General features: G+C 66.4%; 49 protein-coding genes and 1 pseudogene. 26 read left to right on the forward strand and 24 right to left on the reverse strand.

From position 1 onward, the window contains the following. Positions 1 to 104: 104 nt before the first annotated feature. The 4 genes from DKT70_RS14460 to DKT70_RS14475 all read right to left on the reverse strand — a co-directional run bounded on the left by DKT70_RS14460 (position 105) and on the right by DKT70_RS14475 (position 4111). On the reverse strand, positions 105 to 728 hold the full coding sequence (locus tag DKT70_RS14460) for a protein-methionine-sulfoxide reductase heme-binding subunit MsrQ (protein ID WP_111559807.1): 624 nt from the start codon (positions 726 to 728) through the stop codon (positions 105 to 107). Next, a complete protein-coding gene (msrP, locus tag DKT70_RS14465; protein WP_111559808.1) occupies positions 728 to 1642 on the reverse strand; it encodes a protein-methionine-sulfoxide reductase catalytic subunit MsrP in 915 nt (304 codons plus the stop codon). Before msrP ends, DKT70_RS14460 begins: the two co-directional genes overlap by 1 nt. Before the next feature lie 127 nt (positions 1643 to 1769). After that, positions 1770 to 3818 carry a DNA helicase RecQ gene (gene recQ / locus DKT70_RS14470; protein WP_111559840.1) on the reverse strand — a complete coding sequence of 683 codons (2049 nt, stop codon included), beginning with the start codon at positions 3816 to 3818 and terminating at the stop codon, positions 1770 to 1772. Then, a complete protein-coding gene (locus DKT70_RS14475) occupies positions 3818 to 4111 on the reverse strand; it encodes a YggT family protein (RefSeq protein ID WP_111559809.1) in 294 nt (97 codons plus the stop codon). Before DKT70_RS14475 ends, recQ begins: the two co-directional genes overlap by 1 nt. Before the next feature lie 149 nt (positions 4112 to 4260). Between DKT70_RS14475 and DKT70_RS14480 the strand changes: the two genes are divergently transcribed. From DKT70_RS14480 to DKT70_RS14500, 5 genes are all read left to right on the forward strand, one after another. Next, positions 4261 to 4821 carry an acyl-CoA thioesterase gene (locus DKT70_RS14480; RefSeq protein ID WP_111559810.1) on the forward strand — a complete coding sequence of 187 codons (561 nt, stop codon included), beginning with the start codon at positions 4261 to 4263 and terminating at the stop codon, positions 4819 to 4821. Between the two features lie 57 nt (positions 4822 to 4878). Next, entirely contained in the window at positions 4879 to 6249 is a 1371-nt protein-coding gene (locus tag DKT70_RS14485; RefSeq protein ID WP_111559811.1) for an MFS transporter, read from the forward strand. Then, positions 6246 to 7130, forward strand: a complete 885-nt coding sequence (mepA, locus tag DKT70_RS14490; RefSeq protein WP_111559812.1) for a penicillin-insensitive murein endopeptidase — start codon at positions 6246 to 6248, stop codon at positions 7128 to 7130. The genes DKT70_RS14485 and mepA overlap by 4 nt, the downstream gene beginning before the upstream one ends. Further along, positions 7103 to 8020 carry an esterase-like activity of phytase family protein gene (locus DKT70_RS14495; RefSeq protein WP_111559813.1) on the forward strand — a complete coding sequence of 306 codons (918 nt, stop codon included), beginning with the start codon at positions 7103 to 7105 and terminating at the stop codon, positions 8018 to 8020. The genes mepA and DKT70_RS14495 overlap by 28 nt, the downstream gene beginning before the upstream one ends. Positions 8021 to 8116: 96 nt before the next feature. Next, positions 8117 to 8719: a queuosine precursor transporter gene (locus DKT70_RS14500; RefSeq protein WP_111559841.1), complete on the forward strand. Its 603-nt coding sequence runs from the start codon at positions 8117 to 8119 to the stop codon at positions 8717 to 8719. Positions 8720 to 9028: 309 nt separating this feature from the next. Here the strand turns inward: DKT70_RS14500 and DKT70_RS14505 are convergent, their stop codons facing one another. Next, on the reverse strand, positions 9029 to 10774 hold the full coding sequence (locus DKT70_RS14505; protein WP_111559814.1) for an L-lactate permease: 1746 nt from the start codon (positions 10772 to 10774) through the stop codon (positions 9029 to 9031). Positions 10775 to 10900: 126 nt separating this feature from the next. Next, positions 10901 to 12082 carry an acetyl-CoA C-acyltransferase family protein gene (locus DKT70_RS14510; protein ID WP_111559815.1) on the reverse strand — a complete coding sequence of 394 codons (1182 nt, stop codon included), beginning with the start codon at positions 12080 to 12082 and terminating at the stop codon, positions 10901 to 10903. Positions 12083 to 12243: 161 nt separating this feature from the next. Between DKT70_RS14510 and DKT70_RS14515 the strand changes: the two genes are divergently transcribed. The 3 genes from DKT70_RS14515 (at position 12244) to DKT70_RS14525 (ending at position 13941) form a co-directional block, all read left to right on the forward strand. After that, a complete protein-coding gene (locus DKT70_RS14515; protein WP_083554355.1) occupies positions 12244 to 12612 on the forward strand; it encodes a winged helix-turn-helix domain-containing protein in 369 nt (122 codons plus the stop codon). Between the two features lie 97 nt (positions 12613 to 12709). Continuing rightward, positions 12710 to 13291 carry a transglycosylase SLT domain-containing protein gene (locus tag DKT70_RS14520; RefSeq protein ID WP_111559816.1) on the forward strand — a complete coding sequence of 194 codons (582 nt, stop codon included), beginning with the start codon at positions 12710 to 12712 and terminating at the stop codon, positions 13289 to 13291. A gap of 62 nt (positions 13292 to 13353) precedes the next feature. Then, positions 13354 to 13941 carry a glutathione S-transferase family protein gene (locus tag DKT70_RS14525; RefSeq protein WP_072297548.1) on the forward strand — a complete coding sequence of 196 codons (588 nt, stop codon included), beginning with the start codon at positions 13354 to 13356 and terminating at the stop codon, positions 13939 to 13941. Here the strand turns inward: DKT70_RS14525 and DKT70_RS14530 are convergent. From DKT70_RS14530 to DKT70_RS14550, 5 genes are all read right to left on the reverse strand, one after another. Next, the gene (locus DKT70_RS14530) at positions 13938 to 15131 is read right to left on the reverse strand and encodes a BaiN/RdsA family NAD(P)/FAD-dependent oxidoreductase (protein ID WP_111559817.1); all 1194 of its coding nucleotides are present in this window, start codon (positions 15129 to 15131) and stop codon (positions 13938 to 13940) included. The two genes, DKT70_RS14525 and DKT70_RS14530, sit on opposite strands and share 4 nt — an antisense overlap. Then, the gene (gene holA / locus DKT70_RS14535; RefSeq protein WP_111559818.1) at positions 15128 to 16156 is read right to left on the reverse strand and encodes a DNA polymerase III subunit delta; all 1029 of its coding nucleotides are present in this window, start codon (positions 16154 to 16156) and stop codon (positions 15128 to 15130) included. The genes DKT70_RS14530 and holA overlap by 4 nt, the downstream gene beginning before the upstream one ends. 7 nt (positions 16157 to 16163) lie before the next feature. Further along, positions 16164 to 16667 (reverse strand): LPS assembly lipoprotein LptE, encoded by a 504-nt coding sequence (gene lptE, locus DKT70_RS14540; RefSeq protein ID WP_111559819.1) that lies wholly within the window; start codon positions 16665 to 16667, stop codon positions 16164 to 16166. Next, positions 16654 to 19194 (reverse strand): leucine--tRNA ligase, encoded by a 2541-nt coding sequence (gene leuS / locus DKT70_RS14545; RefSeq protein ID WP_111559820.1) that lies wholly within the window; start codon positions 19192 to 19194, stop codon positions 16654 to 16656. The genes lptE and leuS overlap by 14 nt, the downstream gene beginning before the upstream one ends. Before the next feature lie 114 nt (positions 19195 to 19308). Further along, on the reverse strand, positions 19309 to 19764 hold the full coding sequence (locus tag DKT70_RS14550; protein WP_111559821.1) for a DUF3576 domain-containing protein: 456 nt from the start codon (positions 19762 to 19764) through the stop codon (positions 19309 to 19311). Between the two features lie 288 nt (positions 19765 to 20052). Between DKT70_RS14550 and DKT70_RS14555 the strand changes: the two genes are divergently transcribed. After that, the gene (locus DKT70_RS14555; RefSeq protein WP_111559822.1) at positions 20053 to 21066 is read left to right on the forward strand and encodes a porin; all 1014 of its coding nucleotides are present in this window, start codon (positions 20053 to 20055) and stop codon (positions 21064 to 21066) included. A gap of 57 nt (positions 21067 to 21123) precedes the next feature. Further along, positions 21124 to 21792 carry a YggS family pyridoxal phosphate-dependent enzyme gene (locus DKT70_RS14560; protein ID WP_267895662.1) on the forward strand — a complete coding sequence of 223 codons (669 nt, stop codon included), beginning with the start codon at positions 21124 to 21126 and terminating at the stop codon, positions 21790 to 21792. Positions 21793 to 21796: 4 nt separating this feature from the next. On the opposite strand, the gene DKT70_RS14565 is transcribed toward DKT70_RS14560, so the two are convergent. Then, the gene (locus DKT70_RS14565) at positions 21797 to 22318 is read right to left on the reverse strand and encodes a L,D-transpeptidase family protein (RefSeq protein WP_233490596.1); all 522 of its coding nucleotides are present in this window, start codon (positions 22316 to 22318) and stop codon (positions 21797 to 21799) included. After that, positions 22315 to 23373, reverse strand: a complete 1059-nt coding sequence (gene ribA / locus DKT70_RS14570) for a GTP cyclohydrolase II (protein ID WP_111559823.1) — start codon at positions 23371 to 23373, stop codon at positions 22315 to 22317. The genes DKT70_RS14565 and ribA overlap by 4 nt, the downstream gene beginning before the upstream one ends. A 133-nt stretch (positions 23374 to 23506) precedes the next feature. Between ribA and DKT70_RS14575 the strand changes: the two genes are divergently transcribed. Beyond that, a complete protein-coding gene (locus DKT70_RS14575) occupies positions 23507 to 24193 on the forward strand; it encodes a response regulator transcription factor (protein ID WP_072297535.1) in 687 nt (228 codons plus the stop codon). Between the two features lie 183 nt (positions 24194 to 24376). Here DKT70_RS14575 and DKT70_RS14580 read toward each other — a convergent pair whose 3' ends face one another. Both DKT70_RS14580 and DKT70_RS14585 read right to left on the reverse strand, forming a co-directional pair. Then, the gene (locus DKT70_RS14580) at positions 24377 to 25351 is read right to left on the reverse strand and encodes a glutathione S-transferase family protein (RefSeq protein ID WP_111559824.1); all 975 of its coding nucleotides are present in this window, start codon (positions 25349 to 25351) and stop codon (positions 24377 to 24379) included. A 59-nt stretch (positions 25352 to 25410) separates the two neighbouring features. After that, positions 25411 to 26727, reverse strand: coding sequence for an MFS transporter (locus tag DKT70_RS14585; protein WP_111559844.1), 1317 nt, complete (start codon positions 26725 to 26727; stop codon positions 25411 to 25413). Between the two features lie 128 nt (positions 26728 to 26855). Between DKT70_RS14585 and DKT70_RS14590 the strand changes: the two genes are divergently transcribed. Then, positions 26856 to 27641 (forward strand): exodeoxyribonuclease III, encoded by a 786-nt coding sequence (locus DKT70_RS14590; protein ID WP_111559825.1) that lies wholly within the window; start codon positions 26856 to 26858, stop codon positions 27639 to 27641. Positions 27642 to 27677: 36 nt separating this feature from the next. Here the strand turns inward: DKT70_RS14590 and nhaC are convergent, their stop codons facing one another. Next, the gene (gene nhaC, locus DKT70_RS14595; protein WP_111559826.1) at positions 27678 to 29180 is read right to left on the reverse strand and encodes a Na+/H+ antiporter NhaC; all 1503 of its coding nucleotides are present in this window, start codon (positions 29178 to 29180) and stop codon (positions 27678 to 27680) included. 143 nt (positions 29181 to 29323) lie between these two features. On the opposite strand from nhaC, the gene DKT70_RS14600 reads away from it, so the two are divergent. Genes DKT70_RS14600 through DKT70_RS14615 form a run of 4 tightly spaced genes read left to right on the forward strand, consistent with a single transcriptional unit; the run spans position 29324 to position 31663 of the window. Next, positions 29324 to 30238 carry a tetratricopeptide repeat protein gene (locus tag DKT70_RS14600; protein ID WP_111559827.1) on the forward strand — a complete coding sequence of 305 codons (915 nt, stop codon included), beginning with the start codon at positions 29324 to 29326 and terminating at the stop codon, positions 30236 to 30238. A 3-nt stretch (positions 30239 to 30241) separates the two neighbouring features. Further along, positions 30242 to 30868: an LON peptidase substrate-binding domain-containing protein gene (locus DKT70_RS14605; protein ID WP_072297525.1), complete on the forward strand. Its 627-nt coding sequence runs from the start codon at positions 30242 to 30244 to the stop codon at positions 30866 to 30868. Next, a complete protein-coding gene (locus DKT70_RS14610; RefSeq protein ID WP_072297523.1) occupies positions 30865 to 31053 on the forward strand; it encodes a Trm112 family protein in 189 nt (62 codons plus the stop codon). The genes DKT70_RS14605 and DKT70_RS14610 overlap by 4 nt, the downstream gene beginning before the upstream one ends. Beyond that, positions 31046 to 31663: a rhomboid family intramembrane serine protease gene (locus DKT70_RS14615; protein WP_158530068.1), complete on the forward strand. Its 618-nt coding sequence runs from the start codon at positions 31046 to 31048 to the stop codon at positions 31661 to 31663. Before DKT70_RS14610 ends, DKT70_RS14615 begins: the two co-directional genes overlap by 8 nt. Positions 31664 to 31736: 73 nt before the next feature. Here the strand turns inward: DKT70_RS14615 and DKT70_RS14620 are convergent, their stop codons facing one another. The 5 genes from DKT70_RS14620 to DKT70_RS14640 all read right to left on the reverse strand — a co-directional run bounded on the left by DKT70_RS14620 (position 31737) and on the right by DKT70_RS14640 (position 37842). After that, positions 31737 to 32435: a DUF2268 domain-containing putative Zn-dependent protease gene (locus DKT70_RS14620; RefSeq protein ID WP_111559829.1), complete on the reverse strand. Its 699-nt coding sequence runs from the start codon at positions 32433 to 32435 to the stop codon at positions 31737 to 31739. A gap of 18 nt (positions 32436 to 32453) precedes the next feature. Further along, on the reverse strand, positions 32454 to 35003 hold the full coding sequence (locus DKT70_RS14625) for a DNA translocase FtsK (protein ID WP_111559830.1): 2550 nt from the start codon (positions 35001 to 35003) through the stop codon (positions 32454 to 32456). A gap of 4 nt (positions 35004 to 35007) precedes the next feature. Beyond that, the gene (locus tag DKT70_RS14630) at positions 35008 to 36216 is read right to left on the reverse strand and encodes an aminotransferase class I/II-fold pyridoxal phosphate-dependent enzyme (protein ID WP_111559831.1); all 1209 of its coding nucleotides are present in this window, start codon (positions 36214 to 36216) and stop codon (positions 35008 to 35010) included. Positions 36217 to 36318: 102 nt separating this feature from the next. Continuing rightward, a complete protein-coding gene (locus DKT70_RS14635) occupies positions 36319 to 37653 on the reverse strand; it encodes an amidase (protein ID WP_111559832.1) in 1335 nt (444 codons plus the stop codon). Next, complete coding sequence (locus DKT70_RS14640) at positions 37654 to 37842, reverse strand: DUF1674 domain-containing protein (protein WP_108503265.1); 189 nt, start codon at positions 37840 to 37842, stop codon at positions 37654 to 37656. A 91-nt stretch (positions 37843 to 37933) separates the two neighbouring features. Here DKT70_RS14640 and DKT70_RS14645 point away from each other — a divergent pair, with 91 nt between their 5' ends. From DKT70_RS14645 to mutL, 8 genes are all read left to right on the forward strand, one after another. Next, positions 37934 to 39169 (forward strand): RsmB/NOP family class I SAM-dependent RNA methyltransferase, encoded by a 1236-nt coding sequence (locus DKT70_RS14645; RefSeq protein ID WP_111559845.1) that lies wholly within the window; start codon positions 37934 to 37936, stop codon positions 39167 to 39169. A 69-nt stretch (positions 39170 to 39238) separates the two neighbouring features. Next, the gene (gene purH, locus DKT70_RS14650; RefSeq protein WP_111559833.1) at positions 39239 to 40828 is read left to right on the forward strand and encodes a bifunctional phosphoribosylaminoimidazolecarboxamide formyltransferase/IMP cyclohydrolase; all 1590 of its coding nucleotides are present in this window, start codon (positions 39239 to 39241) and stop codon (positions 40826 to 40828) included. After that, on the forward strand, positions 40828 to 41508 hold the full coding sequence (gene lspA, locus DKT70_RS14655; protein WP_407672218.1) for a signal peptidase II: 681 nt from the start codon (positions 40828 to 40830) through the stop codon (positions 41506 to 41508). The genes purH and lspA overlap by 1 nt, the downstream gene beginning before the upstream one ends. A gap of 28 nt (positions 41509 to 41536) precedes the next feature. After that, positions 41537 to 42058, forward strand: coding sequence for a DUF3035 domain-containing protein (locus DKT70_RS14660; RefSeq protein ID WP_111559834.1), 522 nt, complete (start codon positions 41537 to 41539; stop codon positions 42056 to 42058). A gap of 3 nt (positions 42059 to 42061) precedes the next feature. After that, a complete protein-coding gene (locus tag DKT70_RS14665; protein ID WP_111559835.1) occupies positions 42062 to 43279 on the forward strand; it encodes a cytochrome P450 in 1218 nt (405 codons plus the stop codon). Positions 43280 to 43369: 90 nt separating this feature from the next. Beyond that, entirely contained in the window at positions 43370 to 44788 is a 1419-nt protein-coding gene (locus DKT70_RS14670; RefSeq protein WP_111559836.1) for a M16 family metallopeptidase, read from the forward strand. After that, positions 44785 to 46092, forward strand: a complete 1308-nt coding sequence (locus DKT70_RS14675) for a M16 family metallopeptidase (RefSeq protein ID WP_199559614.1) — start codon at positions 44785 to 44787, stop codon at positions 46090 to 46092. The genes DKT70_RS14670 and DKT70_RS14675 overlap by 4 nt, the downstream gene beginning before the upstream one ends. 75 nt (positions 46093 to 46167) lie before the next feature. Continuing rightward, entirely contained in the window at positions 46168 to 48003 is a 1836-nt protein-coding gene (mutL, locus tag DKT70_RS14680) for a DNA mismatch repair endonuclease MutL (RefSeq protein ID WP_111559837.1), read from the forward strand. On the opposite strand, the gene DKT70_RS14685 is transcribed toward mutL, so the two are convergent. Together DKT70_RS14685 and DKT70_RS14690 are read right to left on the reverse strand one after the other, a co-directional pair. Beyond that, positions 48000 to 49190: a PQQ-dependent sugar dehydrogenase gene (locus DKT70_RS14685; protein ID WP_111559848.1), complete on the reverse strand. Its 1191-nt coding sequence runs from the start codon at positions 49188 to 49190 to the stop codon at positions 48000 to 48002. The two genes, mutL and DKT70_RS14685, sit on opposite strands and share 4 nt — an antisense overlap. Positions 49191 to 49240: 50 nt before the next feature. Continuing rightward, positions 49241 to 50320, reverse strand: coding sequence for a saccharopine dehydrogenase (locus DKT70_RS14690; RefSeq protein ID WP_111559838.1), 1080 nt, complete (start codon positions 50318 to 50320; stop codon positions 49241 to 49243). Between the two features lie 139 nt (positions 50321 to 50459). Between DKT70_RS14690 and DKT70_RS14695 the strand changes: the two genes are divergently transcribed. Beyond that, the gene (locus tag DKT70_RS14695; RefSeq protein WP_111559849.1) at positions 50460 to 51254 is read left to right on the forward strand and encodes an MBL fold metallo-hydrolase; all 795 of its coding nucleotides are present in this window, start codon (positions 50460 to 50462) and stop codon (positions 51252 to 51254) included. A 12-nt stretch (positions 51255 to 51266) separates the two neighbouring features. Then, positions 51267 to 51983, forward strand: a complete 717-nt coding sequence (locus DKT70_RS14700; RefSeq protein WP_111559839.1) for a TVP38/TMEM64 family protein — start codon at positions 51267 to 51269, stop codon at positions 51981 to 51983. Here the strand turns inward: DKT70_RS14700 and DKT70_RS14705 are convergent. Next, a pseudogene (locus DKT70_RS14705) lies at positions 51961 to 52213 on the reverse strand (RNA pseudouridine synthase); the annotation flags it as partial. The gene DKT70_RS14700 and the pseudogene DKT70_RS14705 sit on opposite strands and share 23 nt — an antisense overlap.

The raw sequence follows: 52213 nt of genomic DNA on the forward strand, positions 1-52213 counted from the left end.
GTGAAGCGGTGTTTAGGCAAACCAACAAACAGACGCAAGCAGGTTTTTGAAAGTTTCATGAAATGAACGGAAGAAAGCCTGTAAGGCATTACAAAATAATGATTTTACGCGCGACCCAAAACCCGCCCCCACGCCACCCGGCGACGAATCACAAAGCGCGACGCCAGAATCGCCAGAATCACGGCCAGCCAGAAGAACGGCTCACGCTCGTTCACCTTCACGGCCCAGACCCAATGCATGCCGACAAGGATCGCGGCCGGATAGACCAGCTTGTGCAGCTTGCGCCATGATTGCCCGCCCAACCGCCTGATCGACAGGTTATTGGACGTGATCGCCAGCGGCAGCAGCATCACGAATGCCAGCATCCCGAACAGCAGATAGGGACGCTTGATGATATCCCGCCCCATCTGGGCCCACAGAAAGCCCATATCCATGACGATCCACGCCAGAACATGGGGCAGCGCATAGGCAAAGCACAGCACCCCCAAGGCCCGGCGAAAGCGCATCAACGATATGCCGGTCAGGCGCAGCAGCGGCGTCACGGCCAGACCCGCCACCAGCAGGTAAAGCGCGGTCCGTCCCAGACGATGCTCGATCGACTGGATGGGGTCTGCCCCCAGGCCACCCGTGAAGGTGTCCCACAGCAGCAGCGCGAAGGGCAACGCCCCGGCCAGCCAGATGACCGGCACGGGGATGCGGCGCAGGATGTCGTTGATGGCCGCGATCATCAGTAGTTCTCCGAAAGGTCCATGCCCGCATACATCTGGGCCACCTGATCGCCATAGCCGTTGAACATCAGGGTCTCCTCGCGGCCTGCGAACAGGCCCGCACCCACGCGGCGTTCGGTCGCCTGGCTCCAGCGGGGGTGATCGACGTTCGGGTTCACGTTGGCGTAAAAGCCGTATTCCGACGATTGCAGCTGTTTCCAGGTGTTCAGGGGTTGAGTGTCGGTCAGGGTGATGCGCACGATCGACTTGATCGACTTGAAACCGTATTTCCACGGCACGACCAGCCGGATGGGCGCGCCGTTCTGGTTGGGCAGCACTTCGGAATAAAGCCCCGTCGCCAGGATGGTCAGCGGGTTCATCGCCTCGTCCAGGCGCAGCCCTTCGCGATAGGGCCAGTCCAGGATGGCACGCTGCTGGCCGGGCATCTCCTCGGGGCGGACAAGGGTTTCGAAGGCCACGTATTTGGCGCCCGGCTGCACGCCCACCTTGTTCAGGACCGAGGCCATGGGCACGCCCAGCCACGGGATGACCATCGACCAGGCCTCGACGCAGCGCAGGCGATAGATGCGTTCCTCCAGCGCATTGTCGGGCGCGATATCCTCGACGCCATAGCTGCCGGGGCGATCGACCATGCCGTCGACCTGCACCGTCCAGTCGGCGGTGGTCAGGGCGCCTGCATAACGCTTGGGGTCTTCCTTGCCGGTCCCGAACTCATAGAAGTTGTTGTAGCTGGTGATTTCTTCGAACGTGTTCGGGGCCTGATCGGTCGAATATTGCGAGGGCTTGCCCGACAGCGCCAGCGCGGGCCGACCCATCAGCGCGGGGGCCGCCAAGGCGACGGCGCCGGCCGCCATGAACTTGCGGCGATCCATATAGATCGCCTTGGGGGTTACGTGGGACCAGGTCAGCTTCATGTCATCCTCCGGATCTGTCGGGCGCGTGGGCGCAACCCGTGCATCATTACACATGCACGCACGCCATGGTGTTCCAGTGCATCACATTCGGTTGACACTTCGCGGCCAAGGGCCGGAACGTTACAGGTCAGTCGGCCAGAATCTGGTCCAGAAAGGCCGCACCAAAGCGTTCCAGGCGCGCATCATCCAGATGGCGACCCAACGCATCCAGGCTCTGCGGCTTGTGTTCCGCGATGCGCCTGATCTGCTGGGTCGTGCAGGACAGGGGCTTGTCGATGCCGTCCTCGCCGCGCTGCAGGCGCAGCTGTTCTTCCTGCAGCCGGTCGAACAGCTGTCCTTCGGGGCGTCCCGCCAAGGCACGGCGGGCCGGATGCATCTGCGGCTGGTCGCCCGCGATCACCGACAGGAACTGCTGGCCATAGCTTTCCAGCTTCTTGGCGCCGACGCCGCTGATGCCCGCCATGTCGTCGATGTTGCGGGGGCGACGCTCGGCCATCTCGATCAGGGTGCGGTCGGGGAAGATGACATAGGCCGGCACGCGCGCGGCCTCGGCCAGTGCCCGGCGCTTGGCCTTCAGGGCCGACAGCAGTGGCTCGTCCTCCTCCGAGACCTGGGTACGCAACACGTTGGCGCCCTTGGTCCCCTGGGTCGTGTCCTGGCGCAGGGTGACGGTCTCGTCGCCGCGCAGAATGGGATGGGCGGCCTCGGTCAGATGCAGCGCGCCGTGGCGTTCGGGATCGGGGCGGCACAGGTCCAGCCCCATCATCTGCCGGAAGATCGCCTGCCACTGGCCCTTGCCGAAGTCCTTGCCGACCCCGAAGGTGGGCAGCTGGTCGTGGCCGCGTTCGCGGACCTTCTCGGTCTGGTTGCCGGTCAGCACGTCGATCAGATGGCCGCTGCCGAACCATTCGCCGGTACGGATGATCGCGGACAGCGCCTTCCTGACCGCCATCGTGCCGTCGAACAGCTTGGGCGGGGTCTGGCACAGGTCGCAATTGCCGCAATCCTGCGCCACCTCCTCGCCGAAATAGGCCAGCAGGCGGCGGCGGCGGCATCCCGTCGCCTCGGCCAGGCCCAGCAGGGCGTTCAGGCGGGCGTGGTCGGCGGTCTTGCGGGCCGGATCGGCCAGGCCTTCGTCGACTTGGGTGCGGCGCAGGCGAATGTCGTCGGGACCATAGAGGGTCAGCGTATCGGCAGGATCGCCATCGCGCCCCGCGCGGCCGATCTCCTGGTAATAGCTTTCGATGCTCTTGGGCAGGTCGGCATGGACCACCCAACGGATGTCGGGCTTGTCGATGCCCATGCCGAAGGCCACCGTCGCCACGACGATCAGCCCGTCCTCGCGCTGAAAGCGGCCTTCCGCCTCGCGGCGGGCCTCGGCCTCCATGCCGGCGTGATAGGCGATGGCGGGATGGCCTTCGTCGCGCAGGGCCTGGGCCAGCGTCTCGGTGCGGGCGCGCGATCCGCAATAGATGATGCCCGACTGGCCGCGGCGACCCTCCACATAGGAGGTCACCTGCTTGCGCGGGCTGTTCTTGGGCTGGAAGGCCAGCCGGATATTGGGGCGGTCGAAGCCGCGCAGGAAGGTCACAGGTTCGCGGCCGTCGAACAGGCGGGTGACGATCTCGGCCCGGGTTTCCGCGTCGGCAGTGGCGGTGAAGGCCGCCAGCGGCACGTCCAGCGCCCGCTTCAGATCCCCGATGCGCAGATAGTCGGGGCGGAAATCATGGCCCCACTGGCTGACGCAATGCGCCTCGTCGACCGCGATGGCGGTGACATTCGCGCGGCGCAACAGGTTCACCGTCCCGCCCGAGGCCAGCCTTTCCGGCGCCATGTACAGCAGCTTCATCTCTCCGGCCTGCAGGGCCTGGAAGACGGCGTCGGTTTCCTCGTCCGTGTTGCCGCTGGTCAGGGCTCCTGCATTGACGCCCGCCGCGCGCAGGGCACGGACCTGATCGCGCATCAGCGCGATCAGCGGCGAGATGACGACCGTCACCCCGTCCCGCATCAGCGCCGGCAGCTGGAAGCACAGCGACTTGCCGCCGCCGGTGGGCATGATGGCCAGAACATCGCGCCCGCCGGCCACGGCCTCGACAATCTCCTGCTGACCGGGCCTGAAGCCGTCAAAGCCCCAGACCTGACGCAGCAGATCATCTGATGCCAGGTCCCGTGCCATCATACGCCGTAGAAGAAGCCCGCATTGTTGGCCAAGGCCCGCTGCGCGATGATGATCGCGATGAAGACGATCAGGGGGGCCAGATCCAGCCCGCCCATGTCGGGCAGGCGGCGGCGGATGGGGGAATAGATCGGCTCCAGCAACCGGTTAAGACCATCCCAGATCTGGGCGACCAGCGGCTGGCGCAGGTTCAGGACCTGGAAGTTGATCAGCCAGGACATGATGATGTGGACGATCATGATGAACCACAGAACCTGCAGGATCAGTTGCAGCGCCTCGTAAAGCGTTCCCATCGTCGCGTCCTTCTTGTCTAATTGGCAATTCGGCCCCTGTATGCGTGTCCGGCCCGCAGGACGCAAGCGGCTGCGACCCCATGCCGCCGCGTCCCGGTTGACGACATCGCGATCCGGGGCCACGCAAAGGGGCAAACGAAAGGCCCCGCATGTATCCGCTGATCCGCTTCGCCAAAGAGCTGTTGAAATTCCGCAACGCGCCGCCGTTGCCGCCCACCGGCACGCATGTGTCAACCCATATCTGCTGGCCTTGGGACCTGGACCCCTGGATCGAGTTGAACAACGGCCGCACCCTGACGCTGTTCGATCTGGGCCGCATCCCGCTGGCGCGGCGCACGGGGATGATCCCGGTCCTGCGCGCCAACAACTGGGGGATCACGGTGGCGGGCAATTCGACCCGTTATCGCAGGCGCATCCGGGCCTTCGACCGCTTCACCATGCTGTCGCGGATGGTGGGTTGGGATCACCGCTTCGTCTATATGGAACAGTCCATGTGGAGAGGCGGCGAATGCTGCAACCAGGTGCTGATCCGCAGCGCCATCACCTCGGCCAAGGGAATCGTCCCCCCGGCCGAGGTCGTGCGCGCCCTGGGTCACGACATGGAAAGCCCCGCCCTGCCCGATTGGATCACTGCCTGGATCGCGGCGGATGCCGAACGCCCCTGGCCCCCCGCCATCCCCGAGGATGCGAAACTTTCCTTGCCACTCTGACGCGCCGGGGGCCTTATGTCCCCAAGCCGGAACACCGGCACGGGACAGGGGGACGCGATGAACCGCAAGCGCATCTGGGGGTGGTGGTTCTTTGACTGGGCCAGCCAGCCCTTTCACACGCTGCTGCTGACCTTCATCTTCTCGATCTATTTCGCCGAGGTCGCGCGCCGCCATTTCGTCAGCCTGGGCGACAGCGCGGGCCTTGCGGGGGCCAATGCGCAGGCGCTGTGGGGATACGGGCTGTCGGTGGCGGGGGTGATCATCGCCCTGCTGGCGCCGGTGCTGGGCGCCATCGCCGACAGTTCGGGCCGCCGGATGCCCTGGGTCTGGCTGTTTTCGGCGCTGTATGTCGTCGGATCGGCGGGGCTGTGGTTCCTGATGCCCACGCAGCCCGCGCTGATCCAGGCCGTGGTGCTGTTCGGCATCGGGCTGATCGGGGTCGAATTCGCGACCATCTTCACCAATGCCATGCTGCCATCGCTGGCCCCCCGATCCGAGATCGGCCGCCTGTCCGGATCGGGCTTCGCCTTCGGATACCTGGGCGGCGTCGTCTCGCTGGCGGTGATGCTGGCGCTGTTCGCCGAAACGCCGGGCGGGCGGACGCTGGCGGGCATCCCGCCGCTGTTCGGGCTGGACCCGGCCCTGCGCGAAGGCACCCGCTTTGTCGGGCCCTTCACCGCCATCTGGTATGTCGTCTTCATGCTGCCCTTCTTCCTGTGGGTGCGCGACCCGCGCGGGGCCGCGCGTCCCATCCGCGTGCAGGCGGCGCTGCGCGACCTCTGGGCGCTGGTGCGCAGCCTGGGACATCGCGACAGCCTGCGGAACTGGCTGATCTCGTCGATGCTGTCGCGCGATGCGCTGAACGCGCTCTACGGGTTCGGCGGGGTCTATGCGGGCACGGTGCTGGGCTGGCCGGTCTTTCTGGCAGGGATCTTCGGGGTGGTCAGCGCGATCTCGGCGGCGGGGATCAGCTGGCTTGGCGGGCGGGCCGACCGCCGCTTCGGGCCGCGCCGGGTCATCGCCCTGTGCATCCTGGCGCTGACGGCGGTCTGCACGATCCTGGTCGGTATGGACCGCGACGCGATCTTCGGCATCGCGGTACCGGCGCAATTGGTGCTGGCGGGCCTGCGCCTGCCGGACCTGGTGTTCTTTGTCTGCGGCGCGGTGATCGGCGGGGCGGGCGGCGCCCTGCAGGCGGCCAGCCGCACGATGATGGTGCGCCACACGACCCCCGAACGCGCAACCGAAGGCTTTGGCCTTTACGCGCTGTCGGGCAAGGCCACGGCCTTTCTGGCCCCCTTCCTGATCGCAGTGACCACCGATCTCAGCGGCAGCCAGCGCATCGGGTTCCTTCCGCTGATCGTGATCTTTCTTGTCGCGCTGGTTCTGTTACGGTGGGTCAACCCGGAAGGAGAGTCATACCCGTGATCCGCAAGACCCTGACGACCGCCGCCATCCTGATCGGACTGGCAATGCCCGCCACCGCGCAATCGCTGGCCAAGGACGTGTTCGGCTATGCCCCCGGACCGACCGGCGGCACCCCCGCCGCCTTCGGCACTTATAACAAGGGCTGCTTCAACGGCGGCGTCCAGATGCCGGAAAGCGGCCCCACCTGGCAGTCCATGCGCCTGTCGCGCAACCGCAACTGGGGTCATCCCGACCTTGTGAACTTCCTGCAGGGCCTGTCACAGGCCGCCACCAAGATGGGTTGGAACGGTCTCTATATCGGCGACATGAGCCAGCCGCGCGGCGGCCCGATGCTGACCGGCCATGCCAGCCACCAGATGGGGCTTGATGCCGATATCTGGATGCTGAAACCGCAAAGCCTGTCACTGAGCCGCCAGCAGCGCGAGAATATCTCCTCTGTTTCGGTCGTGGCGTCGAACGGGCTGGGCATGTCGGGCTATTGGACGCCGTCCCATGCGGCGCTGATCCAGTCGGCGGCGATGGACCCCCGCGTCGACCGCATCTTCTTGGACGCGGCCATCAAGGACGCGATGTGCAAGGCCAACGGCAATCGCGGTTCCTGGCTGCAAAAGCTGCGCCCGACGCCGAATCACGACTATCACTTCCATGTCCGCCTGAACTGCCCCGCGGGCAATCGCGGCTGCACCAACGGGGCCACGCCTGTCGCGGCCCTGTCGGGCAACGACAATGGCTGTGGCGCGGCGGCGCAGGAACTGGCCTATCGCGCCAACCCCTCGTCGCGTCCCAAGGGCGGGCCCGGAAACCCGAACTATCGCCACCCCCGCACCTATCAATTGGCTGAAATGCCGCGCCAATGCCAGATCATCGGCACCGCGCGCTAGGCGCCATCCTGTCGTCGCTGCTGTTCGCCGCGCCTGCCAATGCAGGCGCGGTTCTTGATTACGTGGGCACCTATGTCTGGTCCCGCGAGGAAGACAGCTTCGGCGGCTTTTCCGGGATCGAGATCAGCCCGGATGGCAGCGAATTTCACGCCCTGACCGACCGGTCGCACCTCTACTGGGGACGTGTCCGGCGCGATCCGCGCGGCATCGTGCGCGACATGGTCGTGGCGGGGCGCGCGCATCTGCAGGACAGCAAGGGCGACCCCCTGCCGCCGGGCTATATCGGCGACAGCGAGGGGCTGGCGATCGGCACCCGGAACGACATCTGGATCAGCTTCGAGGGGCTGGACCGCATCGCGCGCTATGACGACCCGGACCGCCCCGCCGTCACCCTGCCGCGCCCGCCGGAACTTCCCGGCATGGGACAGAACACAGGCCTCGAGGCGCTGGCCATCCGCCAAGACGGCACCGTCTTCGCTATTCCCGAACGATCCGCCGATCCCGAAACGCCCTTCACCGTGCTGTCCTTTGCCGATGACGCCTGGTCGAAGCACACGACCATCCGCCGCGATCCGCGCTGGCGACCCGTCGGCGCCGATTTCGGTCCCGACGGCTGGTTCTATCTGCTGGAGCGCAACTTCCACGGCATCCTGGGCTTTTCGTCGCGCATCCGGCGCATGCACCTGACCCCCGGCCAGGCGCAGGACGACGAGATCCTGCTGGAAACCAAGCCGCTGCAATATGACAACCTGGAAGGGCTGTCGGTCTGGGATGACGGGACCGGAATGCGGCTGACGATGATCTCGGACGACAACTTCCTGTTTGTCCAGCGGACCGAGATCGTCGAATACCGCCTGCGCGCCGAAGACGCGTCGCCACGGGAAAATTGACAAGGGGGTGCGGGCGCGCCTATGGCACCCGCTGCCCATGCCCGATCCGGGCCGGGCCGAGTTCTTCCGTAACCTTGTAAAACGGAAACAATGCTGATGACCCGCTTTCTGCCCGGCATCCTTGCCATGGCCGCCATCGTCGTGGCCTCGAACATCCTCGTGCAGTTCACCGTCGCCGACTGGCTGACCTGGGGGGCCTTCACCTATCCGCTGGCCTTCCTGGTCACCGACGTGATGAACCGCGTCCACGGCCCCCGGGCCGCACGCCGAGTCGTGGTGGCCGGTTTCGTCGTGGGCGTCATCTGCTCGCTGATCGCGGCCCAGATGGACGCGACCACCCTGCGCATCGCCATTGCCTCGGGGGCGGCCTTCCTGACCGCGCAGCTGGTCGACATCGCCATCTTCGACGCGCTGCGCGGCGGGCGCTGGTGGCGGGCGCCCCTGGCCTCGACGCTGGTCGGGTCGGCGCTGGACACGGCGCTGTTCTTCGGCATCGCCTTCGCGGCCGTCCTGCCCCATGACATCAACACCGGCTGGTCGTCGGAAGCCGTTCCGCTGCTTGGTCAAGGACCGGTCACCGCGCTGTGGGTTTCGCTGGCAGTTGCCGACTGGCTGGTCAAACTCTGTCTGGCGATACTGGCCCTTGTGCCCTTCCGGCTGATCGTCCGCAATTTGTTGGGCGATGCACGCAAAAGCTGATTGACAGAATCTGGATATGTGGCAACCTCGGCCTTACAACGGCAAACTTTTGAAAGGAGGTGGTCCAGTGTCTAGAGTGATATTGGAGAGAGGTGTCGGAACAGTCTGGGGGGCCGTGGCCTGAGGGCAGTCCTGAAGGTCGTAAACCCTGATTGGGACCGGACGGGTTTCCATCCCTAACCGGACCATCTCCGTGGAACTCGCGGGCCGCCGTATCTGGGCGGTCCGTTTCCAGTTCGGCCAACCGGGCTTTTTCCCGGCTGGTCGCACAGAAAAAAGGGCGGTCCGATCGGACCGCCCTTTTCCGTTCTATCTGCCGCGGCTGGCGCGCATGGCACCCACGACGATCGCGGCCCAGGCCACGGCTGCCGCCCACCACAGGCCGCCCCCGATCAGCGCCATGCCGATCAGCCCGGCCTGTACCACGTAATAGGCCATGGTGATCAGCGTCTTGCGGATCAGGTCCCCCTCGCGGTCGGTCAGACCCACGGTGGCGGATGCGGCCACGACGTTATGCACGCAGATCATGTTGCCCGCCGCACCGCCGACCGCCTGCAGCACCACGACGACCGTGACGCCCGCCAGGTCCAGCCCGATGCCTTGCGCGGTCGAGAACTGGAACAGCGAGAACATCATGTTCGACACCGTGTTCGACCCGGCGATGAAGGCGCCCAATGCGCCGACAATCGGGGCAAAGATCGGCCATGACGCCCCGGTCGCCGCAGCCATCCCTTCGGCCAGGGTGATGGGCATGGATGCCATCCCCTCGGATCCCGAATTGATGAAGACCTGCACCATCGGCACTGCCAGCAGCAGCGCCGGGGCGGCCGCCAGCATCGTCTTGCCGGAAATGGCCCAGGCCCGACCGTAATCGCGCCCACGCATCCGGAACAGCGCGACCGAGATCAGCGAGGCGACGATCATCACGCTGCCCGGCGCATAGAGAAACTGCGCCGACGCGTTGATCCCCGATCCGAACAGGTCGCGAAAGGCGATAGTCGTGGACGGCCCCGTCAGCCATGCCTTCAAGGGCGCAATGGTGCGGGTCAGGACCAGCAGCACCGCGACGATGACATAGGGCATCCAGGCCGTCAGCAGGGATATCGGCCGCCCTTCGGGGCCCAGATCGGCCTCCTCGGGGTGGACGCTGCCCTGCCAGCCATCCTCCCACTGGTCGCGGGGCGGGAACTGGAAGCTGTCCGAGGGCATGAACCAGCCCGCCCGCGCCGCCGGCACCACGATCAGCAGCCCGATCAACCCGCCCAGCAGCGACGGGAATTCCGGCCCCAGGACGCGCGCCACCAGCAGATAGGGCAGCGTGAAGGCCAACCCGGCGAAGATCGCGAACTTCCAGGCACGGAACCCTTCGGCAAAGCTGCGGCTGGCCCCGAAGAACCGAGTCAGCATCCCCACCATCAGCAGCGGGATCAGCACGCCGATCAGCGCATGGACCAACGCCACTTGGGAAGCCACGACCGGCACGTATTCCGCCACGGTCATCGGCGCGATGGCCGTGTCCACCGCCGCGCTGTTCGACAGGCCGGTGTTGATGCCCACCAGCATGGGCGTGCCCACCGCGCCGAAGGATACCGGCGTCGACTGGATGATCAGCGTGACCATGACAGCCGCCATGGCCGGAAAGCCGATCGCCAGCAGCAGCGGTGCCGCCACCGCGGCCGGCGTCCCGAACCCCGAGGCCCCCTCGATCATCGAGCCGAACATCCAGGCGATGATGATCGCCTGGATGCGGCGGTCGGGCGAAATGTCGGTGAAGCCGCGCCGGATGGTGCGGATCGCCCCCGATTCCTGCACCGTGTACAAAAGCAGGATCGCCCCGAACACGATGTAAAGCAGCGTCACCGCCGTCACCAACCCGTTGACCGTGGCCCCCGCGATTCGCGCGATGGGCGCACCCCACAGCACCAGCGCCAAGGCGACGGTGACCAGATAGGCCGCCAGCATGGCCAGCTTGGCCGACCGCCGCATGACGACCAGCAACACGAAAACAATCGCGACGGGCAACGCCGCCGCGATGAAGTATATTCCCTGTGACACCTCGTCTCCTCCTCGATCTGTCCGGATCAGTCGAGGCGCCCCCTTCAACCAAAGCAAGAAAAAACCGGCCCGAAAAACGGGCCGGTCGCAGGACGTGTCAATTCCGTCTCGTGCTTAGGTCTGAGGTCAGTCCCGCCGGATGGCGATGGCGATGCCCTGACCGCCGCCGATGCACATGGTGATCAGGCCCGTTCGCCCGCCCGTCCGCTCCAGCTCGTGGATCGCCTTGACCATCAGGATGGCGCCGGTCGCACCGACCGGGTGACCCAGTGCGATGGCGCCACCATTGGGGTTCACGCGTGCCGGGTCCAGACCCAGGCCCTTGTTCACGGCCAGGGCCTGGGCGGCGAAGGCTTCGTTCGATTCGATCACGTCGAAATCCGACGCCTTCAGCCCGGTCCGGGCCATCAGCGCCTCGACCGCGGGGATCGGGCCGATGCCCATCACCTCGGGGCGCACGCCGGCCACGGCATATCCCAGGATCCGCGCGCGCGGCGTCAGACCCGCGCGTTCGGCGGCATCCGCCCGCGCCAGCACCAGCGCCGCCGCACCATCGTTGATGCCGCTGGCATTGCCTGCGGTCACGCTGCCGCCTTTCTGGAAGACGGGTTTCAGGCCCGCCAGCTTTTCGGGGCTGGTCTCCTTGGGATGTTCGTCGGTGTCGAAGGCGACCATGCCCTTGCGAGTCTTGACCTCGATCGGGACGATCTGGTCCTTGAAATGGCCCGCTGCGATGGCCGCCGCCGCGCGGCGCTGCGATTCCATCGCGAATTCGTCCTGCTTTTCGCGGGTGATGTCATGTTCGGCGGCGACATTTTCCGCCGTGACGCCCATGTGGCCGGTGCCCATCGGGCAGGTCAGCGCGCCGGTCATCATGTCCAACATCATCTGATCGCCCATCTTGGCGCCGAACCGGGCCGAGGGGATGACATAGGGCGACCGGCTCATGCTCTCGGCGCCGCCGGCGATGGCGAAATCGGCGTCGCCCAGCATCAGCGCCTGCGCGGCCGACACGATGGCCTGCGCGCCCGATCCGCACAGGCGGTTCACGTTCATCGCGGGGGTGGTATGGGGGATGCCCGCCTCCAGCATGGCGACGCGGGACAAATACATGTCGCGCGGTTCGGTGTTGATGACATGGCCGAAGACCACCTGCCCGATCTGGTCGGGCGCGACGCCAGCACGCTCCAGCGCGGCGCGGGTGACGGTGGCGGCCAGCTGGATCGGCGGAATGGCGGCAAGGCTGCCCCCGAAGGTGCCGATGGCGGTGCGGGCGCCGGAAAGGATGACGATATCGTTTGCGGACATGGCGGGCCTCCTCTTGGTTCGGGGGCAGAATAGGCGCGACGCGCGTCCCGGCAAGCATGCGGCGATGTTCCGTCGCGGAACGCGGCTTTTCGCAGCCTGCAAATTGCAGGCGGCCCGCCAAGGCGCTATGCTGTGCGGGAATAACGAACATGAGGCGACGCATGACACAGACCGGCCCCCGGCTGCGCATCAAGCTGCGGCTTGAATACGATTCGCCGCTGATCCTGGGCCCGGGCAAGGCCGAACTGCTGTCGCGCATCGCACGCCTCGGCTCGATCTCGGCCGCCGCGCGCGAGATGGGCATGAGCTACAAGCGCGCCTGGACCCTGGTCGAGGAGATGAACATCGCCTTCGCCCAGCCCGTCATCGACAGCGCCCGCGGCGGCCCCAAGGGCGGCGGCGCGACGGTGACCGAAACCGGGCAGAAGGTGCTGCAGCATTACCGCGCGCTGGAAACCCTGCTGCTGGATGCGGGGGCCACGGATCTGAACGCCCTGAACGATCTGCTGCGCCCCGAGGGCAGCAGCTAGGCCGGGTCCCGCCCATCCACCGGCTTTGTGATTTCAACGCGGCGGTTTTTTCCGTATGATCATGAAAAAACGAACAAGAGAGCAGGACGAGGGCAGGATGAACACGCTTTTGAAGCTGGCCATTGTGGGGCTGGTCGCCTCGTGCGGTGGCGGCAACTACAGCGCGCCGCGCCAGTTGAACAACGCTTGCGCCATCGCGGCAGAGCGTCCGGCCTATCTGCGCGCCATGAAAAAGACCGAACGCCGCTGGGGTGTTCCGGTCCATGTGCAGATGGCCACGATGTACCAGGAATCGAAATTCATCGGCGATGCCCGCACCCCGCATCAATACGCCCTGGGCGTCATTCCGATCGGTCGGCAAAGCAGCGCCTTCGGCTATTCCCAGGCGCTTGACGCCACGTGGGAGGAATACCAGCGCAAGACCGGCAACCGGCGCGCCAAGCGCGACAACATCCGCGATGCCACCGACTTCATGGGCTGGTACATGGATGGCAGCCAGAACGCCCTGGGCCTGTCCAAACGTGACGCGACATCGCAATACCTGGCCTATCACGAAGGCCGCAGCGGCTTTGCCCGTGGCAGCCACCGCAGCAAGGGCTGGCTGATGCGCGTCGCCGCCCAGGTCGGCCAAAGGTCCGAGATGTATCGCCAGCAGCTGATCGCCTGCCGAAAGGCGTGATCTTCGCCGCTTGACGCGACCGCCGCATCAAGGCCTTCTGTTGGAAAAACAGGGGGACAGTCATGTACAATGTCATCGGTACCGCGAAAAGCCGCGCCTTCCGCGTGTTGTGGATGCTCGAGGAACTGGGCCAGCCCTATTCCCACATCCCCGCCAATCCGCGCAGCGACGGCGTCGCCCAGTTCAACCCGGCGGGCAAGGTGCCGGTGCTGATCGACGACGGCACGCCCATCACCGATTCCACCGCGATCCTGACCTATCTGGCCGACCGCCACGGCCAGCTGACCCACCCCGCAGGCACGCTGGATCGCGCGCGCCAGGACAGCCTGACCCAGTTCCTGCTGGACGAATTCGACGCAGCCCTGTGGCTGGCCGCCCGCCACAGCTTCATCCTGCCCGAGGAAATGCGCCTCAGCGCCATCAAGAACACCCTGCGTTGGGAATTCGAGGCCAGCCAGAAGACCTTGGTGAATCGGATGGGCGAAGGCCCCTTCCTGATGGGCGACAAGATGACAGTGCCCGACATCATCCTGACCCATTGCCTGTCCTGGGCCCTGGGCGCGCGCTTCCCCATCGTGGAACATGACCTGACCGTCTATCTGGACCGCATGCGCGAACGCCCCGCTCATCAACGCGCCTCGGCGCTCTAGGCCCCGGTAAGGGCGCGCGCGGCAGCCATCCCCGCGCGGCGCCCGCTGTCCAGACAGGCCGTCAGCAGATAGCCACCCGTCGGCGCCTCCCAATCCAGCATTTCTCCGGCGACGAAGACTCCGGGCAGGGCACGCAGCTGCAGGGTATCATCCACCGCCTCCCGCATGATCCCACCGGCGCTGGAAATGGCACGTTCCAACCCCATCGGACCGTCGTGACGCAACGGCAGCGCCTTGGCCCGCACGGCCCATCCGGCCGCATCTGCCGGCAGGGGTTGCCCCCATTCCAGCAACAGCGCCACCTTCACCGGATCGCCCAGGATCCGGCGCAGCCAGTTCCCCAGCGACAGCTTGCCACGCGGCCGGGCAAACCGTGCCGCAAGGGCTGCCGCGTCCAGGTCGGGGGCCAGATCAACCCGCCCCTCGGCCCCGTCGCGCAGCGACGAGGCCACCTCATAGACGCCGCCACCTTCGATGCCATGCCGGGTGATGACCCATTCACCGCGACTGACTGCACCCCCCGCATGGATCGCCACGCCCTTGACCGCCGACCCTGTGACCCGCGCCATGGCATCGGTCCAGCCGACATGAAACCCCATATTCGCGGGCCGGAACGGCGCAATCGGCACGCCTGCGCCCGCCAGCATAGGCACCCAGGCGCCATCCGACCCAAGCCGAGGCCAACTGGCCCCGCCAAGCGCCAGAACCGCAGCATCAGCATTCACCGTCAGATGGCCGTCCGGCGTCGCAAACCCGAAACCGCCCTCCAGATCGACCCACCGCCAGCGCGTCCGCAATTCGACCCCGCCAGCCCGCAGTCGGACCATCCAGGCCCGCAGCAGCGGAGACGCCTTCATCCCCACCGGAAACACCCGCCCCGAGGACCCGGTGAACATCGGCACGCCCAACCCCTCGGCCCAGGCCATCACTTGGGCGGGACCAAAGGCTTCTCCTTTGTCCAAATACCCCGGGGTCCGGGGCAGCGCCCCGGCGACCTTGCCCCAGAAGGCCGCGTCCGGCTCGGATTTCGTCAGGTTCAGGCCGGATTTTCCCGCCATCAGGAACTTGCGGGCGGGCGTCGGCATGGCCTCGGTCACGACGACACGCCGCCCCTGCCCCATCAGCGTCTCGGCGGCCATCAATCCAGCAGGACCTGCGCCAATGATCAGCGCATCGACCCGTTCGGTCACCGCCGACCCCGTGGCTTCATCGCCAGCCGCAACAGGGCGCGTTCAACCAGGGGCATCTGCGGCGCGCGGCTGGCGCTGCGCAGCGTCATGTCGGCCTGCAGCAGGGTCGAGACCGCCTCCTCCAGCGGCCCCATCCCCCAGCTTTGCGCCTGCCGCGCCATCCGGTCGCGCCGCGGGCCAAAGATCGGCGGACGCGCCCGCGCCAAGGCCACCCCCGGCCCCGCAGGGTCCGCCGCCGCCAGATGCAGCGCGCGAAAGTGGCGCAGGGCCGCGATGCACAGTGCCACCGGCGAAATCCCCTGCCCCTCGATGCGCCGCATCAGCGGGCCGAAATCACCCTCGCGGCGTTCGGCAACGACATGGATCAGCTCGTCCAACTCGGCCTCGATGGTCGCGGGGGCCAGCATGGCGATCTCGTCGGGGGTCAGCGGCGCGGGGTCCTGGTATTTGTACAGCCCGATCTTTTCGATCGTCTGGCGCAGATCGCCGGGGTCCAGCGCACGGGCCAGCAGCATCATTTCCTTCATGGCATCGCGCGGCACCTCGTACAGGCCGACATCGGCCAGCCAGCGCGTCACCTCCTCGGGGCCCGGCGGATCGTCATAGATCGGCGCGGTCACAGCCTGTCCATGCGTCTCGAACAGCTTGCGCAGCGCCGAGGATTTCGACAGTCCACCCGCCGCCACCACGATCACCGCATCGCCCTGACGCCAATCGGTCAGGGCCGCGCGGATCGCATCGGCGGCGGAATCGGGTGTGTCATCCAGCAGAACTACCCGGGGACCGGGAAAGAAGCCCACTTCGCGCACCGCATCAATCAGCTGGGCGGGGTCCTTTTTCAGGCCCGCCCCCGGCATCCGGGTCAGGCGCATCTCCTCGTCGGCCTTTTCGCCGACCAGCGCCTGCACGGCCTCGGCCCGCTTCATCGCCACCCGCATCGGGTCCTGGCCATAGATCAGCAGCCCCGGCCGCGACGGATCGGGGCGCGACAGATAGCGCGAGATCTCGCCGCCTTTCAGCAGCATGGCACCCTCATTCCGGCAATTTCGACGCCGCCGCCAGCAGGCGCGTGACAACCTGGTCGGCCAGCATCAGCGCCAGCCGTTCCCGCGCCCCGCCTTCGGCCGCCAGGGTCGAGACCGTCGTCCCCGTCGTCGAATAGGAGGTAAAGCTGCTGACCCGCCCCTGGGTGATGACCTGCCCGCCCGGACCGGTCAGCGTAAAATCGGCGGTGCCGTTCAGCGAGTAGCGGGTCGTCACCTCGTCGGGGGTGATGGCTTGGGCCGCGACGGTGGCGCTGATGCGGTAATCCAGATCATAGACCGCCGCGTCATCCGGTCCGATCCGTTCGGCCAGCCGTTGGTTGAAGACAAAGTCCAGAGGCGTGTCCGGATCGCGCGGGCGCACCTTGCCGAACAGCTTCGTCCCGCCGCCCCCCGGTCCATAGACCGGGGTCAGCCCGCAGCCCGCCAGGACCAGGGCCGCACCCAGGCCCAGCAGGACCGCGCGGCGAGACAGGCGGTCAGGCAACGACATTTACAATCCGTCCGGGCACCACGATCAACTTCTTGGGGGCCGCCCCTTCCAGGAAACGCTGCACGGTCTCATCGGCCAAAACCAGAGTTTCGATCCGGTCCTTGGGCATGTCCTTGGGAACCGTGATCTCGGCGCGGCGCTTGCCGTTGATCTGGATGGGCAGGGTCACGCTGTCATCCTCCAGCATTGCGGGATCGGCCTTGGGCCAGCCGGCATCGACCACCATGCCCTCTCCGCCCGATTTCGACCAGACCTCTTCGGCCAGGTGCGGTACCATCGGCGCCATCAGTTGGGCGATGATGCGCAGCGCCGCCCGGCGGGCCTCGCCGCCCGCGCTGGACTTGCCGACGGCATTGGCCAGTTCGTAAAGCTTCGCGACGGCCTTGTTGAAGGCAAAGCCCTCGATCGCGCGGGTCACGTCGGCGATGGCGCGATGGGCGGCGCGGGTCAGTTCCAGATCCTCGCCCCCGTCGGCAGGGGCCTCGTCGGCCAGACGCCAGACGCGGGACAGGAATTTGTAGGCAGCCTCGGCCCCGGCGGCGGTCCATTCGACATCACGCTCGGGGGGGCTGTCGGACAGCATGAACCAACGCGCGGTATCGGCGCCAAAGCTTTCGACGATGTTCACCGGATCGACGACGTTCTTCTTCGATTTCGACATCTTGGCCGAGGGGATCACCGTCACCGCCCGCCCATCGGCCAGCTTGCCGTCCGTCACATCCTCGGGCAGGTGATAGACGGGCCGGTCGCGGTCGTCGCGCGTCATGTAGATTTCATGCGTGACCATGCCTTGCGTGAACAGGGCGTCGAAAGGCTCCTTGGCCTTTTCGGGCAGATGGCCGGTCTTGACCATCGCGCGGGCGAAGAAGCGCGAATAAAGCAGGTGCAGGATCGCGTGCTCGATACCGCCGATATACTGGTCGACATTCATCCAGTAATCCGCATCGGCACGGTCGGTCGGCGTCGTGGCATGCGGGCTGGTGAAGCGGGCGTAATACCAGCTGCTGTCCACGAAGGTGTCCATCGTGTCGGTCTCGCGCCGCGCGGTGCCGCCGCATTTGGGGCAGGAGGCCTGACGCCAGGTCGGATGGCGGTCCAGCGGGTTGCCGGGCACGTCGAAGCTGACGTCCTGCGGCAGCAGAACGGGCAGGTTCGCCTTCGCCTCGGGGACGGTGCCACAGCTGTCGCAATGGACGACCGGGATCGGACAGCCCCAATAGCGCTGGCGCGAGATGCCCCAGTCGCGCAGGCGGAACTTGGTGACGCCCTGACCGTAACCCGCGCTTTCCGCATGGGCGATGGCGGCATCGACCGCAGCCTCACCAGTCTGGTCGGCATCGCCCGCGAAACCGCGGACATAGGTCACGGTTTCCGTCTTGGTCGGCACGAAGGGTGCCTTGGAGACCAGCTCGTCGGCCTGATCCTGCGTCATCCCTGGCTGGCCGAAGGTCGCACGGATCGGCAGCCCGTATTTCGTGGCAAATTCATGGTCGCGTTCGTCATGCGCCGGGCTGCCAAAGATGGCACCGGTGCCGTAATCCATCAACACGAAATTCGCGATCCAGATCGGAAGATGCCAATCGGCGTCCAGCGGGTGGGCGACGGTCAAGCCGGTATCGAAGCCCAGCTTGGGCGCGGTCTCGATCGCCTCCTCGGTGGTGCCGATGCGGCGGCATTCCTCGCGGAAGGCCTCAACCTTGGGGTCGTTTGCGGCCAGCTCCTTGACCAGCGGATGATCCGGCGACAGCGCGACGAAGCTGGCCCCCATCAGCGTATCGGGTCGGGTGGTATAGACCTCGATCCGGTCAAAGCCCGCGGGCGCATTGACGGTCGCGAATTCGAACTGCAACCCGCGCGACTTGCCGATCCAGTTGGCCTGCATCAGGCGCACCTTTTCCGGCCAGCCCGACAGACCGTCCAGCGCGCCCAGCAATTCGTCCGAGTAATCGCTGATCTTGAAGAACCACTGCGTCAGCTCGCGCCGCTCCACCGTGGCACCCGACCGCCAGCCCTTGCCGTCGATGACCTGTTCGTTGGCCAGGACGGTCATGTCCTCGGGGTCCCAGTTCACCTGCGCCGACTTGCGCGTGATCAGGCCCGCCTCCAGCATGTCAAGGAACATCGCCTGCTGCTGGGCCACATAGGCGTCGTCGCAGGTGGCGAATTCGCGGCTCCAGTCGATGGACAGGCCCAGGGGCTTCAGCTGTTCGCGCATGGTGGCGATGTTGGCATAGGTCCAGTCGCGGGGATGCCCGCCCTGTTCCATCGCGGCGTTTTCGGCGGGCATGCCGAAGGCGTCCCAGCCCATCGGGTGCAGCACCGAAAACCCCTGCGCGCGCTTGAACCGCGCCACCACGTCGCCCATCGTATAATTGCGCACATGGCCCATGTGGATGCGCCCCGAGGGATAGGGGAACATCTCCAGCACGTAATATTTGGGGCGTTCGTCGCGGATGGCGGTAAAGGTGCCGGCCTCGGCCCAGGCCTTCTGCCAGTTGGCTTCGCTTTCGGACGGGGTATAGGGCATGGGTCAACCTTCGGGCATTTGCGTTGCCACGCGGTTTATACCCCAGACATGGGCGGGTCCAGTGTCCAGACCGACCCGCCGATCCAAAGGCGGGCGACCGAAAGGCGCCTGCCCTTACAGACGGCCGTCCTGGATGCGCAGCTGGCGGGCGCGGGTCAGGATCGCGTCCTCGACCGCGCGCACGGTGCCGGGTTCGACCGCCGCCCCGCCCGGCCCCTGCAGCGACAGGCGCAGGCTGCGCGCGTCCAGCGCCGGGTCGCTGACCTGGATCGTCGCGCGATAGGACCGGCCACCGCCGGGGGGCGTGCCGTAACCCGTCTGAATCACGCCGGTAAAGGGATCGACCGTCTGCACCGGCAGAAAGTTCAGCACCTGAAGGCTGGCGTTCCACAGATATTTGTTCACGCCGACCGTCGCACTGGGGTTTTCCGACCGCAGAAGCACGTCCTGAATGCGGGTCACGCGCTCGGGCTCGCGCGGCGAGGCGCGTTCGGCCGTCCCGCCACAGGCGGCCAGTCCGGCGCAAAGCGTCGTGACGATCATCAGGCGTGCGGCGCGTGCGGTCTTCATGCTGTCCCCCGGGCGTATTTCGCGTGGGCCAGCTTTAACGCGGAACGACCGCCCGCGACAAGCACCTTGGCCACGGGCCGCCGCCGCCACCCCCGGCCACGCCTAAGCCCTGCAAAACGCGGGGTTCCGCGATCACGGAAAGGTGTGGCGGTTGTGCATCACAGGGTCGGGGAAACCCCCGGGGGGCCGGTGATTCCGTTGCATCACGATTTCGAAAGATGGAAACACAACACATACCCAAGGCGGGAGGCCGGTTTGGGCAACAGAGAGACAAGAGGGAACACGACCATGAAAAAGGTTCTTTTCGCGACGACCGCGTTGGTCCTGACGGCCGGCATCGCTGCGGCAGACGTCACCATCTCGGGCTACGGCCGCACCGGCGTGCTGTATCAAGAAGACGGCGTTCGCGGCGACCGCGTTGACGCTGCTGGCAACGTCTACTCCGCCAGCGACGCAATCGTTCAGTCGCGTCTGCGCATGAACATCGACGCGACGACCTCGACCGACCAGGACGTCGAATTCGGTGGCCGCATCCGCATCCAGTGGGATCAGGGCGACCAGGAAACCACCGTTGCACCCGGCTACGTCTACGTGACCTCGAACGGTCTGACCGTCGAAATCGGTAACTCGAACACCGCCTACGACTCGGCCGCTCTGATGTACAACTCGGAAATCGGCATCTACTCGCGTTCGTTCGGCAACTCGCGCGGCGATTTCTTCGCCTACAACACCGACGGCTACCCCAGCTACCAAAACGTCATCGACGCCACCAACCAGCGTCGCGCCGACTACATGGGCGTCCTGGTCAAGTATGCCATCGCCGGTGTGAACCTGCGCTTCTCGCAAGTTGATCCCGACCAAGTCTATGACAACCTGGGTGGCGACGACGAGAAGGAATACAGCGTCTCGGCCGACTACGTCTGGAACGACATGCTGACCCTGTCGGCTGCCTATGTGAAGAACGGTGCTGGCATCGACGACAACGACCAGTTCTTCGTCGGTGGTGAATACGCCTTCAACGACAAGACCGACATCGGCATGCTGTACTTCGACAACGGCGAAGTCGAAAACGACGATTCGGAACTGGGCAAGACCGTCACCCTGTACGGCAGCTACGAAGTTGCACCGCTGACCACCGTCAGCGCCTACGTCACCAACAATGACGCAGAAGACAACGACACCGACAATGCCTACGGTCTGGGTGCTTCCTACGACCTGGGCGGCGCAAAGCTGGCCGGTTCGGTTCAGCGTGGCTACAACGAAAAAGTCACCGCCGACATGGGCGTCCAGTTCAACTTCTGATCTGATCCAGATCACGCAGTTGCGGAAAGAGCGGGCCTTGCGCCCGCTCTTTTCTTTATGTTCAGTGGCTTCATGGGTTTGACAGATATCACCAGCCGCCTTGCCGCGGCCGAAGCCGCCACAGGACGCGCCCCAGGCAGCGTCACGCTGATCGCCGTCAGCAAGGTCCAGCCGAACGAACGCGTCCGGGCCGTGCTGGATGCGGGCCACCGCGTGTTCGGTGAAAACTATGTCCAGGAGGCGCAGGGCAAATGGCCCGACTGGCGCCGGGATTTCGACGGCATCGACCTGCATATGATCGGGCCGTTGCAGTCCAACAAGGCCAAGCAGGCCGTCCAGCTGTTCGACGCGATCCACACGCTGGACCGCATGACGCTGGCCCGCAAGCTGGCCGCGCAGATTGAGGAACAGGGCCGCCATCCGCAACTGTTCGTGCAGGTCAATACCGGGGACGAACCGCAAAAGGCGGGCATCCTGGTGGATGAGCTGCCGGGCTTTCTGTCATCCTGCGCACAGCTGGAGCTGACCCCCACCGGCCTGATGTGCATCCCCCCCGAAGGGCTGGACCCGCAGCCGCATTTCGCCTTGCTGCGCAAGCTGGCCGCCGATCACGGCCTGCCCCATTTGTCGATGGGCATGAGCGCCGATTTCGAAACCGCCGTGGCCGAGGGCGCGACCCATATCCGCGTGGGATCGGCCATCTTCGGCGCGCGTGACTACGGCTGACCCGTCAGGGGTATTTGAACAAAGAAGAAACCGGCGGGACGATCAGCGTGGTGTCGGGGACCGCACGTTCCGCGATCCAGCACAGGTCGCGGCGCGCGAAGGCGATGCAGCCCTCGGTTCCGAAATGCGGGCGGCGCCATTGGTGCAGGAAAATGGCCGATCCGCGCCCCGCTCTGGCCTCCGGCCAGTTCCAGTCGGTGGTCAACACCAGATCGTAAAGCGGATCGGCGCGGCGCATCCGTTCATGGCTGTGGGCAAAGGGCGCGCGGACATGGTGGTTGTAATCCGCGTGCCCGCTGGCGTCGCACCACAGGTCGGCAGGCCCTATGGGGCGCGCCCATGCAGTGGGGCGTTGCAGGCGGTCGGGGCGGTACCACAGGCCGGTGATGCGGTGAACGCCGATGGGGGTGGCACCGTCGCCTTCGCGCTTGGCGGCGGTCAAGCCCGCCTTGCCGATGGCGCAGGGGATGGTGCGCCCGTGAAAGCGCAGGCCTGCGGGCGTCAGGACCATATCGACGGGGGTCACAGCAGATGTCCCGATTTTTCGGCCTTGGTGTCCAGGTAGTCGGTGTTGTGGCGGTTGCGCGGCGTGATCAGCGCCACGCGTTCCGGCACCGCGATGCCGTGGCTTTCCATCATCGCGACCTTGCGCGGGTTGTTGGTCATCAGTCGTGTCGCGCTGAATCCAAGGCCCCGCAGCAGCGCGGCGCCGATGCGAAAGTCGCGCTCGTCATCCTCGAAGCCAAGGCGGTGGTTCGCCTCGACCGTGTCGAAGCCCTGGTTCTGCAGGTCATAGGCGCGCATCTTGTTGGCCAGCCCGATGCCCCGCCCTTCCTGGTTCAAATAGAGCAGCACCCCCGCCCCCGCCTGCCCCATGGCATCCAGCGCGGCGCGCAGCTGCGGGCCGCAATCGCATTTCAGGCTGCCCAACACGTCGCCGGTGAAGCAGGCCGAATGCAGGCGCGCCAGCACGGGGGCATCACGCGGCGGATCGCCGATCTCGACCGCGTAATGTTCGGCACCGCCATCGTCGGGGCGGAAGATATGCAGGCGCGACCGCTCGGCCCATTGCAGCGGCAGGCGGGCGGCGGCAACGGGTGCCATCGCGGATTCGGTCGCAAGCTGCGCGATCACCGGGCCGGGCTGCAATCGGGTCAGTCCGGCGGGCGCGGGGGCGGGCACCAGCAGCATCGCGGGAAGCAGCTGCGCCGATTTCGCCAGCGCCAGCGCCGCCCGATGCGCAGTCACGTCGCCCCCCCGTTCGGATGTCAGCGGACCCTTCATCGGCGTCATCAGATCGCCCGACGGGTCCGCCAGCGCCTGCAGCCATGCCAGATCCGCGCCTTGCGGTACGATCACCCGCGCGACGCCCGGATCATAGGCCCGCGCCTTCAGCGTCAGCGCGCGGCGGTCGGTCAGCGCCAGAACCGGCTGCGCCAGCGCCCGCAGATCGGCCAGCCGAGCGGGTGACAAGGTCTCGACCGCTGCCGCGATATGGTCGCCCAAGACGACGGGCAGGCCCATCCGCAGGTCGGCACGGGCGCGGGCGATGGTTTCGGCAAGGGTCGGGATCAGGCTCATCGGGCCACGCATTCTTGAAACATAGTGAAACATAACGCGCGTTTCCGACAACTCCATGTGAGAATTCCGACATGTTGCTGGACGGAGCGGGTCGCGCACCCCACTCAAGTATCAACAAGCCATAGGAGGCAACATGCCCGGACTTAAAAAAATCCTGCTGGTCGATGACGAGGAAGACCTGCGCGAAGCCCTGGCCGAACAGCTGGTGGCCACCGACGATTTCGACGTGACCGAAGCCGGAACCGGCGCCGAAGCCGTCGAGGCCACCAAGAATGCCATTTTCGATCTGGTCGTTCTGGATGTCGGCCTGCCCGACACGGACGGGCGCGAATTGTGCAAGAAGCTGCGCAAGTTGAACGTGAAATGCCCCATCGTGATGCTGACCGGCCATGACACCGATGCCGACACGATTCTGGGTCTGGACGCGGGCGCCAACGACTATGTCACCAAGCCGTTCAAATTCCCCGTCCTGCTGGCCCGCCTGCGCGCCCAGCTGCGCACGCATGAACAGTCCGAGGACGCGATCTTCCAGTTGGGGCCGTACACGTTCAAACCGGCGATGAAGATGCTGATTGATCAGAAGGACCGCAAGATCCGTCTGACCGAAAAGGAAACCAACATCCTCAAGTTCCTGTATCGCGCCCAGGACGGCGTCGTGCCGCGCGACGTGCTGCTGCACGAGGTCTGGGGATATAATGCCGGCGTCACCACGCACACGCTGGAAACCCACATCTATCGCCTGCGCCAGAAGATCGAGCCGGACCCCTCGGCGGCGCGTCTGCTGGTGACGGAATCGGGCGGCTATCGTCTGGTCGCCTGACGCGCGGGACGGTCGTTCCCGAAGCGGTTCCAGCCCCGGATCGGCAGGCTTTCGCCGGTGCAATCAGGGCGGGAACCGGGACGGGATTTCGACGTTGGAACCATGAAGCCCAGTGGCCGGTGGATGCGGCCACACCCTCCCTCCCTGTTGGACTGCCCGGTGTTTTCGCACCGGGCATTTTTTTCAGCCCCGCCCGTGGGGTTCGTTCCAATCGGCATCGGGTCCGACGGGGATAATACGATGCGGATTGATCATGTCGTGGCTGTAGTAATAGTGCCGCATGAAATGCTCGGGATGGACGGTTCCGGCCACGCCGGGCCGTTGATACAGCTCGCGCGCCCAGGCCCAGATGTTGGGATAGTCGACGATGCGGCGGCGGTTGCATTTGAAATGGGTGTGATAGACCCCGTCAAAGCGGAAGACCGTTGTCAGCAGCCGCCAATCGGCCTCGGTCAGGTGGTCGCCGGCCAGATAGCGGTTTTCCGAAAGCAGCCCCTCGATCCAGTCGAGGCTGGCGAAAAGCGGCCCTACCGCCTTGTCATAGGCCTGCTGGGATGTCGCGAAGCCCGCCTTGTAGACGCCGTTGTTGACCGTGTCATAGACCCGGTCGTTCACCTGGTCGATCCGGTCGCGCAGATCGACCGGATAGTAATCGTCGTGGTTGCCGGTGATGTCGTCAAAGGCGGAATTGAACATGCGGATGATGTCGGCGCTTTCGTTCGACACGATGCTGCCGGTCTGCTTGTCCCACAGCACGGGAACCGTGACGCGTCCGGTCATGTCGGGCTGCACCTTCAGATAGACCTGGCGCAGGTAATCCAGCCCGAACTGGCGGTCGCCCGTTGCGCCTTCGAAATCGGTGCGGAACTCCCACCCCTCGGACAGCATCTCGGGGTGGACGACCGAGATGTCGATGTGATCCTCCAGCCCCTTGACGGCGCGGAAGATCATCGTGCGATGCGCCCAAGGGCAGGCATGGCTGACATAAAGATGATAGCGCCCGCTTTCGGCCTTATGGCCATCCTCGCCCGACGGGCCAGCACTGCCATCCGCGGTCACCCAATCGCGGAATTTGGCCGCGTCGCGCTTGAATTCACCGCCATTGCTGTCGGTATCGTACCATTGGTCCTTCCAGACCCCGTTCACCAGTTGGCCCATCTTTCATTCCTTTCGTGATCCGTTGCGCCAACGGATGGCAGGCCGATCCGTTCCGGCGCTCAGCCGATGGCGCGATCGCGGGTTTCGGTGCGGATCAGCATCAGGGCCGCCGCCGCCAGCACCAGCAGCAGGGCAAAGATGCCGATCGCCAGGGTGAAGCTGCGGGTGAAGACCACGGCCAGCAGGCTGGGCGCCAGGATGCCGCCAAGCCGCGCGACCGCGCTGGCCGTGCCCATGCCCGTGCCGCGCAGATGGGTCGGATAAAGTTCGGGCGTGAAGGCATAAAGCGCGCCCCAGGTCCCCAGCAGCGCAAAGCTCATCAGGATCAGCGCGGTGGCGACCATTGCGGTGCCGCTGGCCATGGTGAACAGGAAACAACCCGCCGCGCTGAGCAGCAGGAAACCCGCGAGGGTCGGACGCCGGCCCAAGGCCTCGACCCCCCATGCGGCCAGCGCGTATCCGGGGATCTGCGCCAGGGCCAGGATCACCAGGAAGCCATAGCCGCGCACGAAGCCGAAGCCTTCGCTGGCCAGTTGCCCCGGGACCCAGATGAAGACGCCGTAATAGGACAGCGACACCAGGAACCACACCGCCATGACGCCAAGCGTCGACCGGCGCAGTGGTTCCGAGAAGATCGAGGTGGCGACGCCCGACGGCACATGGGCCGCCTGAAGATGCGCGTCGGGCGGCAGGGGCGATGCGCCGTTGATGTGCAGAATGCGGTTGATGACGGTGCGCGCCTCGGCCTGTCGGCCCTTACGGACCAGGTACATCGGCGATTCGGGCACCCAGAAGCGCAGGCCGAAGCCGATCACCGCAGGCAACGCCGCCACGAAGAAGATCCAGCGCCACGGTGCCTCGGCGCCCATGCCGGCGGCGGCCCATGCGGTCAGGGCCACGACGATGGTGCCCACCGCCCAGAAACCCTCCAGCCAGACCAGCCAGCGGCCCCGCGACCGTGGTGGCAGGAATTCGGCCATCATCGCGTAATCGACAGGCAGCGTGCCGCCGACCGCGACGCCCGTCAGGAAACGCAGCACCAGCAGCAGCGTGAAATCCCCCGCCATGACCGAGGCCAGGCCAAAGACCGCATCCATCGCGACGGTGGCGATCAGCACCCATTTGCGCCCCACCCGGTCGGCCAGCCGCCCGAAGGCGAAGGCGCCCACGAACATGCCCAGGAAGAAGACCGTCCCGATGTTCAGCGCCGTGACACGGTCCAGCCCGAAGGTCGTGGCGATCGAGGGCCAGGCAAAGCCCACCGCGATGACCTGCATCGCATCCGCCGCCCAGACCAGCCCGAAAAGGAACAGCAGGCGCCACTGGAACAACCCGGTGCCGCCGCGGGTCAAGGCCTCGTCGATGGTCAGTTTCATGGTGATGTCCCCCGATACATCCTGCGTCACCCTTGCATAGCGCGGGCGGCGCACATGGCAAGCCTTGACCTCGACAGGCTGCGGACCCGCCGCTAGGGTCCGCGCGAAACCCGCCAAGGAGTGCCGCCATGTTCACCATCGCCACCTGGAACATCAACTCGGTCCGCCTGCGCGAAGGCTTGGTCGCCCGCTTTCTGGCCGAGGAAGGCCCCGACGTCCTGTGCCTGCAGGAATGCAAGTCGCCCGTCGACCTGATCCCGGTCGAACAGTTCCGCGCGCTTGGATACCATCACATGGTCGCGCGCGGGCAGAAGGGCTATAACGGCGTGGCGATCCTGTCGCGCCTGCCCATCACCGATGCGGGCGACCGCGATTACGCGCAGCTGGGCCATGCCCGCCATGTCGCTGCGCGGATGGAAAACGGCGTCACCATCCACAACATGTACATCCCCGCCGGCGGCGACATCGCCGATCGCGAGGTGAACCCGAAATTCGGTCAGAAGCTGGATTTCCTGACCGAGATGCGCGACGTCTTTTACGCCGACCGCCCCACGAAATCGATCATGGTCGGCGATTTCAACATTGCCCCGCGCGAGGATGACGTCTGGTCGCACAAGCAGCTGCTGAAGGTCGTCAGCCACACGCCGATCGAGGTCGACCATCTGCTGACCGCGCAGGATGCGGGCGATTGGGTGGACGTGACACGGCAGGACATCCCCGAAGGTCTGCTCTATTCGTGGTGGAGCTATCGCGCGAAGGATTGGGACGGTGCCGACAAGGGGCGGCGCCTGGACCATATCTGGGCGACGCGCGACATCGCCCAGGCGGCCCATGGCAGCAGGGTGCTGCGTCCGCTGCGGGGCTGGGAAAAGCCCAGCGACCACGTTCCGGTCATGGCCCGCTTCGACCTGTAAGAAAAAAGCCGCCCCTGCAACGGGGCGGCTTCTGGATCAGGCCGAGCTTTCGTCGCCCAGCGCGTGACCGTCCAGGTCCAGGATATCCTCGTCCTGGCGGTCCCAGTCGCGGCGCTCATCCTCGGTCGCGCGGGGCGAGAACCAGCCCGTCAGCGCGTAAAGGATGCCGATCAGCGGCGCGGTCCAGCAGGCGAAGGCCAGCGGGATATAGAGCAGGTTCGTCAAATCGCCGCTCATGATGTTCAGCGACAGGGCCGTGATGACGAAGGCACCGCCCGCATTCCACGGGATCAGCGGCGACATCATCGTCCCGCCCTCCTCGACGGCGCGCGACAGGTTCAGCGTCGAATAGCCCATGCCGCGATACAGCGGCGCATACATCCGGCCCGGCAGCGCGATCGAGATATAGGGATCGCCCGCCACGACGTTGGTGGCAAAGGCGGTCGCGATGGCGCTGCTCTGGACGGCGGAGAAGCTGGTGACGCGGCTGATGATCGCGTTGATGATCGATTCAAGGCACCCGGTGCGTTCCAGTGCACCGCCAAAGCCCAGCGCGATCAGCATCAGCGAGATGGTCCACATCATCGACTGGATGCCGCCCGCGTTCAGCAGGCTGTCGATGTCCGCGACACCGGTCTCGATCGAGTATCCGTCCTGGGCATAGCTGAAGACGTCATGCAGCCCCGCGCCCTGCCAGAACACCGCGACGATGGCGCCCAGCAGCACGCCGGTGAACAGCGACGGCAGCGGCGGACGCTTGGCGATGGCCAGTACCACGACGACCAGCGCCGGGATCAGGGGAATGATGCCCAGCGTGAACTGCGCCGACAGGGTGTCGGTGATGGCGTCGATGCGCTCAAAGCTGGTCGCGGCCGGGGTAATCAGCGCATAGCCGGCCACCAGATAGACCGTCAGTGCGATCAGCATGGCGGGCACCGTGGTCGGCAGCATGTTCTTGATGTGGTCGAAGATGTTGACCCCCGTCACCGCCGGGGCCAGGTTCGTCGTGTCCGACAGGGGCGAAACCTTGTCGCCGAAGAAGGCGCCGGACACGATCGCCCCCGCGGTCCAATAGGGCGGGATGCCGAAGCCCGCGCCGATCCCCATCAGCGCGACGCCGATGGTCCCGACCGTGCCCCAGCTGGTCCCCAGCGACAGCGACACCACCGCACAGAGGATCATCGCCGCCGCCAGGAATATCTGCGGGTTCAGCAGCGTCAGCCCGTAATAGATCAGCGTCGGAACCGTCCCGGATGCGATCCAGACCCCGATGATCATGCCCACGACGATCAGCACCGACAGCGACGGCATGGACACATGGATGACGTGAAAGACCCCTTCGCGGATATCCATCCATTTCTGACCGCGCAGCACGCCCAGCAGACCGGTGATCGCAAGCCCCAGCACCAGCGGGATGTGTGGTGTGAAATCGCCATAGTAGAAAAGCTGGATCGCCAGCAGCCCCAGCGTCAGCACGATAGGCAGCAAGGCCAGGTGCAGCGGCGGCAGGTCCCGCGTCGTTTCTGTGGTTTCGCTCATCCGGTTCCCCATTCTCTCTCGACGTTGTCGTCACATGCCCGTGAGGGCGTGATGGGGCGGTAACGCGCAATCCGCCCTTTTGTTCAACGCCTTCACCCCCCATATTGGGCGGGACCATGCGAACCGAATGATCCGGGGACAAGATGACAATGCTTTTCGATGGTGCGGGCAACGCACCCAAGACGGACGAATTTATCAAGGACGTGTCGCAGGCCGACTTCATGAAAGAGGTCGTCGAGGCCTCGATGGACGTGCCGGTCATCGTCGATTTCTGGGCACCCTGGTGCGGTCCGTGCAAGACCCTGGGCCCGATGCTGGAATCCGAGGTCGCCCGTCACAAGGGCCGCGTGCGCATGGCCAAGGTCAATGCCGACGAAAATCAGGCCATCCTGGGCCAGCTGCAGATCCAGTCGCTGCCGACCGTCTATGCCTTCTTCAAGGGTCAGCCGGTCGACGCCTTCCAAGGCGCGCTGCCGCAAAGCCAGATCAAGCAATTCGTCGACAAGCTGGCCGAGATGGGCGGCGATGACGGCGGCTTGGCCGATGCCATCGCCGCGGCCGAACAGATGATCCTCGACAACGAGGCCGCCGACGCCATCGAGACCTTCACCGCCATCATCGGCGAGATGCCCGACAGTGCCGAAGCTTGGGGCGGCTTGATCCGCGCCCATCTGGCCGCCGGCGACCATGCCGCCGCTGCCGCCACCCTGACGCAGGTCCCCCCAGCCATCGCAGGGTCGAACCCCGTCGAGGCCGCCCGCGCCCAGCTGCAACTGGCCCAACAGGCCGAAAGCGCAGGTCCTCTGGACGACCTGCAGGCTCGCGTCGATGCCGATCCGACCGATCAGCAGGCCCGGCTGGAACTGGCCCGCGCGCTGCATGCCGCCGGTCAGGTCGAACAGGCGATCGACATCCTGCTGGAAAGCTTCCGCATGGATCGCGACTGGAACGAGGGCGCGGCCAAGGCCCAGCTGATCACCATCTTCGACAGCCTGCCCGGCAAGGACCCGCTGGCACAAAAGGGCCGGCGCCGCCTGTCCTCGATGATCTTCGCCTGATCCATGGCATTGCGTCTGGACCTGCCCGAGCGCATCGCGCTGTTCCCCCTGTCGGGGGCAGTGCTGATGCCGCGCGCCCGCCTGCCGCTGCATATCTTCGAACCCCGCTATCTGCAGATGATCGAGGATACGCTGAAGACCGGCCACCGCCTGATCGGCATGGTCCAACCCGAGGCCGACGGGCTTTCGGCCATCGGATGCGCCGGACGCATCGTGTCGTTCAACGAAAACGACGACGGGCGGATGATGATCTCTCTGGGGGCCATATCGCGTTTCCGGCTGCTGGACGTGCAGGACAGCTTTGCCCCCTATCTTCAGGCAAAGGTGGACTGGTCCTCGTTCGCACGCGACCGGGGCAAGCCCGAACATGATCCGGCGATGGACCGCAAGGCGCTGTTCGACCTGCTGGCACGCTACATGGAAAGCCGGGACCTCTCGACCGATTGGGACGCCGCCGCCCAGGCCGAGGACGAGATGTTGATCAACTCGCTCTCGATGATGCTGCCCCTGTCGCATGGCGACAAGCAGGCATTGCTGGAATCCCCCACATTGGTCGATCGCCGCGAATTGCTGGTCGGCCTGATCGAATTCGCCCTGCGCGGCGACGAACCCGAGGAACGTCTGCAATGACCGAACCCGCCCATGACCGCCACATGCTCGAAGCGCTGGTCTGCCCGGTGACCCACACCACGCTGCATTACGATGCCGACAAGCAGGAACTGGTTTCCTCGGCCGCCGGCCTGGCCTTTCCGATCCGCGCCGGCATCCCGATCATGCTGATCGATGAGGCGCGCCAGATCCGCGCCGATGATTGACCGCGAACCCCGCCTGCCCCTTTGGGTGCGGGCGCTGATCCTGACCTGCCTGCTGGCCGAAGGGATCCTGAGCGTCGCCGATCTGGCGGGCTATCCTGCCCTGCGCCCGGCCACCTTCATGCTGGGGGCCTTCTGGTCGCCGCTGCTGATACAGGGGGTCGGCCTCTATCCCGGTCAGGGCGTGGCGATGTTCCTGACCTATGGTCTGCTGCATGGCGGCCTGCTGCATGTGGCGATGAACATGGTCTCGCTGGCCGCCATCGCGCGCGAACTGAACCGCATGATCGGACCGGGGGCGATGGCTCTGACCTATCTGGTCAGCCAGATCGCGGCGGCGCTGCTTTTTGCCGTGATGCAGCCGCAGGCGGGCCCGATGATCGGTGCCTCCGGCGCGGTCTTCGGCCTTGCGGGCGCGCTGGTCGGCTACGCCGCCATCAACCTGACGCGCCGCCGCAAGGCTCTGACGCCGCTTTTCCGGTCTGTTGGGCTGATCCTGCTGCTGAACGTCGCACTGACGGTGATGATGCCCTCGATCGCGTGGCAGGCCCATCTGGGCGGCGCCGCAGCAGGCTTGATCATCGGCCTTGCCTTGGGCATGCGCAGGTCCTGACCAAGCTTCTCCGTTGCGCCAATACCCTGCGGGGGTCCGGGGGCGCAAAGCCCCCGGCTTGCGCGGGACGCCATCAGCTTGCCCCGGCGTCCTTGCCCGTATCCTCGGCTTCCGGCACTTCTGCTTCGCCCTCGCCTTCGGCGGCCAACAGACGGCGCATCACGGGCCGGAACGTGTCGGCGGGTGTGTGGGCCAGCGTCGCCGCATCATCCTGGGGCGCGGCTGCCAGATGCTCGGCGATCAGCCTGTGACCCAGGCCATAACCGGTCCATTTGCGCAGATCGCCCTTGCCCAGGAACCAGCGCGCATGGTCGTAATCCAGCCGCGCCCATTCGTTCATTGCCTGCCGCGCGACGCCCGATGCCGGACGCACCGCATCCCACGGGTCGGGCTGGCCGCCCAGAACCCGCAACACGAAATGCCCAGCCAGCCCTTCGCTGACCAGGGCCGCCCCCAGCGACTTGCCATAGCCGGGGCCGTCCCACCGCATCAGGTGATGCAGTTCGTGGACCAGCGTGCGCATCAGATGCTCTTCGGAAAAGCGGTCGGGGTTCAGCGTCAGCTCGATGATGCCCGGTGACGGCGCATGGCCCGCCACGCCCCAATCGGGCATTCCGCCCCCCGGCAAAGCCCGGATCACCAGATCGAAATTCGGCAGATCGGCATGACCGCCGGCCAAGGCCACGGCCTGCTTGGCCGCGGCGCGGATATCGGCCATGTGGCGCGTCACCGCATGACGCGCGTTCAGAAAATGCATGGTCCAAAGTGTCATGTCGTTCCTGACGGTGCCTCAGACTTCGGGCACCAGAACCTCACGCTTGCCGACATGGTTGGCCGGGGACACGACGCCCTGGTCTTCCATCTGTTCGACAAGACGCGCGGCCTTGTTGTAACCGATCGCCAGCTTGCGCTGAATATAGCTGGTCGAGCATTTGCGATCCTTGGCCACGATCATGACGGCCTGGTCGTAAAGCGCGTCGTCGCCATTGTCGCCGCCACCCAGACCCAGAACCGCGTCGATATTGTCGGCCTTGTCATCCTCGGGGCCTTCGACCACGCCGGACTTATAGCTGGGCGGACCAAAGGATTTCAGATGGTTCACGATCTCCTCGACCTCTTCGTCGGAAACGAAGGGGCCGTGGATGCGGGTGATGCGCGCGCCATTGCCCATATACAGCATGTCGCCCTGACCCAGCAGCTGCTCGGCCCCCTGTTCACCCAGGATCGTGCGGCTGTCGATCTTTGATGTCACCTGGAAGCTGACCCGCGTCGGGAAGTTCGCCTTGATCGTGCCGGTGATGACATCGACGGATGGGCGCTGCGTGGCCATGATCAGGTGGATGCCCGATGCCCGCGCCATCTGCGCCAGGCGCTGGATGCAGGCCTCGATCTCCTTGCCCGCGACCATCATCAGGTCGGCCATCTCGTCGACGACGACGACGATATAAGGGAAGGCCTCGGGCTGGAATTCCTCGGTCTCCCAGATGGCGTCGCCGGTATCCTCGTCGAAACCGGTCTGGACGGTGCGCTTGAACATCTCGCCCTTGGACAGGGCCTCGGCCACGCGGCCATTGTAGCCTTCGATGTTGCGCACGCCCATCTTGGACATCTTGCGATAGCGGTCCTCCATTTCGCCCACGACCCATTTCAGGGCGACGACCGCTTTCTTGGGGTCGGTGACGACCGGGGACAGCAGATGCGGGATGCCGTCATAGACGGACAGTTCCAGCATCTTGGGGTCGATCATGATCAGCCGGCATTCATCCGGCGTCAGCTTGTAAAGCAGGGACAGGATCATCGTGTTGATGGCCACCGACTTGCCCGAACCGGTGGTCCCGGCGATCAGCAGGTGGGGCATCTTGGCCAGGTTCGCCACGATCGGATCGCCGCCGATATCCTTGCCCAGCGCCAGGGGCAGCGGATGCTTGCCGTCGCTAAAGGCGCGGCTGGCCAGGATTTCGCGGAAGGCGACCTTTTCACGCTTGGCATTCGGCAATTCGATCCCGATGACGCTGCGACCGGGCACGGTGCTGACACGGGCCGACAGGGCCGACATGGACCGCGCGATGTCATCGGCCAGCCCGATCACGCGGCTGGCCTTCAGGCCCGGCGCGGGTTCCAACTCGTAAAGCGTGACGACGGGGCCGGGGCGGACCTCGGTGATCTGGCCCTTGACGCCGTAATCGTCCAAGACCGCCTCCAGCGCGCGGGCATTCTCCATCAGCATCTCTTCCGAGATGGGCGCCTGATCGGCTTCGTCGGGCAGCGACAGCAGATCCAGGGGCGGACGTTCATAGCCGTTCGCATCGTCCTCGATCTCCGGCAGGGCGCGCGAGGCTGCGGGCTTGGGCGTCGCCTTGGGCAGGACCTTGGGCGCGGGCGCGTCCAGGCGCGTCATTGCATCTTCGGCGGGGGCGGGCACGCCGTCGCGCGCCAGCTTCGATGTCACAGCCTTCAGGACCGAGGATTTGGTCGCATGGCTGCGGATTGCGTCGCTGATGCGGCCGCGCACTTCCTCGTCAGTGGGGGCGTCGCCCTCGTAATCGGAATCGCGCTCGATCAGCTCGGGCTCGGGCATCTCCTCCTCCAGCTGGAAGGGCTGGGGTGCGGGACGCGCTCGGGCGGGGTTGGGTTCGACGCGGGGCTGACGGTCGTCAGTGGCGCGGGGCCTGCGCAGGCGCTGGACCAGCGCCCCGCCCGCATCGACCGCCCGCAGTGTGACGTGCAGCGCCGTGGCAAGACCGCGCAAGAAGCGCGTCTTCAGGGCCGTCAGTTCGGCCTTGCTGAAGCCCAGGACGAAAGCACCGGCACTGACCGTGGCCACCGCGACGATCAGCGCGGCCAGACGGATGCCCAGCTGCGCCTTCATCGGTAGCAAGTTCAGGAACGCGCCCATGATCATGTCGCCGAAATGGCCGCCCATGCCGTAATTCTGCTGCCATTCCGGACCCGGCGTCAGCGTGCTGCAATAGATCGAGACCAGAGCCACGGCGATGGGCGTGAAGATGCCGCGCATCAGCCGTTCCTCGCCCTTGTGCAGCATCAGGCGCAGGCCCCAGACGGCGGCGGCGGTCACCAGCATCCACGACCCATAGCCCGCGATCATCATCAGGGGCGCGGCGATGTACGCGCCAAAGCTGCCCAGCATGTTCTGGGCGGGCGCATCGGTCGCCGAAAGGAAGCTGGGATCGTCGGCCGACCAGCTGCCCAGCATCATGCCCACCAGCAGCGCCAGCAGGATCAGTCCGGCGCCCAGCAATTCCTTGCCGCGCCGTTCAAGGGCCGCCTGGGTGGTCTGGTCGAACAGCGGATCGCGGTGTTTCGCCTGCCAACTTGCCATCTGCTCATCCCCTCGCGTCGGTCATGTCATCGTAAAGCACGTCGCGCAGTCGCGTCAGTGCCGTCTCGGTCTGGTCCGCATCCGCGACCAGCGCCACGCGGATGAACCCGCGCCCCGGATTGTTGCCATCCACCTCGCGCGACAGATAGGCACCGGGCAGGACCTGGATGCCCGCCTGTTCCCACAGCTTGCGCGCGGCAGCCTCGCCATCGTCGACAGGCAGCCACAGGAAGAAGCCGCCATCGATGGGCAGGTATCCGGGAATGTTGCCGAAGATACGGTCGGCGATCCGGTATTTCACCTGATAAAGCGCGCGGTTCGCATCCGCATGGGCATCGTCGGACCATGCCGCCTGCGACACGCGTTGCACGGGCAGAGGCAAGGGTGCGCCCGCGAAACTGCGCAGCTTGCGCATCTTCGCGATCTGCGCGCGGCCCCCTGCGGCAAAGCCGGACCGTAGCCCCGGCAGGTTCGACCGCTTGGAGAGCGAATTGAACATCACCACCCGGTCGGCCAGACCCATATCCGTGGCAACCGCCAGCGCACTGGGGGGCGGGGTGTCTCGATAGATCTCGGAATAGCACTCATCCGAGAAGATCAGGAAATCATGGCGTTCGGCCAGCGCGACAAGCCGCTCCAGATAGTCGCGGTCCGCCATCGCGCCCTGCGGGTTGGCAGGCGAACACAGATAGGCGATGGCCACACAATCCAGCAGGTCGGGGTCCAGCGCGGCATAATCGGGCAGGTTGCCGGTTTCAGGCGTTGCGGGCAGAAAGACCGGGTCGGCATTCACCGCCGCCGCCGCCACGGCATAGACCTGATAGAACGGATTGGGCACCAGGATCGCGGGCCGCTGTCCGTTCTTGGTTTCCGGACACAGTGCCAGCGCCGCGTTGAACAGCCCTTCGCGCGTTCCGTTCAGCACCATCAGTCGGTCGGGGGTGACATCCAGCCCGTGGCGACGCCCCAGCCAGCCCGCGATCGCATCCAGCAGTTCGGGCGCGCCTTCGTTCGGGGGGTATTTCGCGAACTGCCCGATGCTGTCGGCCATCACCGGCCCGACGAAATCGGGCATGGGATGGCGGGGTTCGCCGATGGTCAGAACCATGGGGGATTCGCCCGGCGCAAGCCCCGGTTGAATGTCGGACAGCAATGCCCGCAACCGCGGGAACGCGTATTCCGGCAGGTTCGCGAACCGCTTGGGGAATGTCATCTCTGCCTCGCTTTCGGGGTCTTCGCCCCGTTCCTTGGCAGAAACTTTAGCGTGAACATGCCCTTGCGTCCAGCGAAACACCCGATCCGCGCGGGCCGCTGCCTAAGCGGCGGCCAGCGCCCTTTCGGCCCCCGCAGCGACGCGCAGCAGGTGCCGGTCCAGCCCCGCGTGACCCATCAGGGATATCCCGCAGGCAGGCAGCCCCGTCGGCAGCGTGACCGAGGGCAGTCCCAGCAGGTTCGCGATGCGGGTGTTGCGCAGCGTCAGCAGGTTGGCGCGGACGAATTGGGCCTGATCTTCCATCAGCCGCTTCGTGGCGGGGGGCAGGATCGGCACGGTCGGGACCAGCACGGCGTCGTAACCGCCGACGACCTCCTTGATCCACTTGCGGCGGATGCGGGTCAGGCTTTCCCATGCGGCGACGTAATCGGGACCGCTGACATCGGCGCCACCGCGGAAACGCTCAAGGATCGGCGCCCACATCAGTTCGGGCGCATCCTCGATCTGGGCGCGCCAGATGCCATAGGCCTCGGGGGCGAAGACCTGCGGCGACAGGGCCATCGCCTTGTCCAGCCAATCGGTCGAGACATGGGCGATCTGCGCCCCCGACTGCCCCAGCCGGTCCACCGCGTCCTGAAAGGCGGTGACCACGCCGGATTCGGCATCGTCGAAGGGCAACCCCTCCAGCACCATCAGCCGCAAACCCTTGACCGAGGCGTCCTGCAGGTCCGGCGCGGGCTGGTCGGCCATGATGGCGAACAGCTCGGCGCAGTCTTCGACCGTGCGGGCGATGGGGCCGGGAATGTCAAACTTGCGCGCCAGCGGCACCACGCCCTTTTCCGGCAGCGCGCCATGGGTCGGCTTGAAGCCCACCAGCCCGTTCCACGCGGCAGGCACACGCACCGATCCGCCCGTATCGGTACCGATCGCTGCCGCCGCCAACCCTAGGGCCACCGAAACCGCCGCCCCCGAGGACGACCCGCCCGGCGCAAGGTCCGGGTCCAGCGCATTGGGCGGCGTCGCGGTGACGGGGTTCAGCCCCAACCCGGAAAAGGCCAGTTCGGTCATATGGGTCTTGCCCAGGCAGACGGTGCCGCGACGCGCCGCGCGGGCCAGGATGTTGCCATCCTTGCGGGGCACGCGGCCTTCCAGCAGCTTGGATCCGGCCTCGGTCACGGTGCCGCCGCTGTCGATATTGTCCTTCCAGCTGATCGCCACCCCGTCCAGCAGGCTGTGACGGCGTTCCTGTTTGGCGCGGTCATGGGCGGCGACGGCCTCGGATCGGGCGCGGGCAGCGGTCAGGCGGGCATAGATGCGCGCGCAATCGGGGTGGTCCTTGGCGGCGGCCAGATAGGCCTCGGTCTGGTCGATGGGGTCAAGAAGGCCGGCAAGAATCGCGCGGCCCTGCTGGGTGGCGGACTGGAAACGCCACTCCATTCAGAAATCCACCGCGATGCCGTTCTTCTCGTAATCGCCGAAGCGCACCGCCTCGGGGCCGTCGCGACCGCCGTATTCGACCGGAAGGGGCTGATCGACGGCGGCCTTCCGCCGCGCCTCGGCCTCGGCCAGGGCGCGCTGCGCGGCGGGCGGCAGATCGGCGTTGTGGGTCTTGGTCGTATCACTCATGGAAACATCCCCCGAATGGGCGTATGGGTCGCGTTCAGTCTTGAACAACATCTAGGTGAAGGAAAGCGTTTTGGCAAAGCCGGGCGGCGATATGGCGCGAAAGGGCGCATTGCGATTGATCCAGGGGGTGCGCGACGGGCGGTCCCTGTCCGACCAGTCGGGGGCGCTGCGTGCGCTGCCCGTGGCAGACCAGGCCCGCGCGGCGCGGCTGGCGGCGGAAACGCTGCGCCATCAGGGCCGTGCGGATCAGGTGATCGAGGCTTTCGTGAACCGCACCCCGCCCCCGCAGGTGGCCGACGTGCTGCGCCTTGCCGTGGTCGAGATGCTGGAGCTGGGTGCCCCTGCCCATGGCGTCGTCGGCGCCGCGGTCGATCTGACCCGCACGCTTGGGCAGCGCGGTCAGGCGGCGGCGGGGATGGTCAACGCGGTGCTGCGCAAGGCCTCGGGCTTCGAAGGCTGGGCCGATCTGCCGCCCCAAGAATTGCCCGAATGGCTGCGCGATCCGCTGCTGGATGCCTATGACGAGGCGACCATGACCGCGATGGATGCCGCCCATCAGCGCGGCGCGCCCATCGACCTGACGCTGAAGCCGGGCGTCGAGCCGATCGAAGGCGGCGACCTGCTGCCCACCGGATCGCTGCGCATGCGCGGATCGGTCCAGGTCTCGGCGCTGCCGGGATTTGATGCGGGCGACTGGTGGGTGCAGGACGCCGCCGCCGCCCTGCCCGCCCGGATGCTGAACGCGCGGCTTGGCGAAAAGGTGGCCGATCTTTGTGCGGCGCCCGGCGGCAAGACCATGCAGCTGGCCGCCACGGGTGCCGATGTCTTCGCCATCGACATCAACGAATACCGCCTGAAGCGCGTCACCGAAAACCTGGCACGCTGCGGGCTGACCGCGACCGTCATCGCCGCCGATGCGCTGGAATGGGAACCCGATCAGCCGTTGGACGCCATCCTGCTGGATGCGCCTTGTTCGGCCACGGGCACCATCCGCCGCCACCCCGACATGCCCTTCATCCGCGACGGCTATGGCGTGGCCGAGCTGATCGAACTGCAGACCGCCATGCTGGATCACGCACTGACGCTGCTGCGTCCGGGCGGGCGGCTGGTCTATGCCACCTGCTCGCTGATCCCCGACGAGGGCGAGGTCCAGATCGAGGAGGCCCTGCAGCGCCACCCCGGCCTGACCGTCGAACACCCGACGCTGGACGGCATCGAACCCGCATGGATCACCCCCGAGGGTGGATTGCGCCTGCGGCCCGATTACTGGGCAGATCTGGGCGGCATGGACGGTTTCTACATGGCCTGCCTGCGAAAACCCGCCTGATCCCGATCCCTGCTGGACCTTGAGGCCCAGCAGGGGTAACTGACGCCTGACCAGATAAACGAGGCCCCCATGACCCGTCCCGTCGCCCTGAAGCGCGCCCTGATCTCGGTATCCGACAAGACCGGCCTGATCGATTTTGCACGGGCGCTTGACGCCCGCGGCGTGGAAATCCTGTCCACCGGCGGCAGCGCCAAGGCCATGCGCGAGGCGGGTCTGACCGTCATCGACGTGGCCGATGTGACCGGCTTTCCCGAAATGATGGATGGCCGCGTCAAGACGCTGCACCCGGTCGTCCATGGCGGTCTGCTGGCGCTGCGCGACAATGACGAACACCTGGCCGCGATGGAGGCCCATGGCATCGGCCCTATCGACCTGCTGGTGGTGAACCTCTATCCGTTCGAGGAAACCGTCGCCAAGGGCGGTGATTACGACGACTGCATCGAGAATATCGACATCGGCGGCCCCGCCATGATCCGTGCGGGCGCCAAGAACCACGGTTTCGTCAACGTCATCGTCGACGTGCAGGATTACGACGCCCTGCTGGCCGAACTGAACGACAACGGCGGCGCGACGACGCTGGAATTCCGCCAGCGTCAGGCTCAGATCGCCTATGCCCGCACCGCCGCCTATGACGCGGCTGTCAGCAGCTGGATGGCGGGCGCGATCGGTGAGCACCAGCCCCGCCGCCGCGCCTTTGCCGGTACGCTGGCCCAAGGGCTGCGTTACGGTGAAAACCCGCATCAGCAGGCCGCCTTCTATCGCAACGACGAATCCCGCCCCGGTGTCGCCACCGCGACCCAGCATCAGGGCAAGGAACTGTCCTACAACAACATCAACGACACCGACGCGGCCTTTGAACTGGTCGCGGAATTCGACCCCGCCCAAGGCCCCGCCTGCGCCATCATCAAGCACGCCAACCCCTGCGGCGTGGCACGGGGCGAGACCGCGCTCGAGGCCTACAAGCGGGCCTTCGACTGCGACCGCACCTCGGCCTTCGGCGGCATCATCGCCCTGAACCAGCCGCTGGACGGCGCGACGGCGGAAGAGATCGTCAAGATATTCACCGAGGTCGTCATCGCCCCCGATGCCGATGAGGACGCCAAGCGCATCTTCGCCGCCAAGAAGAACCTGCGCCTGCTGACCACCGGCGGTCTGCCCGACGTGACGGCGGCGGCCACGACCTTCCGCCAGGTCGCGGGCGGTTTCCTGGTGCAGGGCCGCGACAACGGTCGCATCACCCGCGACGATCTGAAGATCGTCAGCGAACGCCAGCCCTCGGAAGATGAACTGGCCGACCTGCTGTTCGCTTGGAACGTCGCCAAGCACGTCAAATCGAACGCCATCGTCTATGCCAAGGACCTGGCCACCGTGGGCATCGGCGCGGGCCAGATGAGCCGCGTCGACAGCACCCGCATCGGCCGCCGCAAATCCGAGGATATGGCGCAGGCGATGGGCCTGTCGCAGCCCCCGACCATTGGATCGGCCGTCGCATCGGATGCCTTCTTCCCCTTCGCCGACGGTATCGAGGCCCTGGCCGAGGCCGGTGCACGCGCCGTCATCCAGCCCGGCGGATCGATGCGCGACGACGAGGTCATCGCCGCCGCCAACCGCCTTGGTCTGGCCATGGTGCTGACCGGCCAGCGCCACTTCCGCCACTGATGGGCGGCCCTTCCAAGACAGGCGGGGCCACGCGCGGCAAGGGGAAACCCGTGTCGCGCGGCGACATGCGCATGGTCGCCTGGGTCGCCGGTGCCATCTTCGTGCTGGATCAGGCGCTGAAATACCTGGTCGTCCACATGATGCAGCTGGACGTCAAGCGGTCCATCGACGTGTTGCCGCCCTGGCTGAACCTGCGCATGGCCTGGAACCAGGGCGTGAATTTCGGCCTGATGTCCTCGGAACAGTTCCTGATGCGCTGGATCCTGGTGGGCATCGCGGTGGCGATTTGCCTCTGGGTCTGGATCTGGGTCTGGCGCGGGAACTTCGGGCGCATCGCCAAGGTCTCGGCAGGGTTCCTGATCGGGGGGGCCCTGGGGAACGTGGTCGACCGCATCCTCTATGGCGCAGTGGCCGATTTCCTGAACATGTCGCTGCCGGGATGGCAGAACCCCTACAGCTTCAACGTTGCCGACATTGCGATCTTTGCGGGTGCCATCGGCTTGGTGCTGATGCCGCAAAAGCCCGCCGATGACGCCAAACCGGCGGCAAGGCCCGCGGCGAAACCCAAAGCCGCGCCAAAGACCGTCAAGCCGGCCCCCGCCCAGCACAGGCAGGGCGACCTGTTCAGGGACGGGACCCCGCGCGACAGCACGCGTGACGGCGATGGAAAATCGGGCTAGAACGGCCCAAAGGACGAAGGGGCAGGACATGCGGACAATCGCGCTGATGATCGGAATGGCGGCTGTGACGGCCCTGGGGGCCTGTTCGGGCGAACCACGGCTGAACAACCTCAAGGCCGGACAGGCGGGACCGGACGAATTCTCGATCCTGCCGACGCGGTCGCTGTCGATGCCGCCCGATCTGGCGGTGCTGCCCGCGCCGACGCCGGGGGGTGCCAACATCACCGATCCGAACCCGCAGGGCGATGCGGTGGCGGCCCTGGGCGGCAATCCCGACCGCCTGCGCGACCAGGGCATCGGCGCGGCCGACCAGGCGCTGGTGGCCCAGGCCACGCGCACCGGCACCGATCCGGCCATCCGCCAGACGCTGGCGACCGAAGACGCCAGATGGCGGTCCCGGAATGGCCGGCGCCTGCTGGAACGTGTCTTCGGCACCTCGGTCTATCAGCGCGCCTATGCGCCGATGGCCCTGGATGGGTCCGATGAACAGCTGCGCTGGCAGCGGGCGGGCGCGATCACCTCGACCTCTCCGGCACCCAGGGGCCAATAGGTCTTGGCGGCGGTCTTCGACCCTTCGGCCCCCGGTTTCGGGGCCGATCCCTGGCCCGCCTATGCCGCGCTGCGCGACAGGCCCGGCCTGCCCCATTGGGACAGCTTCGGCGGTTATCTGGCCAGCCGGATGGAGGATGTCCGCGCCATCGCCCTGGACCGCCGCATGGTGCGGGGCGCCGCCGCCTTTGCCGATGCGGATGAACTGCGCCGCATCCAGATCGCCGCGAATTTCCACGACATGCCGTTTCACGAACGCTTCGTGCAGACATCCATGCTGGAGATCGACGGCCCCGCCCATGACAAGCTGCGCCGCGCGGTCTTTCCGTTCTTCACCAAGACGCGACTGGAAAGCCTGCGCGGCTTTGTCACGGGTTGGGTCGACCGCGCGCTGGACCGGCTGATCGCGCAGCGACGCATCGATTTCATCGCCGATCTGGCGGCCCATCTGCCCGGTCAGGTCATCGGGCACCTGATCGGCACGGCCCCCGAACTGGCCCCGCAGATGACCCTTTGGTCCGAGGATGTCGTCAGCTATTTCGACATCGACCGGACGGCGGCCAAAAAGGCCCGCGCCGAGGAATCGACCCGGCAGTTCGCGGAATTGCTGGAGGATCTGCACGCCGCCCGCAGCGCCGCGCCCCGCGACGACCTGATGTCGCAGATGATCCAGGCGGAACAGGCCGGGCTGATGACCCATGACGAGGTGATCGCCACGATCATGCAGATCCTGCATGCGGGCCACGGATCGACCATCGACGTGATGGGCAGCGGGCTGCACGCGCTGCTGACCCATCCGGACCAGCTGGCCCTGCTGCACGCCGATCCGTCGCTGATGCCGCTGGCTGTGCAAGAAATGTTCCGCTTTGCCGCCCCCCTGCCCTTCTTTCACCGCTTTGCATCGCAGGACCTGACGATCTGCGGGCAGGACTGGCCCAAGGGAACGAAATTCGGGCTGCTTTACGCCAGCGCGAACCGCGATCCGGCGGCCTTTGCCGACGCCCATCGGCTGGACATCACGCGGCGCCCGAACGTGCATCTGGCCTTTGGCGCGGGTCCGCATGTTTGCTTGGGCAACAATCTGGCGCGGCTGAACATGGAAATCCTGTTCGCCGCCCTTCTGGACCGCGCGCCCGCCCTGGCGCTGGACGGGCCGGTGCGGTGGAAATCCGGCCTGCAGGCGCATGGCCCGACCTGCCTGCCGCTGGTGCTGGACCGATAGGGCCGACCCCGCACAATCCCGCGAGGGTCCCTTGTGCAGCCATCCTCTCCGGTCCAAGTTTCCAAGCAGCAAGAGGAGGTTGCACTGCCCATGCGTCGCCCGACCATTCGTCCCACCCTGATGCTGTCCTCGGCATTGGTGCTGGGTTCCGCATTGTCCGCCCTGGCCCAGATGCCCGAGGACGTGACCCATTTCACCCTTCCCAACGGCCTGGAGACCGTCGTCATCCAGGATGACCGCGCCCCGGTCGTCGTGCAGATGGTCTGGTACAGGATCGGCGCCGCCGACGAGGTGCCGGGCAAGTCCGGCATCGCCCATTACCTGGAACACCTGATGTTCAAGGGCACCGACAAGCTGGCCCCCGGCGAATTGTCCAAGACCGTGACCGCCAATGGCGGCAGCGACAATGCCTTCACCAGCTGGGACTACACCGCCTATTTCCAGCGCATCGCCAGCGACCGCCTGCCCCTGGTCATGGAGATGGAGGCGGACCGGATGGCGAACCTGAAGATCTCGGATGACGACTGGATGGCGGAACGGCAGGTCGTGCTGGCCGAACGCGCGCAGCGGATCGACAGCGACCCGGCGGCGCTTTTCGCCGAGGAGATGAACGCCATCGTCTATGACAACCACCCTTACGGCCGCCCGATCATCGGATGGCGGAACGAGATCGCCGACCTGACTCGCCAGGATGCGATCGACTGGTACGAAACACATTATTCCCCGAACGAGGCGATCCTGGTCATCGCGGGCGACGTCACCCCCGAAGAGGCCCGCCGCCTGGCCGAGGAAAACTATGGCCCCATCCCCGCCAAGGGCGAGGCCGAACCCCGCATCCGCCCGCAGGAACCAACCAAGCAGACGGCGCGCCGCATCAGCATGTCGGACCCGCGCGTGGCCCAGCCCCGCATGACCCGCAGCGTGCTGGCGACCGAACGCAACCCCGGCGACCAGAAACAGGCGGCGGCGCTGACGGTGTTGGCCGATCTGCTGGGCGGGTCGCCCCAGACATCCGTGCTGGCCCGCGAGCTGATGCTGACGGGCAAGGCGCTGTGGGCCGGGGCGTCCTATGATGGGCTGTCGCTGGACCCGACCGAATTCACCCTGTCGCTGGTGCCCCCGCAAGGGACCGAGCCCGCCAAGGCCGAAGCCGCCCTGGACGAGGTGATCGCCAAATTCCTGAAGGACGGCGTCGATCCCGAGGATCTGGAACGGGTCAAGACCCGCGTCCGCGCGGCCCAGGTCTATGCCCAGGACAGCGCCCATGCCCGCGCCTATGATTACGGGCAGGGCCTGGCCACCGGGCTGAGCGTCGAGGACGTGAATGACTGGCCCGACATCCTGGCCGCCGTCACCGCCGATGACGTGATGGACGCGGCCCGCGAGGTGTTGGCCGACGGGGGCGGCGTCACCGGCTGGCTGACGCCCGAACCGCCTGCCGAACCCGCCGCCAAGTCCGCACCGCCCAAATCCGACCCCGAACCTGCCAAAGCCGAGGTGCAAGGATGATCCGTGCCGCAATCGCCACCGTCCTGACGCTGCTGGCCCTGCCCGCCCATGCGATCGAGATTCAGGACGTCACCTCGCCCAAGGGGATCAAGGCCTGGCTGGTCCAGGACGACAGCATCCCCTTTGTCGCGCTGGATATCCAGTTCAAGGGCGGCGCCAGCATGGACGCGCCGGAAAAGCGCGGCGCCATCAACCTGATGACCGCCCTGCTGGAAGAAGGCGCGGGCAAGCGCGACAGCACCCAGTTCGCCCAGGCCGTCGAGGATCTGGGGGCACGAATTTCCTTTGATGCCGATGACGACACGCTGAGCGTCGGCTTTCGCGCCCTGTCGGAGAACCGCGACGAGGCGGCGGATCTGCTGGCCCTGGCGCTGACCCAGCCACGCTTTGACGAAAGCGCCGTCCAGCGGGTCCGCGCACAGGTCCAGGCCGTCATCCGCTCCGAGGCGACCGACCCCAACAGCATCGCCGCCAAGGAACTGGCGCGGCAGGCCTGGAGCGACCACCCCTATGCCACGTCGCTGAACGGGACCGAGGAGAGCGTCGCCAAGCTGACCCGCCAGGATCTGGTCGCGGCCAAGAACCGCGTCCTGGCCCGCGACCGCGTGGTGGTGGGCGCGGCAGGCGACATCTCGCCCGAGGAGCTGGGGCCGCTTCTGGACCGCATCCTGGGCGGCCTGCCCGAAGCCGCGACCGCGCCCCTGCCCGACAAGGCCGAACTGCAGCTGAGCGGCGGGACCACCGTCATCGATTGGGACAGCCCGCAGACGGTGGTGTCCTTTGCGGGTCCGGGCATCGCCATCGACGATCCCGATTACTTCGCGGCCTTCGTGGCCAATCACATCCTGGGCGGCGGCGGCTTCAGTTCGCGCCTGATGACCGAGGTGCGCGAAAAGCGCGGCCTGACCTATGGCGTCGGCACGGCCTTGGCGACGGGTCTGTTTGGCCAGTCCTGGCAGGGCGGCATGGCGGGTGGCAATGACACCACCGGCCAGGCCGTGGACCTGATCCGGCAGGAATGGGCCGGAATGGCCGAAGGCGTGACCGAAAAGGAACTGACGGACGCCAAGACCTATCTGACCGGGGAATACCCGCTGCGCTTTGACGGGAACGGGCGCATCGCCTCGATCCTGGCGGGGATGCAGCTGATCGGTTTCCCGATCGATTACATCAACACCCGCAACGACAAGGTCGAAGCCGTCACCGCCGAGGACGTGGCCCGCGTGTCCAAGCGTCTGCTGGACCCCGCGCAGCTGCGCTTTGTGCTGGTCGGTCGCCCCGAAGGCGTCGAATCCACCGATTGATGTCCATCGCCGCGCCCTTATCGGGGCGCGGCGACCCTCTGGCGGCGATGCCCCCCCGGTGCTAGTTTCGCGCCGATGAACGCCCCAAGCCCCCATACGCGCCCGATGATCCGTCAGCTGGACGAGACGACCGCCAACCGCATCGCGGCGGGCGAGGTCGTGGAACGTCCCGCCTCCGCCGTCAAGGAACTGGTGGAAAACGCGCTGGACGCAGGCGCCACCCGCATCACCATCGAGATCGAGCAAGGCGGCAAGCGCCTGATCCGCGTCACCGACGATGGCTGGGGGATGACCCCCGACGACCTGCCGCTGGCCTTGTCGCGCCATGCGACCAGCAAGATCGACGGCACCGACCTGCTGGCCATCACCAGCTTTGGCTTTCGGGGCGAAGCGCTGCCCTCGCTTGGGGCGGTGGGGCGGCTGACCATCACCTCGCGCAGCGACGGGTCCGAGGGCGCGGTCATCGCCGTCGCAGGCGGGCGGATCACGCCCCCGCGTCCCGCCGCCGCAAACAGGGGCACCGTCGTGGAACTGCGCGACCTGTTCTTTGCCACGCCCGCACGGCTGAAATTCCTGCGCACCGACCGGGCCGAGGCGCAGGCCGTGGCCGACGTGATCCGCCGCCTGGCGATGGCCGAACCCTATGTCGCCTTCCATCTGACCGCCGATGGTCGCGACATCTTTCGCGCCGATGCCGAACAGGGCGAACTGTTTGGCGCGCTGCAGACCCGCCTGTCGCGGGTGATGGGGGTGGAATTCATCGACAACACCCTGCCGGTCGATGCCGAACGCGACGGGCTGACCCTGACGGGCTTTGCCGCCCTGCCGACCTTTTCGCGCGGCGCGGCGGTGGCTCAGCATGTCTATGTGAACGGCCGGCCCGTCCGGGACAAGCTGCTGACCGGGGCGCTGAAGGCGGGATACATGGACGTGCTGGCGCCGGGGCGGCATCCGGCGGCGGTACTGTATCTGGCCTGCGACCCGCAGCTGGTCGACGTGAATGTCCACCCCGCCAAGGCCGAGGTGCGCTTTCGCGACCCGCAGGCCGCGCGCGGCCTGGTCGTCAGCGCCCTGCGCCATGCTCTGGCCCATGCCGGGCACCGGGCGTCGTCCACCGTGGGCGATGCGACCCTGCAGGCCTTCCGTCCGGAACCGGCCCCCTCTGCCATGCCCGCCCCGCCCCACGACAATCAGACATGGCGTGCGGACAGACCGTCAGGCGCGGCGATCCGCGCGGGGTTGGACATGCAGGCCCCCGTTCTGGATGCGGGTTTTGCCGAAGGACCCTCGGCGCGTTACGAACCCGTCCATGACGAGACGCCGGTCAGCGCGCCCTTGGGCGCCGCCCGTGCGCAGATCCACGAGAACTATATCATCGCCCAGACCGAGGACGGGATGATTCTGGTCGATCAGCATGCGGCCCATGAACGGCTGGTCTATGAGCGGCTGAAGACGCAGGCCGGGACCCGTGCCATTCCCGCCCAGGCCATGCTGATCCCCGACATCGTCGACCTGCCCGAGGCCGATGCCACCCGCATTCTGTCGGTCGCGGATGACCTAGCGGAACTGGGCCTAGTGATCGAGGCCTTCGGGGGCGGTGCCATCGCCATCCGCGAAACCCCCGCCATGCTGACGCAGCTGAACACCAAGGCGCTGATCAACGACATCTTGGACGATCTGGCCGATCAGGGCAGTTCGGACCGGCTGCGGGCGCGGATCGACGCAGTCCTGTCTTCCATGGCCTGCCACGGGTCGATCCGGTCGGGCCGCCGCATGTCGGCCGATGAAATGAACGCCCTTCTGCGGGAAATGGAACGTACGCCAAGGTCGGGCCAGTGCAATCACGGGCGCCCGACTTGGGTCAAGCTGCGCCTGACCGATATCGAGCGCCTGTTCGGGCGTTCCGATTAATCGCCGCGGGTCACGCGGATCAGCTTGCCGTCATCCTCGTCGGTGATCAGCACGATCGCGCCGTCCTCGGCCACCTCGATGTCGCGGACCCGGCCGATCCCTTTCAGGTGGCGGGCCTCGCCGGTGACCTTTTCGCCTTCGATGTCCAGACGGATCACCGAACCGGACTGCAGCCCGCCCAGCAGGGCGTCCCCCTGCCATTCGGGGAACATCTGCCCGTCATAGAACACCATACCGCTGAGCGCGGGCGACGGGTCCCAGTAATAGACCGGCTGAACGGTGCCCTCGACCTGAGTCTGGCCCATCTGCGCGCCGTCGTAATCGGTGCCATAGGTTGCCAGCGGCCAGCCGTAATTGTCGCCCTGACGGATCAGGTTCAGCTCATCCCCGCCCTTGGGACCGTGTTCGTTCATCCAGATCCGCCCATCGGGACCCATGGCCGCGCCTTGGATGTTGCGATGGCCCATGGTCCAGATCTCGGGCAGGGCACCATCGATGCCCGCGCCCGCCGGGCTGCCATCCATCGCGTCGATGCGGATGGTCTTGCCCAAGGTGGCCTGCGGGTCCTGCGCCAGTTGGCGGGGTTCGGGGTTGGATCGTTCACCGACGCCCACATGGATGCGCCCTTGCCCGTCATGGACGATCCGCGCGCCGAAATGCTTGGTCGAGGCCCAAGCCGGGTCCTGTTGCCAGATGCGGGTCACATCCTGCATTTGCGTGCCGTCATCCGACAGCACGCCGGTTGCGACGGCGGTGGCATTGCGCCCCTCGCCCCGCGGTTCGGCATAGGTCCACCAGACACGGCGGGTCTGGGCAAAGTCGTCGGCGACGGCCACGTCGTGCAGGCCGCCCTGATCACGTGCATCCACCTCCGGCAGGCCGCCGATCGGATCGCCCATCGCGCCATCCGCCCCGATCACCCGCATCCGGCCCGGCCGTTCGGTGACCAGCCAGTCGCCGTCGGGCAGCATTGCCAGACCCCAGGGATGGACCAGCCCCTCGGCCAGAACCGTCTGCTGCAGCGCCATGTCGCCCGGCAGGGCGGGGGCGCGGGTCTGTTCCGGGAAGGCGGGCGACTGGTCATAGGCCGCACCGTTCGGTGGCGTGTCGTTGAAGCCCTGGGCCATGGCGCAGCCAGCCCCCAGCAGTGTGGCCAACAACGTGGTCGTGCGTCCGATGCGGTTCATGATCATCTCCTCCGATGCAGTCTTGGGTTGCATCGGGAACGCCGCGCGGTTCAGCCCCGTTCCTGACCTGCGACCATGTGCCCATCCCTATGCCGGTCGAAAATCGCGCGCGCCCGCCCCCAGGGGCCCGTCCCGATATCATCCAGCTGCGCCAGCACCGGCAGCAGCTGGGCCGCATAATCCTGCGACGATTCGCGCGGGAGCATCGAAGGCAGGTTGTCGATCGCCATCACGTCGAGGGGCGGTTCCTCGGCCACGCGCAGGGCCGGGCGATCCCAGGTCGTGGTGCGGTCATAGACCTTGATGGGGGAAAAATCGCTGGTCGGATCGCAGGCCACATCCCCGATGACGCGCAATTCGCGCCCCGGCCCCTTGGCGCTTTCGGGCACGAAGACCGGCACGCCGGGCTGGGCCAGGATGGCGTTGACGAAGATCTGGTGCATCATGATCTGCGGGAAAGGCCCGCCCGATGCGGTTTCGGCCATGTCCCAGGCCGTGACACCAACGCCCATTTCCGCCAGCAGGTCGCAGGCGCCGCTGCCAACGCGGCCCTTGGCACCGATGACGATGGCGCTTGGGCGGGCGGCTTGGGTGGCGTCCAGTTGGGCGCGCAGTTCCTGCAGCAGGTGATCCTTGTCGGGATAGGCGCCGACCGGCCCGCAGATCGTGCCCCGCCTTTGCGCGATCCAGCATTTCAGCGCCACCGCCGCCCCCGCATAGCCGGCCCAATAGCCGAAGGCCGCCAGCCGCCGCCCGTCGTCGTCAGTCAGGTATTCCAGGTCGTAAAGCGCCCCGCCCCCGGCCCGGAACCGGTCCAGCAGCACCTGCCCCGCGGGCTGGCCCTTGAAGGCATGGCCGAACATGATGTGGCGGTGACACAGGGGCGATCCGTCCTCGGGCAATTCCTTCAGACCGAAGACGATCGCGTCGTCCGGGGCGGCGTGCCACGAACCTTCCGGCGCGATGGTGGCGCCTGCGCGGGCATAGGCATCGGTCGGAATGATGCGGCGCGTGCTTTCCTCGACGGTGACGCGCATGCCCTGCGCGATCAGTTGCGCGACGCCCTCGGGGGTGATGCCAGTGCGGTCTTCGTTCGGGCGGCTTTCGGCCCTGACCCACAGATGTGTCATACGGATTTGTCCCATCGCCTGTATCCTTGCCCGCAAGGTTAGGTCACGATGCCGCACGCCCGCAAGCCACTGGAACCGGTCGCGACCCCAAGGGGTTTGCTGGCCAGTCCCCTTAAATCCATCCGATGAAGGAATGATCATGCTGATAAGCCGCCGCACCGGACTGAAACTGGCCGCAGCCCTGCTGGGCAGCGCGCTGATCCCCGCATTCGCCATGGGGCAGGATGCTCCCAAGGACGCCCCAATGGAGATGCCCAAGGTGCTGACCCATGCGACCGATGCGGGCGACGTGGTCATCCATCCCGTCGATCACGCCAGCATGGTCTGGAAAACCCCGGCGGGCGTCATCTATGTCGATCCGGTGGGCGGGGCCGAAGCCTATGCCGACCTGCCCGCCCCCGACCTGATCCTGATCACCCATGAACATGGCGACCATTTCGACCAGCCGACGCTGGATGCCCTGGCCGAGGTTCCGCTGATCACCAACCAGGCGGTCTACGACATGCTGCCCGAGGCCATGCAGGGCCGTGCCACGGCGATGGCCAACGGCGATACCGGCACGGCACTGGATTACGACCTGGAAGCGATCCCCGCCTACAACATCACCGAAGACCGCCTGCAATATCACCCGCAGGGCCGCGACAACGGCTATATCCTGGCCATCGGCGGCAAGCGGTTCCTGATCGCGGGCGATACCGAGGACACGCCGGAACTGCGGGCGTTGAAGGACATCCACGTCGCCTTCCTGCCGATGAACCTGCCCTATACGATGACCGTCGAACAGGCGGCCGATGCGGTGGCAGCCTTCCAGCCGCAGACCGTCTATCCCTATCATTTCCGCGACAGCGACGTCGAGGAATTCGCCCGGCTGGTCTCGGAGGGTGACGCGGAAACTGAAGTCGTGATCGCGGATTGGTATCACACCGCCAGTTGAGGGATCGCCGCCATGCCGGCCCGCATCCTGCGCATCACCTTCGTGCTGGGGTGGGTCGTCATCCTGCTGGCCGCGGCCTTCTGGCTGTGGCCATCCCTGCCCGCGCTGCAATCCGACCTGACGCGGCTGCACGACCTGCTGCAGCATGGCGAAGGTTGGAGGCAACGCAATCCGGCGCTGGCGGTCCTGTCTTATCTGGCAATCTTCGTGGGGGCGGCCAGTTTGCCCCTGCCGGTTGTCGTGGCGCTGACCTTGGCGGGCGGGACCTTCTTCGGCTTCTGGCTGGGACTGACGCTGTCGCTGGCAGGGACCGTGCTGTCGGCCTTGGTCAGCTTCCTTGTCGCCCGTCACCTGCTGGCAGGGGTGGTGCGGCAGGCATTCGGGCACCGCATCCGGCAGATGGACAGCCGGGTCGAACGCGATGGGGCGCTGGCGCTGCTGAGTCTGCGCCTGACGCCCGCGCTGCCGTTCTTTCTGGTCAACATCGTCTCGGGGCTCAGCATCATGTCGGCGCAGCGATTTGCGCTGGTGACGGCGATCGGCGTGCTGCCCAACAAGATCATCCTGACCGCCGCCGGCACGCAGCTGTCCGACGTCCAGCGCGTCTCGGATATTTTTGGGCCGCGGGTCATCGCGCTGATCGCGGCGCTGGCGATTCTGCCTTGGGTCGCACGCTGGATGCTGGAGCAGCTGCGCGCCAAGCGCCTCAGAAGGGGACCGGCGCGCTGAAGCTGTGATGCACCCCGCCATCGGGGTGGCGAAAGCGCAGCGTTTCGGCATGCAGCATCAGGCGCGGATAATCGGCGGCAGGCCCGGTGGCATAAAGCGGATCGCCCAGGATCGGATGACCGCTTTCGGCCATGTGCACCCGCAGCTGGTGGCTGCGCCCCGTCACCGGCATCAGACGCACCCGCGTTTCATCGGCCAAGGTCTTCATCACCCGCCAATCGGTCTGCGAG

It is taken from the genome of Paracoccus sediminilitoris (genome assembly GCF_003259195.1).
In the GTDB taxonomy this organism is placed as follows: Bacteria; Pseudomonadota; Alphaproteobacteria; order Rhodobacterales; family Rhodobacteraceae; genus Paracoccus; species Paracoccus sediminilitoris.

What these genes read in the sequence shown, in the direction of transcription:
- DKT70_RS14460 (WP_111559807.1), bottom strand. Translation starts at nt 728, where the DNA reads ATGATCGCGGCCATCAACGACATCCTGCGCCGCATCCCCGTGCCGGTC.
- msrP (WP_111559808.1), bottom strand. Translation starts at nt 1,642, where the DNA reads ATGAAGCTGACCTGGTCCCACGTAACCCCCAAGGCGATCTATATGGAT.
- recQ (WP_111559840.1), bottom strand. Translation starts at nt 3,818, where the DNA reads ATGGCACGGGACCTGGCATCAGATGATCTGCTGCGTCAGGTCTGGGGC.
- DKT70_RS14475 (WP_111559809.1), bottom strand. Translation starts at nt 4,111, where the DNA reads ATGGGAACGCTTTACGAGGCGCTGCAACTGATCCTGCAGGTTCTGTGG.
- DKT70_RS14480 (WP_111559810.1), top strand. Translation starts at nt 4,261, where the DNA reads ATGTATCCGCTGATCCGCTTCGCCAAAGAGCTGTTGAAATTCCGCAAC.
- DKT70_RS14485 (WP_111559811.1), top strand. Translation starts at nt 4,879, where the DNA reads ATGAACCGCAAGCGCATCTGGGGGTGGTGGTTCTTTGACTGGGCCAGC.
- DKT70_RS14495 (WP_111559813.1), top strand. Translation starts at nt 7,103, where the DNA reads ATGCCAGATCATCGGCACCGCGCGCTAGGCGCCATCCTGTCGTCGCTG.
- DKT70_RS14500 (WP_111559841.1), top strand. Translation starts at nt 8,117, where the DNA reads ATGACCCGCTTTCTGCCCGGCATCCTTGCCATGGCCGCCATCGTCGTG.
- DKT70_RS14510 (WP_111559815.1), bottom strand. Translation starts at nt 12,082, where the DNA reads ATGTCCGCAAACGATATCGTCATCCTTTCCGGCGCCCGCACCGCCATC.
- DKT70_RS14515 (WP_083554355.1), top strand. Translation starts at nt 12,244, where the DNA reads ATGACACAGACCGGCCCCCGGCTGCGCATCAAGCTGCGGCTTGAATAC.
- DKT70_RS14520 (WP_111559816.1), top strand. Translation starts at nt 12,710, where the DNA reads ATGAACACGCTTTTGAAGCTGGCCATTGTGGGGCTGGTCGCCTCGTGC.
- DKT70_RS14525 (WP_072297548.1), top strand. Translation starts at nt 13,354, where the DNA reads ATGTACAATGTCATCGGTACCGCGAAAAGCCGCGCCTTCCGCGTGTTG.
- holA (WP_111559818.1), bottom strand. Translation starts at nt 16,156, where the DNA reads ATGCTGCTGAAAGGCGGCGAGATCTCGCGCTATCTGTCGCGCCCCGAT.
- lptE (WP_111559819.1), bottom strand. Translation starts at nt 16,667, where the DNA reads ATGTCGTTGCCTGACCGCCTGTCTCGCCGCGCGGTCCTGCTGGGCCTG.
- leuS (WP_111559820.1), bottom strand. Translation starts at nt 19,194, where the DNA reads ATGCCCTATACCCCGTCCGAAAGCGAAGCCAACTGGCAGAAGGCCTGG.
- DKT70_RS14550 (WP_111559821.1), bottom strand. Translation starts at nt 19,764, where the DNA reads ATGAAGACCGCACGCGCCGCACGCCTGATGATCGTCACGACGCTTTGC.
- DKT70_RS14555 (WP_111559822.1), top strand. Translation starts at nt 20,053, where the DNA reads ATGAAAAAGGTTCTTTTCGCGACGACCGCGTTGGTCCTGACGGCCGGC.
- DKT70_RS14560 (WP_267895662.1), top strand. Translation starts at nt 21,124, where the DNA reads ATGTTCAGTGGCTTCATGGGTTTGACAGATATCACCAGCCGCCTTGCC.
- ribA (WP_111559823.1), bottom strand. Translation starts at nt 23,373, where the DNA reads ATGAGCCTGATCCCGACCCTTGCCGAAACCATCGCCCGCGCCCGTGCC.
- DKT70_RS14575 (WP_072297535.1), top strand. Translation starts at nt 23,507, where the DNA reads ATGCCCGGACTTAAAAAAATCCTGCTGGTCGATGACGAGGAAGACCTG.
- DKT70_RS14580 (WP_111559824.1), bottom strand. Translation starts at nt 25,351, where the DNA reads ATGGGCCAACTGGTGAACGGGGTCTGGAAGGACCAATGGTACGATACC.
- DKT70_RS14585 (WP_111559844.1), bottom strand. Translation starts at nt 26,727, where the DNA reads ATGAAACTGACCATCGACGAGGCCTTGACCCGCGGCGGCACCGGGTTG.
- DKT70_RS14590 (WP_111559825.1), top strand. Translation starts at nt 26,856, where the DNA reads ATGTTCACCATCGCCACCTGGAACATCAACTCGGTCCGCCTGCGCGAA.
- nhaC (WP_111559826.1), bottom strand. Translation starts at nt 29,180, where the DNA reads ATGAGCGAAACCACAGAAACGACGCGGGACCTGCCGCCGCTGCACCTG.
- DKT70_RS14600 (WP_111559827.1), top strand. Translation starts at nt 29,324, where the DNA reads ATGACAATGCTTTTCGATGGTGCGGGCAACGCACCCAAGACGGACGAA.
- DKT70_RS14605 (WP_072297525.1), top strand. Translation starts at nt 30,242, where the DNA reads ATGGCATTGCGTCTGGACCTGCCCGAGCGCATCGCGCTGTTCCCCCTG.
- DKT70_RS14610 (WP_072297523.1), top strand. Translation starts at nt 30,865, where the DNA reads ATGACCGAACCCGCCCATGACCGCCACATGCTCGAAGCGCTGGTCTGC.
- DKT70_RS14615 (WP_158530068.1), top strand. Translation starts at nt 31,046, where the DNA reads ATGATTGACCGCGAACCCCGCCTGCCCCTTTGGGTGCGGGCGCTGATC.
- DKT70_RS14620 (WP_111559829.1), bottom strand. Translation starts at nt 32,435, where the DNA reads ATGACACTTTGGACCATGCATTTTCTGAACGCGCGTCATGCGGTGACG.
- DKT70_RS14625 (WP_111559830.1), bottom strand. Translation starts at nt 35,003, where the DNA reads ATGGCAAGTTGGCAGGCGAAACACCGCGATCCGCTGTTCGACCAGACC.
- DKT70_RS14630 (WP_111559831.1), bottom strand. Translation starts at nt 36,216, where the DNA reads ATGACATTCCCCAAGCGGTTCGCGAACCTGCCGGAATACGCGTTCCCG.
- DKT70_RS14635 (WP_111559832.1), bottom strand. Translation starts at nt 37,653, where the DNA reads ATGGAGTGGCGTTTCCAGTCCGCCACCCAGCAGGGCCGCGCGATTCTT.
- DKT70_RS14640 (WP_108503265.1), bottom strand. Translation starts at nt 37,842, where the DNA reads ATGAGTGATACGACCAAGACCCACAACGCCGATCTGCCGCCCGCCGCG.
- DKT70_RS14645 (WP_111559845.1), top strand. Translation starts at nt 37,934, where the DNA reads ATGGCGCGAAAGGGCGCATTGCGATTGATCCAGGGGGTGCGCGACGGG.
- purH (WP_111559833.1), top strand. Translation starts at nt 39,239, where the DNA reads ATGACCCGTCCCGTCGCCCTGAAGCGCGCCCTGATCTCGGTATCCGAC.
- lspA (WP_407672218.1), top strand. Translation starts at nt 40,828, where the DNA reads ATGGGCGGCCCTTCCAAGACAGGCGGGGCCACGCGCGGCAAGGGGAAA.
- DKT70_RS14660 (WP_111559834.1), top strand. Translation starts at nt 41,537, where the DNA reads ATGCGGACAATCGCGCTGATGATCGGAATGGCGGCTGTGACGGCCCTG.
- DKT70_RS14670 (WP_111559836.1), top strand. Translation starts at nt 43,370, where the DNA reads ATGCGTCGCCCGACCATTCGTCCCACCCTGATGCTGTCCTCGGCATTG.
- DKT70_RS14675 (WP_199559614.1), top strand. Translation starts at nt 44,785, where the DNA reads ATGATCCGTGCCGCAATCGCCACCGTCCTGACGCTGCTGGCCCTGCCC.
- mutL (WP_111559837.1), top strand. Translation starts at nt 46,168, where the DNA reads ATGAACGCCCCAAGCCCCCATACGCGCCCGATGATCCGTCAGCTGGAC.
- DKT70_RS14685 (WP_111559848.1), bottom strand. Translation starts at nt 49,190, where the DNA reads ATGAACCGCATCGGACGCACGACCACGTTGTTGGCCACACTGCTGGGG.
- DKT70_RS14690 (WP_111559838.1), bottom strand. Translation starts at nt 50,320, where the DNA reads ATGACACATCTGTGGGTCAGGGCCGAAAGCCGCCCGAACGAAGACCGC.
- DKT70_RS14695 (WP_111559849.1), top strand. Translation starts at nt 50,460, where the DNA reads ATGCTGATAAGCCGCCGCACCGGACTGAAACTGGCCGCAGCCCTGCTG.
- DKT70_RS14700 (WP_111559839.1), top strand. Translation starts at nt 51,267, where the DNA reads ATGCCGGCCCGCATCCTGCGCATCACCTTCGTGCTGGGGTGGGTCGTC.